The sequence below is a fragment of the Paenibacillus aquistagni genome (assembly GCF_900177815.1).
Lineage (GTDB): Bacteria > Bacillota > Bacilli > Paenibacillales > Paenibacillaceae > Paenibacillus_B > Paenibacillus_B aquistagni.
Map to the genome: position 1 here is coordinate 1 of NZ_FXAZ01000012.1, position 56,346 is coordinate 56,346.

Annotated in this window: 69 protein-coding genes, 1 rRNA gene and 1 other annotated feature (1 of these 71 only partly in view); of the genes, 69 read left to right on the top strand and 1 reads right to left on the bottom strand. The window is 47.0% G+C overall.

Annotated elements, in window-relative coordinates; all coding sequences use genetic code 11:
• The 8 genes from rrf to pssA form a co-directional block, all read left to right on the top strand.
• Positions 1-95, top strand: a 5S ribosomal RNA gene (gene rrf / locus B9Y93_RS23590); the annotation flags it as partial.
• 707 nt (positions 96-802) lie between these two features.
• The gene (locus B9Y93_RS23595) at positions 803-1,267 is read left to right on the top strand and encodes a CtsR family transcriptional regulator (protein ID WP_085498921.1); all 465 of its coding nucleotides are present in this window, start codon (positions 803-805) and stop codon (positions 1,265-1,267) included.
• A 112-nt stretch (positions 1,268-1,379) separates the two neighbouring features.
• Positions 1,380-1,943: a protein-arginine kinase activator protein McsA gene (gene mcsA / locus B9Y93_RS23600; protein ID WP_085498923.1), complete on the top strand. Its 564-nt coding sequence runs from the start codon at positions 1,380-1,382 to the stop codon at positions 1,941-1,943.
• A 36-nt stretch (positions 1,944-1,979) separates the two neighbouring features.
• The gene (gene mcsB, locus B9Y93_RS23605) at positions 1,980-3,107 is read left to right on the top strand and encodes a protein-arginine kinase McsB (protein WP_085498925.1); all 1,128 of its coding nucleotides are present in this window, start codon (positions 1,980-1,982) and stop codon (positions 3,105-3,107) included.
• A 56-nt stretch (positions 3,108-3,163) separates the two neighbouring features.
• Positions 3,164-5,623, top strand: coding sequence for an ATP-dependent protease ATP-binding subunit ClpC (clpC, locus tag B9Y93_RS23610; protein WP_085498927.1), 2,460 nt, complete (start codon positions 3,164-3,166; stop codon positions 5,621-5,623).
• 260 nt (positions 5,624-5,883) lie between these two features.
• Positions 5,884-7,251, top strand: a complete 1,368-nt coding sequence (radA, locus tag B9Y93_RS23615; RefSeq protein WP_085498929.1) for a DNA repair protein RadA — start codon at positions 5,884-5,886, stop codon at positions 7,249-7,251.
• 16 nt (positions 7,252-7,267) lie between these two features.
• Positions 7,268-8,347 (top strand): DNA integrity scanning diadenylate cyclase DisA, encoded by a 1,080-nt coding sequence (disA, locus tag B9Y93_RS23620; protein WP_085498931.1) that lies wholly within the window; start codon positions 7,268-7,270, stop codon positions 8,345-8,347.
• A gap of 54 nt (positions 8,348-8,401) precedes the next feature.
• Positions 8,402-9,130 (top strand): CDP-diacylglycerol--serine O-phosphatidyltransferase, encoded by a 729-nt coding sequence (gene pssA / locus B9Y93_RS23625; protein ID WP_085498934.1) that lies wholly within the window; start codon positions 8,402-8,404, stop codon positions 9,128-9,130.
• Between the two features lie 198 nt (positions 9,131-9,328).
• On the opposite strand, the gene B9Y93_RS23630 is transcribed toward pssA, so the two are convergent.
• Positions 9,329-9,724, bottom strand: coding sequence for a nucleoside triphosphate pyrophosphohydrolase family protein (locus B9Y93_RS23630; protein WP_085498936.1), 396 nt, complete (start codon positions 9,722-9,724; stop codon positions 9,329-9,331).
• Between the two features lie 217 nt (positions 9,725-9,941).
• Here B9Y93_RS23630 and B9Y93_RS23635 point away from each other — a divergent pair, with 217 nt between their 5' ends.
• The 61 genes from B9Y93_RS23635 to B9Y93_RS23935 form a co-directional block, all read left to right on the top strand.
• Positions 9,942-11,030: a PIN/TRAM domain-containing protein gene (locus B9Y93_RS23635; RefSeq protein WP_085498937.1), complete on the top strand. Its 1,089-nt coding sequence runs from the start codon at positions 9,942-9,944 to the stop codon at positions 11,028-11,030.
• A 45-nt stretch (positions 11,031-11,075) separates the two neighbouring features.
• Entirely contained in the window at positions 11,076-11,777 is a 702-nt protein-coding gene (gene ispD / locus B9Y93_RS23640) for a 2-C-methyl-D-erythritol 4-phosphate cytidylyltransferase (protein WP_085498939.1), read from the top strand.
• 21 nt (positions 11,778-11,798) lie between these two features.
• Positions 11,799-12,281, top strand: coding sequence for a 2-C-methyl-D-erythritol 2,4-cyclodiphosphate synthase (gene ispF / locus B9Y93_RS23645; protein ID WP_085498941.1), 483 nt, complete (start codon positions 11,799-11,801; stop codon positions 12,279-12,281).
• A gap of 39 nt (positions 12,282-12,320) precedes the next feature.
• Positions 12,321-13,772 (top strand): glutamate--tRNA ligase, encoded by a 1,452-nt coding sequence (gene gltX, locus B9Y93_RS23650; RefSeq protein ID WP_085498943.1) that lies wholly within the window; start codon positions 12,321-12,323, stop codon positions 13,770-13,772.
• Positions 13,773-14,473: 701 nt separating this feature from the next.
• A complete protein-coding gene (gene cysE / locus B9Y93_RS23655) occupies positions 14,474-15,184 on the top strand; it encodes a serine O-acetyltransferase (protein ID WP_085498946.1) in 711 nt (236 codons plus the stop codon).
• Complete coding sequence (cysS, locus tag B9Y93_RS23660; RefSeq protein ID WP_085498948.1) at positions 15,181-16,614, top strand: cysteine--tRNA ligase; 1,434 nt, start codon at positions 15,181-15,183, stop codon at positions 16,612-16,614. The genes cysE and cysS overlap by 4 nt, the downstream gene beginning before the upstream one ends.
• A gap of 20 nt (positions 16,615-16,634) precedes the next feature.
• Entirely contained in the window at positions 16,635-17,078 is a 444-nt protein-coding gene (locus B9Y93_RS23665; protein ID WP_085498950.1) for a Mini-ribonuclease 3, read from the top strand.
• A gap of 59 nt (positions 17,079-17,137) precedes the next feature.
• The gene (gene rlmB / locus B9Y93_RS23670; RefSeq protein ID WP_085498952.1) at positions 17,138-17,878 is read left to right on the top strand and encodes a 23S rRNA (guanosine(2251)-2'-O)-methyltransferase RlmB; all 741 of its coding nucleotides are present in this window, start codon (positions 17,138-17,140) and stop codon (positions 17,876-17,878) included.
• 5 nt (positions 17,879-17,883) lie between these two features.
• On the top strand, positions 17,884-18,435 hold the full coding sequence (locus B9Y93_RS23675) for an NYN domain-containing protein (RefSeq protein ID WP_085498954.1): 552 nt from the start codon (positions 17,884-17,886) through the stop codon (positions 18,433-18,435).
• Positions 18,436-18,691: 256 nt separating this feature from the next.
• On the top strand, positions 18,692-19,345 hold the full coding sequence (gene sigH / locus B9Y93_RS23680) for an RNA polymerase sporulation sigma factor SigH (protein WP_085498956.1): 654 nt from the start codon (positions 18,692-18,694) through the stop codon (positions 19,343-19,345).
• 393 nt (positions 19,346-19,738) lie between these two features.
• The gene (rpmG, locus tag B9Y93_RS23685) at positions 19,739-19,888 is read left to right on the top strand and encodes a 50S ribosomal protein L33 (protein ID WP_085498959.1); all 150 of its coding nucleotides are present in this window, start codon (positions 19,739-19,741) and stop codon (positions 19,886-19,888) included.
• A 37-nt stretch (positions 19,889-19,925) separates the two neighbouring features.
• Positions 19,926-20,117: a preprotein translocase subunit SecE gene (gene secE, locus B9Y93_RS23690; RefSeq protein ID WP_085499065.1), complete on the top strand. Its 192-nt coding sequence runs from the start codon at positions 19,926-19,928 to the stop codon at positions 20,115-20,117.
• A gap of 25 nt (positions 20,118-20,142) precedes the next feature.
• Positions 20,143-20,676 (top strand): transcription termination/antitermination protein NusG, encoded by a 534-nt coding sequence (gene nusG / locus B9Y93_RS23695; protein WP_085498961.1) that lies wholly within the window; start codon positions 20,143-20,145, stop codon positions 20,674-20,676.
• A 76-nt stretch (positions 20,677-20,752) separates the two neighbouring features.
• The gene (rplK, locus tag B9Y93_RS23700) at positions 20,753-21,178 is read left to right on the top strand and encodes a 50S ribosomal protein L11 (RefSeq protein ID WP_085498963.1); all 426 of its coding nucleotides are present in this window, start codon (positions 20,753-20,755) and stop codon (positions 21,176-21,178) included.
• 61 nt (positions 21,179-21,239) lie between these two features.
• Positions 21,240-21,932: a 50S ribosomal protein L1 gene (rplA, locus tag B9Y93_RS23705; RefSeq protein WP_085498966.1), complete on the top strand. Its 693-nt coding sequence runs from the start codon at positions 21,240-21,242 to the stop codon at positions 21,930-21,932.
• Positions 21,933-22,023: 91 nt separating this feature from the next.
• Positions 22,024-22,182 (top strand) — a sequence feature (ribosomal protein L10 leader region).
• A gap of 60 nt (positions 22,183-22,242) precedes the next feature.
• Complete coding sequence (rplJ, locus tag B9Y93_RS23710; RefSeq protein ID WP_085498968.1) at positions 22,243-22,746, top strand: 50S ribosomal protein L10; 504 nt, start codon at positions 22,243-22,245, stop codon at positions 22,744-22,746.
• 63 nt (positions 22,747-22,809) lie between these two features.
• Complete coding sequence (gene rplL, locus B9Y93_RS23715; protein ID WP_085498970.1) at positions 22,810-23,172, top strand: 50S ribosomal protein L7/L12; 363 nt, start codon at positions 22,810-22,812, stop codon at positions 23,170-23,172.
• 153 nt (positions 23,173-23,325) lie between these two features.
• Positions 23,326-23,934, top strand: a complete 609-nt coding sequence (locus tag B9Y93_RS23720; protein ID WP_085498973.1) for a class I SAM-dependent methyltransferase — start codon at positions 23,326-23,328, stop codon at positions 23,932-23,934.
• A 415-nt stretch (positions 23,935-24,349) separates the two neighbouring features.
• Positions 24,350-27,892: a DNA-directed RNA polymerase subunit beta gene (rpoB, locus tag B9Y93_RS23725; RefSeq protein ID WP_085498975.1), complete on the top strand. Its 3,543-nt coding sequence runs from the start codon at positions 24,350-24,352 to the stop codon at positions 27,890-27,892.
• A 187-nt stretch (positions 27,893-28,079) separates the two neighbouring features.
• Complete coding sequence (rpoC, locus tag B9Y93_RS23730; protein ID WP_085498978.1) at positions 28,080-31,697, top strand: DNA-directed RNA polymerase subunit beta'; 3,618 nt, start codon at positions 28,080-28,082, stop codon at positions 31,695-31,697.
• A 212-nt stretch (positions 31,698-31,909) separates the two neighbouring features.
• Positions 31,910-32,167, top strand: coding sequence for a ribosomal L7Ae/L30e/S12e/Gadd45 family protein (locus B9Y93_RS23735; protein ID WP_085499067.1), 258 nt, complete (start codon positions 31,910-31,912; stop codon positions 32,165-32,167).
• A 130-nt stretch (positions 32,168-32,297) separates the two neighbouring features.
• Entirely contained in the window at positions 32,298-32,717 is a 420-nt protein-coding gene (rpsL, locus tag B9Y93_RS23740; protein WP_085498981.1) for a 30S ribosomal protein S12, read from the top strand.
• 50 nt (positions 32,718-32,767) lie between these two features.
• The gene (rpsG, locus tag B9Y93_RS23745) at positions 32,768-33,238 is read left to right on the top strand and encodes a 30S ribosomal protein S7 (RefSeq protein WP_085498982.1); all 471 of its coding nucleotides are present in this window, start codon (positions 32,768-32,770) and stop codon (positions 33,236-33,238) included.
• 56 nt (positions 33,239-33,294) lie between these two features.
• Entirely contained in the window at positions 33,295-35,370 is a 2,076-nt protein-coding gene (gene fusA, locus B9Y93_RS23750; RefSeq protein WP_085498984.1) for an elongation factor G, read from the top strand.
• Positions 35,371-35,470: 100 nt separating this feature from the next.
• Entirely contained in the window at positions 35,471-36,661 is a 1,191-nt protein-coding gene (gene tuf, locus B9Y93_RS23755; RefSeq protein ID WP_085498986.1) for an elongation factor Tu, read from the top strand.
• A 362-nt stretch (positions 36,662-37,023) separates the two neighbouring features.
• Positions 37,024-37,332, top strand: coding sequence for a 30S ribosomal protein S10 (gene rpsJ, locus B9Y93_RS23760; RefSeq protein ID WP_006676490.1), 309 nt, complete (start codon positions 37,024-37,026; stop codon positions 37,330-37,332).
• Between the two features lie 51 nt (positions 37,333-37,383).
• Positions 37,384-38,007, top strand: coding sequence for a 50S ribosomal protein L3 (gene rplC, locus B9Y93_RS23765; protein ID WP_085498989.1), 624 nt, complete (start codon positions 37,384-37,386; stop codon positions 38,005-38,007).
• Positions 38,008-38,032: 25 nt separating this feature from the next.
• Positions 38,033-38,656 (top strand): 50S ribosomal protein L4, encoded by a 624-nt coding sequence (gene rplD / locus B9Y93_RS23770; RefSeq protein WP_085498991.1) that lies wholly within the window; start codon positions 38,033-38,035, stop codon positions 38,654-38,656.
• Positions 38,656-38,946, top strand: coding sequence for a 50S ribosomal protein L23 (gene rplW, locus B9Y93_RS23775; RefSeq protein ID WP_085498993.1), 291 nt, complete (start codon positions 38,656-38,658; stop codon positions 38,944-38,946). The genes rplD and rplW overlap by 1 nt, the downstream gene beginning before the upstream one ends.
• Positions 38,947-38,977: 31 nt before the next feature.
• Complete coding sequence (rplB, locus tag B9Y93_RS23780) at positions 38,978-39,808, top strand: 50S ribosomal protein L2 (protein ID WP_085498994.1); 831 nt, start codon at positions 38,978-38,980, stop codon at positions 39,806-39,808.
• Between the two features lie 72 nt (positions 39,809-39,880).
• On the top strand, positions 39,881-40,159 hold the full coding sequence (gene rpsS, locus B9Y93_RS23785; RefSeq protein ID WP_085498996.1) for a 30S ribosomal protein S19: 279 nt from the start codon (positions 39,881-39,883) through the stop codon (positions 40,157-40,159).
• Between the two features lie 33 nt (positions 40,160-40,192).
• On the top strand, positions 40,193-40,525 hold the full coding sequence (gene rplV / locus B9Y93_RS23790; RefSeq protein WP_085498998.1) for a 50S ribosomal protein L22: 333 nt from the start codon (positions 40,193-40,195) through the stop codon (positions 40,523-40,525).
• A 13-nt stretch (positions 40,526-40,538) separates the two neighbouring features.
• Positions 40,539-41,204, top strand: coding sequence for a 30S ribosomal protein S3 (gene rpsC / locus B9Y93_RS23795; RefSeq protein ID WP_085499000.1), 666 nt, complete (start codon positions 40,539-40,541; stop codon positions 41,202-41,204).
• A 2-nt stretch (positions 41,205-41,206) separates the two neighbouring features.
• Entirely contained in the window at positions 41,207-41,644 is a 438-nt protein-coding gene (gene rplP / locus B9Y93_RS23800; protein WP_085499002.1) for a 50S ribosomal protein L16, read from the top strand.
• Positions 41,631-41,831, top strand: coding sequence for a 50S ribosomal protein L29 (gene rpmC / locus B9Y93_RS23805; protein WP_085499004.1), 201 nt, complete (start codon positions 41,631-41,633; stop codon positions 41,829-41,831). Before rplP ends, rpmC begins: the two co-directional genes overlap by 14 nt.
• A 61-nt stretch (positions 41,832-41,892) precedes the next feature.
• Positions 41,893-42,156, top strand: a complete 264-nt coding sequence (rpsQ, locus tag B9Y93_RS23810; protein ID WP_085499006.1) for a 30S ribosomal protein S17 — start codon at positions 41,893-41,895, stop codon at positions 42,154-42,156.
• A 35-nt stretch (positions 42,157-42,191) separates the two neighbouring features.
• Positions 42,192-42,560: a 50S ribosomal protein L14 gene (gene rplN / locus B9Y93_RS23815; RefSeq protein ID WP_085499008.1), complete on the top strand. Its 369-nt coding sequence runs from the start codon at positions 42,192-42,194 to the stop codon at positions 42,558-42,560.
• A gap of 42 nt (positions 42,561-42,602) precedes the next feature.
• Positions 42,603-42,956, top strand: coding sequence for a 50S ribosomal protein L24 (rplX, locus tag B9Y93_RS23820; RefSeq protein WP_085499009.1), 354 nt, complete (start codon positions 42,603-42,605; stop codon positions 42,954-42,956).
• Between the two features lie 26 nt (positions 42,957-42,982).
• Positions 42,983-43,525, top strand: coding sequence for a 50S ribosomal protein L5 (rplE, locus tag B9Y93_RS23825; RefSeq protein ID WP_085499011.1), 543 nt, complete (start codon positions 42,983-42,985; stop codon positions 43,523-43,525).
• 60 nt (positions 43,526-43,585) lie between these two features.
• The gene (locus B9Y93_RS23830) at positions 43,586-43,771 is read left to right on the top strand and encodes a type Z 30S ribosomal protein S14 (protein WP_085499012.1); all 186 of its coding nucleotides are present in this window, start codon (positions 43,586-43,588) and stop codon (positions 43,769-43,771) included.
• A 32-nt stretch (positions 43,772-43,803) separates the two neighbouring features.
• Positions 43,804-44,202, top strand: coding sequence for a 30S ribosomal protein S8 (gene rpsH / locus B9Y93_RS23835; protein ID WP_085499014.1), 399 nt, complete (start codon positions 43,804-43,806; stop codon positions 44,200-44,202).
• 32 nt (positions 44,203-44,234) lie between these two features.
• The gene (gene rplF, locus B9Y93_RS23840) at positions 44,235-44,777 is read left to right on the top strand and encodes a 50S ribosomal protein L6 (RefSeq protein WP_085499016.1); all 543 of its coding nucleotides are present in this window, start codon (positions 44,235-44,237) and stop codon (positions 44,775-44,777) included.
• 62 nt (positions 44,778-44,839) lie between these two features.
• Positions 44,840-45,208 carry a 50S ribosomal protein L18 gene (gene rplR / locus B9Y93_RS23845; RefSeq protein ID WP_085499018.1) on the top strand — a complete coding sequence of 123 codons (369 nt, stop codon included), beginning with the start codon at positions 44,840-44,842 and terminating at the stop codon, positions 45,206-45,208.
• A gap of 27 nt (positions 45,209-45,235) precedes the next feature.
• A complete protein-coding gene (gene rpsE / locus B9Y93_RS23850) occupies positions 45,236-45,733 on the top strand; it encodes a 30S ribosomal protein S5 (protein WP_085499020.1) in 498 nt (165 codons plus the stop codon).
• A gap of 13 nt (positions 45,734-45,746) precedes the next feature.
• Complete coding sequence (gene rpmD, locus B9Y93_RS23855) at positions 45,747-45,932, top strand: 50S ribosomal protein L30 (RefSeq protein WP_085499022.1); 186 nt, start codon at positions 45,747-45,749, stop codon at positions 45,930-45,932.
• Positions 45,933-46,006: 74 nt separating this feature from the next.
• Positions 46,007-46,447, top strand: coding sequence for a 50S ribosomal protein L15 (gene rplO / locus B9Y93_RS23860; protein WP_085499024.1), 441 nt, complete (start codon positions 46,007-46,009; stop codon positions 46,445-46,447).
• Positions 46,447-47,745, top strand: a complete 1,299-nt coding sequence (secY, locus tag B9Y93_RS23865) for a preprotein translocase subunit SecY (RefSeq protein WP_085499026.1) — start codon at positions 46,447-46,449, stop codon at positions 47,743-47,745. The genes rplO and secY overlap by 1 nt, the downstream gene beginning before the upstream one ends.
• 143 nt (positions 47,746-47,888) lie before the next feature.
• Entirely contained in the window at positions 47,889-48,533 is a 645-nt protein-coding gene (locus B9Y93_RS23870; RefSeq protein WP_085499028.1) for an adenylate kinase, read from the top strand.
• Between the two features lie 4 nt (positions 48,534-48,537).
• A complete protein-coding gene (map, locus tag B9Y93_RS23875; RefSeq protein ID WP_085499031.1) occupies positions 48,538-49,290 on the top strand; it encodes a type I methionyl aminopeptidase in 753 nt (250 codons plus the stop codon).
• 9 nt (positions 49,291-49,299) lie between these two features.
• Positions 49,300-49,602, top strand: a complete 303-nt coding sequence (locus tag B9Y93_RS23880) for a KOW domain-containing RNA-binding protein (RefSeq protein ID WP_085499033.1) — start codon at positions 49,300-49,302, stop codon at positions 49,600-49,602.
• Positions 49,603-49,613: 11 nt separating this feature from the next.
• On the top strand, positions 49,614-49,829 hold the full coding sequence (gene infA, locus B9Y93_RS23885; RefSeq protein ID WP_006676514.1) for a translation initiation factor IF-1: 216 nt from the start codon (positions 49,614-49,616) through the stop codon (positions 49,827-49,829).
• A 42-nt stretch (positions 49,830-49,871) separates the two neighbouring features.
• Entirely contained in the window at positions 49,872-49,985 is a 114-nt protein-coding gene (gene rpmJ / locus B9Y93_RS23890) for a 50S ribosomal protein L36 (protein ID WP_003333770.1), read from the top strand.
• Positions 49,986-50,007: 22 nt separating this feature from the next.
• Positions 50,008-50,376 carry a 30S ribosomal protein S13 gene (rpsM, locus tag B9Y93_RS23895; RefSeq protein ID WP_085499035.1) on the top strand — a complete coding sequence of 123 codons (369 nt, stop codon included), beginning with the start codon at positions 50,008-50,010 and terminating at the stop codon, positions 50,374-50,376.
• A 16-nt stretch (positions 50,377-50,392) separates the two neighbouring features.
• Entirely contained in the window at positions 50,393-50,788 is a 396-nt protein-coding gene (rpsK, locus tag B9Y93_RS23900) for a 30S ribosomal protein S11 (protein ID WP_085499038.1), read from the top strand.
• A 137-nt stretch (positions 50,789-50,925) separates the two neighbouring features.
• The gene (locus B9Y93_RS23905; RefSeq protein WP_085499040.1) at positions 50,926-51,870 is read left to right on the top strand and encodes a DNA-directed RNA polymerase subunit alpha; all 945 of its coding nucleotides are present in this window, start codon (positions 50,926-50,928) and stop codon (positions 51,868-51,870) included.
• A gap of 36 nt (positions 51,871-51,906) precedes the next feature.
• The gene (rplQ, locus tag B9Y93_RS23910; protein ID WP_085499042.1) at positions 51,907-52,272 is read left to right on the top strand and encodes a 50S ribosomal protein L17; all 366 of its coding nucleotides are present in this window, start codon (positions 51,907-51,909) and stop codon (positions 52,270-52,272) included.
• A gap of 125 nt (positions 52,273-52,397) precedes the next feature.
• Positions 52,398-53,174 carry a tRNA pseudouridine(38-40) synthase TruA gene (gene truA / locus B9Y93_RS23915; protein ID WP_085499044.1) on the top strand — a complete coding sequence of 259 codons (777 nt, stop codon included), beginning with the start codon at positions 52,398-52,400 and terminating at the stop codon, positions 53,172-53,174.
• Between the two features lie 218 nt (positions 53,175-53,392).
• Positions 53,393-53,830 carry a 50S ribosomal protein L13 gene (gene rplM / locus B9Y93_RS23920; protein ID WP_085499046.1) on the top strand — a complete coding sequence of 146 codons (438 nt, stop codon included), beginning with the start codon at positions 53,393-53,395 and terminating at the stop codon, positions 53,828-53,830.
• Positions 53,831-53,850: 20 nt separating this feature from the next.
• The gene (gene rpsI, locus B9Y93_RS23925; protein WP_085499048.1) at positions 53,851-54,243 is read left to right on the top strand and encodes a 30S ribosomal protein S9; all 393 of its coding nucleotides are present in this window, start codon (positions 53,851-53,853) and stop codon (positions 54,241-54,243) included.
• Between the two features lie 244 nt (positions 54,244-54,487).
• A complete protein-coding gene (locus B9Y93_RS23930) occupies positions 54,488-55,678 on the top strand; it encodes a DUF2264 domain-containing protein (RefSeq protein WP_244903555.1) in 1,191 nt (396 codons plus the stop codon).
• A 160-nt stretch (positions 55,679-55,838) separates the two neighbouring features.
• Positions 55,839-56,346, top strand: the 5' portion of a protein-coding gene (locus tag B9Y93_RS23935; protein WP_085499050.1) for a phosphoadenylyl-sulfate reductase. The gene runs 188 nt beyond the window's last position; the window shows 508 of its 696 coding nt (coding positions 1-508); its start codon is at positions 55,839-55,841; the stop codon falls past the right edge of the window.

Genomic DNA, 56,346 nt, shown 5'->3' on the forward strand with positions numbered 1-56,346 from the left:
TTCCACGCGTACCCATCCCGAACACGACCGTTAAGCCTTTCAGCGCCGATGGTACTTGGACCGCAGGGTCCTGGGAGAGTAGGACGTTGCCAAGCAGGAAAAACCCACTGACAACTATCAGTGGGTTTTTCTTTGTCTTTTTTTTTTGAATCACAGTGTATGGCAATCTTCATTTTCTACGTAACGTAACTCTACGAATAAGACCCTATAATGCGTAGCTGACTGAATTATCCGCCCCAATTGCATCTGCTGCTTATTTCACACTTCGTATAGTCTGATGATGGTAATAATAAAGAGAGCAACACTAGTCTTAAGATCAATAACGTATTTTCATATAAATTCATACCAAAACAGAGTGTGGATAACTAAAAAATTAAAAAGGCAATCTGAAATTATTCAAAATTGTTTTAGAAAGCTGCTATTTTACTCATTTTATGCGCTAAATCTTTAACGTTATAAACAGTCTTATCCACTTATTTTCCACCAGTTGTGGAAATGTCATGATTTGTTCACATCCATAAGGCTTCTTCGACTTTTTGACTCTTCTAATAACTGTACTTATCCACATCTCTTTTCATGCAAATATTTATCCTTGGTAAAGAAAAAGTGTTTATACCCATAAATATATTTAATGAGATAAATCATCAGAAATTCCATTAGAGGTATTGGCAAAGTGAGCAAAGAAGAATATAATAAAATCAAGGTCAAAGAAAGTCAAAGTCAATAAATATAGTCAAAGTCGAATAATCCCCCATCATATTGGGTTAAACCTAATATAGATGCATAGAAAGGAGGGAGAGAGATGCGCAATATTTCAGATATGATCGAACAGCACTTGAAGGTATTACTGGTCAACAGCCATGAAGGGTATGTTGAGATTCAACGCAATGACCTTGCCCAGCAGTTCTCTTGTGTCCCTTCTCAGATTAACTATGTGATTAGTACGCGCTTCACGCTGGAGAAAGGTTATGTAGTGGAAAGCAAACGTGGCGGCGGAGGATATATACGCATTCAGCGCATACAGTTGCCTGCGCAGCATGTGATTCATGCCCATGTCTGCGACACCATCGGTACACACATTGGTCAGGATGCAGCAGAAGGGCTGATCTATCAAATGGAAGAAAGCAATACGATCTCCCGACGTGAAGCGCAATTGCTTCGTGCAGCTATATCGAGAGATAACCTATATATCAAGCTTCCTTATCGAGACGAGCTTCGCGCACGTCTCTTGCGAGCAATGCTGATTGCACTTTTAGGCAAGTCATAGGGTGTGCATGATACCGTCCTAATAGATCATTATGGCAAGGTACAAAATCAAGCAATCGTGTGATCGCACAATTCGTTACTCAAGTGCAATAGTAGAGAAGGAGGTATGCAAGATGATGTGTCAACAATGTGGGGAAAAACCTGCGACATTGCATTTTACAAAGATCATAAATGGCCAGAAGACTGAATTTCATCTATGTGAGAGCTGCGCACGAGAAAAAGGCGATATTCTCCAAGGTGCGAATGACGGCTTCTCTATTCATAATTTGCTGTCAGGATTAATGAATCTGGATCAATCGAGCGGCAGCTTGCATAACGGTCTATACGGCTTCTCAACGAGCAAACCAGCTCCAGAAAAGCTAAAGTGTGACCACTGTGGTCTCTCCTTTGAGCAGTTCAGCAAGATGGGACGATTCGGCTGTGATGAATGCTACCAGGCCTTCCGTCCTCGGCTTGATCCGATTCTAAAACGAGTTCACGGCAATGTTGTCCATGTTGGGAAGATTCCAAAACGCGGCGGTGTGGCTATGAATCAGCGAAGAGAGCTTGAAGATCTGCGCAAGAAGCTGCAGGAGAGCATTGAGCTGGAGCAGTTTGAGGTCGCTGCTGAGCTGCGTGACCGCATTCGAGAACTAGAGACGACCATGAAACGGCCATCTGATGCGGAGCAAGCGTAACAAATTTACTTTTGGGGTAAGGAGGAATATGTGGCTATGTCCAATCAAGCATTTATGAATCAACCAATAAGTGATTGGATGCGGGGTACGGGACTTGATTCGGATATTGTGATCAGCAGTCGCATTCGAGTTGCTCGCAACCTGCACGGTATTCCGTTTCCATTGCTTGCAACGACTCAGCAGTCGGCTGATTCCATGGAAAGGCTTATGGAGGTCGGTCAATCTTCAGAGCTGTCGAAGCTTGGTCCTTTTGAAACGGTTAAGATGGCTGAGTTAAATGAAATGGAACGCCAAGTGCTGGTGGAAAAACATTTGATCAGCCCTAATCTTGCTAATGAGTCTCGTAATGGCGGTCTTATTCTTAGCAAAGATGAATCCATCAGCATTATGGTGAACGAAGAAGACCATTTGCGCATTCAATGCTTATACCCAGGGCTTCAAATTCATAAAGCCTGGGAAGCGGCAAGTCATATCGATGATATCTTTGAATCTAAGATCGATTACGCTTTTGATGAGAAGAGAGGATACTTAACCAGCTGTCCAACCAATGTAGGCACAGGGATTCGCGCATCTGTCATGGTGCATCTTCCGGCACTGGTGTTAACGTCTCAGATCAATCGCATACTGCAAGCCGTTCACCAAGTTGGACTCGCGGTTCGTGGACTATATGGCGAAGGCAGCGAGGCAATTGGCAACTTATTTCAGATATCCAACCAGATCACGCTTGGCCAGTCGGAAGAAGAAATTATGGAGAACTTGTATGGTGTCGTGAAGCAAATCATTGAGCATGAACGGGCAGCTAGAGAACAGCTGCAGCAGGGCAGCATGACGAAGCTTACAGACCGCATATGCCGTTCTTACGGAATCTTAAAACATGCGGCAATCATGGATTCCAAAGAGGCTGCACAGCGGTTATCTGATATTCGTCTAGGATCAGATCTTCAATTGTTGAAGGAAGTTTCACCTGTTATGTTGAATGAATTGATGGTAATGACTCAACCTGGGTTTTTGCAGCATATTTATAACAAACCGATGAATGCGGATGATCGGGATATTTACCGAGCCAGATTGATTCGTGAGACATTGGCAAAAGGCACAGCCAAAAGCAAAGAAAACAGTCATGAGAACCAGCGAATTCACCAAGAGGAAGACCAAGACGGTTAAACGCAATGTGTTGACAATAAGAGCAATGCAATAAAATCATGTGGAGGTGCAAGTCGATGATGTTTGGAAGATTCACAGAACGCGCTCAGAAGGTGCTGGCATTGGCACAAGAAGAAGCTGTACGCTTAGGCCATAACAATATTGGTACAGAGCATATTTTGCTCGGACTTATTCGTGAAGGTGAAGGGATTGCAGCCAAAGCGCTTATTGCCCTTGGCTTGAGCCTCGAAAAAATTCAAGATGAAGTGGAATCCTTGATTGGTCGTGGGCAGGAACAGCCTACCAATATTGCATACACGCCTCGTGCGAAAAAAGTAATTGAGCTATCCATGGATGAAGCACGCAAGCTTGGCCATACCTATGTGGGCACAGAGCATATTCTGCTTGGCCTGATTCGCGAAGGAGAAGGCGTTGCTGCACGCGTGCTGAACAACTTGGGTGTCAGCTTGAATAAAGCACGTCAGCAGGTGCTGCAGCTGCTTGGCAGCAGTGAAGCAGTATCGAGCCATCATGGCACATCGCAAAATGTAAGCACGCCAACGCTCGACAGCTTGGCTCGTGACCTTACTGCGATTGCAAAAGAAGGCAATCTGGACCCGGTGATCGGCCGCAGCAAGGAAATTGAGCGAGTCATTCAAGTGCTTAGCCGCCGTACCAAGAACAACCCTGTATTGATCGGGGAGCCTGGGGTCGGTAAGACAGCGATCGCAGAAGGCTTGGCACAGCGTATTATTCAAAATGAAATCCCAGAAACATTGCGCGACAAGCGTGTGATGACGTTGGATATGGGATCTGTCGTGGCCGGAACGAAATACCGCGGTGAATTTGAAGATCGTTTGAAAAAAATTATGGATGAGATCCGTCAAGCGGGCAATATCATCCTCTTTATCGATGAGCTCCATACACTGATCGGAGCAGGCGGGGCTGAAGGCGCGATTGATGCCTCCAATATCCTGAAGCCGTCCTTGGCGCGTGGTGAGCTGCAATGCATCGGGGCAACAACCCTTGATGAGTATCGCAAGTACATCGAGAAGGATGCTGCTCTGGAGCGCCGCTTCCAGCCAATTACGGTTGATCCGCCGACTCCTGAGGAAGCCATCCAGATTCTAAGCGGCTTGCGTGACCGCTATGAAGCGCATCACCGCGTTAAGATTACGGATGAAGCGATTGAAGCGGCAGTGAAGCTCTCAGACCGATACATTACAGATCGGTTCTTGCCAGACAAAGCGATTGACCTTATTGACGAAGCAAGCTCGAAAGTAAGGCTGCATACGTACACGGTTCCGCCTAATTTGAAAGAGCTGGAGCAGCGTCTTGAAGATATCCGCAAGGAAAAGGATGCCGCTGTTCAGAGCCAAGAGTTCGAGAAAGCAGCTGCCCTGCGTGATACTGAGCAGAAGATGCGCGAAGAGCTTGAAACCGTTCGTAATCAGTGGAAAGAAAAACAAGGCCGCATGGACTCCGAGGTTACACCAGAGGATATCGCACAGATCGTAGCGAACTGGACGGGAGTGCCGGTAGTGAAGCTGAAGGAAGAAGAGACGGATCGTTTGCTCAAAATGGAAGAAATTCTACATGAGCGTGTCATTGGCCAAGATGAAGCCGTGAAGGCTGTCAGCCGTGCGATCCGCCGTGCACGTGCAGGACTCAAAGATCCGAAGCGTCCAATGGGCTCCTTTATCTTCCTCGGACCAACAGGGGTAGGTAAGACAGAGCTTGCAAGAGCGCTAGCGGAATCCATGTTTGGAGACGAGAATGCAGTAGTCCGCATTGATATGTCCGAGTACATGGAGAAGCATTCTACAGCTCGTCTAGTTGGAGCGCCTCCAGGATACGTGGGCTATGAAGAAGGCGGACAATTGACAGAGAAAGTGCGCCGCAAGCCATATTCCGTTGTTCTTTTGGATGAGATTGAGAAGGCTCACCCTGAGGTATTCAACATCTTGCTGCAAGTGCTTGAGGATGGACGCTTGACAGACTCCAAAGGTCGCGTCGTAGACTTCCGCAATACCCTGATCATCCTCACATCGAACGTAGGGGCAGAGGCGATTAAGCGCAACAAGACGCTTGGCTTTACCGCTTCTGATGATGCAGGCCGTGATTACAACAACATGAAGGATAAAGTAATGGATGAGCTGAAGAAGAGCTTCCGTCCTGAATTCCTGAACCGTATTGATGAGATCATCGTATTCCACTCCTTGGATGAGAAGCACATCGGGGAGATTGTCACCCTGATGGTCGATGATTTGAAGAAGCGACTCAATGAACAAGGCATTGCGTTTGCCTTGACAGAAAATGCAAAGGCGTTCTTGGCCAAGGAAGGCTATGATCCGGCTTATGGCGCACGTCCACTGCGTCGTGCTATTCAAAAGCATATTGAGGATCGCTTGTCAGAAGAGCTGCTCAAAGGTGAAATTAGCAAAGGCGATAATGTTCTAATCGATGAGCGCGAAGGTCAGCTTATTGTGGAACGCAGCCAAACTGCACCAGTTGAAACGACACCAGCTTCGACTTAAAAGCCATAAAGAACGTTAAACCATATATTAGTAGTTGAAAGCGGGCCCTTTTTGGGCCCGTTTTTTTGGGTTCTGCCTTTCCTCGAATCGTCAAAAATGGTAAACTTGAGATTGACAGATTTTTCGGGGATTCTCAAGAGTCATCTGCTGGTCTTTCCCTTCTCTTCCAACATGAGAACCTGGAGCGACATGACATGAATGCAGGTGTTAGCGATGATCGTTTCAGATTGATTAAGTAATTGAAGGAGTGAAGGCTGGCAATGGCCAAAGTGAAAACGAAATTTTACTGTACGGAGTGCGGCTATGAGTCGCCCAAGTGGATGGGGAAATGCCCTGGCTGCAATGAATGGAACACAATGGTAGAGGAAAAGGAAACCATTATCAAAACCGCAGGGGTGCAATCTTCTCTAACCCAAACGAAAGAAAAGCCACAGGCGATCATACATATAGAAAGTGGCCAAGAGCCTAGGTTAAGCACAACATTTGGCGAGCTTGATCGTGTGCTGGGCGGAGGGATCGTACCAGGCTCGCTTATTCTAGTTGGCGGAGATCCTGGGATCGGCAAGTCCACCTTACTTCTTCAATCCTCTAATGCCCTTGCAGGCACAGGGCTCAAAGTTCTCTACGTTTCCGGCGAAGAATCTTTAAGGCAGACGAAGCTTCGGGCGAATCGGCTCGGCAAGCTTTCTGAACAATTATTTGTCCTGAGCGAGACCAACTTGCAGTATATCGAGGAAGCGATCGACCTGATGAAACCGGACTTTCTGGTTATTGACTCCATTCAGACCGTATATCAGCCATCGGTAGAATCAGCACCAGGCAGTGTATCGCAAGTTCGTGAATGTACAAGTGCATTTATGCGCATCGCTAAAGGCAGAGGGATTGCAACTGTGCTTGTTGGCCATGTGACGAAGGAAGGCGCTATTGCGGGACCCCGGATGCTTGAGCATATGGTGGATTGCGTGCTCTATTTTGAAGGAGAGCGTCATCACAGCTATCGGATTCTGCGCGCAGTGAAGAATCGCTTTGGCTCCACGAATGAGATGGGCATCTTCGAAATGATGGAGAGCGGACTTCGTGAAGTAAAGAATCCATCAGAGCTCTTTTTACAGGAGCGGCCGCTTGGGGTGTCAGGATCCATTGTGGTGGCCAGCATGGAAGGGACTCGTCCCGTGCTGGTCGAGATGCAGGCTTTGGTTGCAGCGACAAACTTCCCATCGCCGAGACGGACCGCTACAGGAATCGACCATCACCGATTGGCACTCATTATTGCTGTGTTGGAGAAGCGGATGGGCATGTTTTTGCAAAACCAAGACGCATATGTGAACGTCGCAGGCGGCATGAGGCTCGATGAGCCGGCAGTCGATCTCGCGATTGCAGTAGCGATTGCCTCAAGCTTTCGCGATATGCCTACACAGCCATTTGATGTGGTTCTTGGCGAAGTAGGCTTGACAGGAGAGGTTCGAGCGGTGTCTCGAGCAGAACAGCGCGTGAAGGAAGCGGAGAAGCTTGGCTTTAAGCGCATCATAATGCCGGAGAGCAGTCTTCGCGGTTGGACGCCTCCTAAGCAGATCGAAATTATCGGGGTACAAACCGTTGCAGAAGCGTTAACTGCAGCATTAGGTTAGGGGGCTTAGAATATAGATGAAAGAATCACAAACGCAACAAGAGATTATGAATGATCTGCTCAAGCTCGTGGCACCAGGCACGGCCTTCAGAGATGGACTTGAGAACGTTCTCCGTGCAAAGACAGGTGCACTGCTCGTTGTGGGCTACAGCCCAGAAGTCATGGAGGTTGTAGATGGAGGCTTCTCCATCAACTGCGATTTTTCGCCAAGCTATTTATATGAGCTGGCCAAGATGGACGGAGCGATTATTCTTAGCGAGGATCTCAAACGAATCCTTTATGCCAACACTCAGCTGATTCCAGACTCCTCGATCCCGTCGATTGAGACGGGGATTCGTCACCGTACGGCGGAGCGGGTCGCGAAGCAAACCGGAAAGCTTGTCGTATCCATTTCCCAGCGGCGCAACGTTATCACCTTGTATCAAGGCAGCCTGCGTTATGCGCTTAAGGATATGGGCGTCATTCTTACGAAGGCAAACCAAGCAATTCAAACGCTTGAAAAATATAAGGCTGTGCTCGTTCAAGGCCTCACCAATCTGACCGCCTCGGAGTTCGAGGAATTGGTCACGTTGTATGATGTCGTAAATGTTATGCAACGTGTAGAGATGGTATTACGTATTAAGATGGAGATCAAGCGATACATAAACGAGCTTGGCACCGAAGGCCGGCTTATTAGTATGCAGCTTGAGGAATTGGTCAGCAATACCGAAGATGATGCTTGGCTGCTCTTTAAAGACTACGCCAAAGATCCAAGTGATGATAAGATCCGCGATATCTTCGTTCAGCTGAAGAAGCTGAATGACGACGAACTGCTGGATACGAACCATCTCATTCGCATCCTGGGGTATCCAGTGACCAGCAACGCACACGACGATTCCATCTCGCCGCGCGGCTATCGCGTGTTGAATAAGATTCCGCGGCTGCCGAACGTCGTCATTTCGAATCTTGTGGATAATTTCTCAACCCTCCCTAAAGTCATGATGGCAACCATCGAGGAACTGGATGAAGTCGATGGTATTGGGGAAGTACGTGCTCGAACGATCAAAGAAGGATTGAAGCGTATTCAGGAACAAGTATTTATCGACAGGCAGATATAAATTTCCTAAAATGAAACATTGATCGTTGGGCATAGTAAAATTAGAGGTGAACCTATGATTACAAAGTCCATTCCGAACCTATTTACTATCGGTAACTTGTTCCTTGGCATTATTTCTATTATGTTTGCGTTTAATGATAATTACAGCTGGGCTGCGCTGATGGTGATCATCGCCATGCTTCTTGACGGTCTGGATGGTCGAGTAGCTCGGGCTTTGAATGTTCAAAGTGAGTTTGGAAAGGAACTGGATTCATTATCAGACATCATTTCATTTGGTGTTGCACCGGCATTTGTGATGTATGTATGTGCGTTTACCGAGATTAATCCAGCATTGGCATGGACAGCGACTGCAATCTTCCCGATCTGTGGAGCGCTTCGCTTGGCGCGCTTCAACGTTGTGGATGGGGTTCCTGGCTACTTTACAGGACTGCCGATTCCTGCAGCGGGCGGTGTGCTTGCAACCCTGGCCTTATTCCATGACAGTATTGCTGTACCGTATCTGATCGTTGGTGTCCTGCTGCTGTCCTACTTGATGGTTAGCACAGTTCGATATCCGAACTTCAAAAAAGTCGGAATTCCGAAGAAAGCAATCTGGATTACACCGATTGTGATTGCGGCTGCTGTCGCTGTTGCCGTGTGGAAGCCAGACCAAACACCGAAACTGATCTTCGTGCCGCTTGTGCTGTATGCCCTTCTTGGATTAAAAAAAAACGTTAGAATGATCATCCGGCGCGGCAAGAAAAGCAAAAAAACGGATGAGTTGGCAGAGTCCAAACATCCATAGCATAAATGCAAGCCAAATAAAGCACCTGTTCCTTGGGAACGGGTGCTTTTTTGCGTACAACGATCATGTTATATCCTTGGGCTTGCATTACTGTCAAGTTCGTTAAGTTAGTGCTGACAAGCTGATGGATCGTCAGGAGATACTTGATCAACTGCGAAGCAACAAGCCATGCTATGCATGCGATAAAGCCCTTTCAAACTATGAAAGGTTGAAGATGCCAAGCGTAGAACACTTGCTTGATTCCTGCTTGATTACCTCATCGAGCTGGATGTCGAGCAGGTTGCATAACGCAGAGGTATAGAACAAATGCTTTCCAAGCTCGGCGCGAATGACATCGTTACAGTTCTCGCAGAGCTGGCCATGAATATGGGATTCCAAAGACTGCTGGGCTTGAGTCACATCCATATTCGTTTCATAAGGTTGTCTTTTAGCATGAAGCTCTAGACAGCCGCACTCCGTGATTGCTTTGGTTACCGCTCGATTGACAGCGGCCTCGGATTGCCCATGTTTGGATAGAACATCAAGAAGACTGCGGTGCCGAAGCAATAGGTCGGCTACTTGATCTTGAAACGTTTGCAAATTGGAAGTGCTCATTTCACATCCACCTCTATTCTTTAAGTGGTGCTGCGGGGGTGCCCGCGCACATGAATAAGCTGTCGTTGGGTATTGTTCATACCACTTTATTATAAAACTAATAATTCCCATTTTACAACCTGCAGCAAATGGAAAAAAACGGACCTCTAGGATTAAGCCAGCATTCATTGGGCCATAATGCTAAAGAATGAATGAAGATATAAGGAGGTGGACGTTCATGTTCAAACGCACCATGATGGTAGCATCCGGTGTTATTGGGGCTTGGAGTGGGATGGAATTGCATTCGATGATATTTGTTCGGACGACGGAATGGTCTTATGCCGCGAGTGGATGGACGTCAGGTCGAATTTGGTGGGCAATGGGGGGCGCGATCCTAGCAATGCTAATGTGCCACATGCTATCAGCACCAGCAGGCCGTGCATGGCGTTCTTGGCAGATGCGAATTGTGGAGATGTCTCCATCACAGATTATTATCAACACTAGCGGACTTTTAGTCGGGCTGTGCTTTGCAGCGCTCGTTATGCCTTTATTGGGTCCATTTGGGATCATTGGTCAATTGCTTGCGGTTATCCTAACGTTAACTTGTGGAATGATTGGTCTTCAGGTTGCTCGGTGGAAGGAGTATGATATTGCAGCATGGGTGAGTGGCTTATCACGCAAAGCTCCTGAAGCAGAAACAAAGAGCAGCATGGGCTTCGAGGAGCATAAGATTCTCGATACAAGTGTCATTATCGATGGACGAATTGCGGACATCTGCAAAACAGGGTTCATTGAAGGGACCATTGTCATTCCGGAATTTGTGCTGGAAGAACTGCAGCATATAGCGGATTCCTCAGATCTGCTGAAGCGTAATCGCGGACGCCGGGGACTCGATATTTTGAACAAGATCCAAAAGGAGCTTGAGGTGAAAGTGCTCATCTATGAGGGAGACTTCGAAGAAATCTCCGAGGTGGACAGCAAGCTTGTCAAGCTGGCGAAGCTCCTGAAGGGCAAAGTCGTCACCAATGACTTCAACTTGAACAAAGTATGCGAGCTGCAAGGGGTATCTGTGCTCAATATTAATGATCTCGCCAATGCCGTTAAGCCGGTGGTCCTGCCAGGAGAAGAAATCGTTGTTCAGGTGATCAAGGACGGCAAAGAACATGGTCAGGGAGTCGCGTATTTGGATGACGGGACGATGATTGTGGTAGAGGGTGGTCGGGAATACATCGGCAATACGATGGAGGTTCTCGTGACAAGCGTGCTGCAAACCTCAGCAGGCCGGATGATATTTGCAAAGCCGAAACTGTTGGAAAAAGCACAATAAACAGGTATGATGATGATAGATGATCATCATGGAGGTTTATTAGTCATGAAACAGCGGTTTGGCGTCGTTGTAGTTGCCGCAGGCAAAGGGACCCGCATGGGGACGACGGAGAGCAAGCAGTATCTGCTGCTTCAGGACAAGCCTGTTCTTGTACATACACTTGAGGTGTTTCAAGCCGCACCGGAATGTGAGAGCATCGTCTTGGTGACAGGCGCACAGGACCGTGCGCGCTGTCAGGCATGGGTGAAGCAGTATGGACTAACTAAGGTGCGCGATATTCGAGCAGGCGGGAAGGAACGCCAAGACTCGGTATACGAAGGACTGAAGGCCATCGAGTCCTACGGACTTGAGCTAGTCCTCATTCACGACGGCGTGAGGCCATTTGTTCAACAATCGCATATTAGAGCCTGCTGTGAGGCCGCGCATGCGCATGGCGCAGCTGTTCTTGCCGTGCCGGTCAAGGACACGATCAAGCAGGTGAATGAGCATGGTGTGATTACAGCGACACCAGACCGTAACAGCTTGTGGGCGATTCAGACGCCACAAGCTTTTCGTCTTGACGTCGTCATGAAGGCGCATCATGAAGCGAGAAGGTGTGATCGCACAGGAACGGATGATGCTATGCTTGTGGAGCAGATGGGTGTTACTGTTCGGGTTGTCGAAGGGGATTATTCCAATGTGAAGCTGACCACGCCAGAAGATCTATGGTTCGCGGAATGGTGGTTGGCGCGCACGTCATTATTGTAGATTATAAGGGAGAGTTGGATGATGATTCGTGTAGGACAAGGCTTCGATGTGCATCAGTTGGTGGAGGGGCGACCGTGTATTATAGGCGGCGTTACGATTCCTTATGAAAAGGGGCTGCTTGGGCATTCTGATGCAGACGTTCTGCTTCATACCGTTAGTGATGCAGTGCTTGGCGCGCTGGCGCTTGGGGATATCGGCAAGCACTTCCCGGATACCGATCCAGCATATAAAGATGCTGACAGCGTGAAGCTGATGGAGCATGTATGGAATCTGGCCAAGGAGCGAGGCTATAAGCTTGGCAATGTGGATTGTACGATTATTGCACAGCAGCCGAAGATGCTGCCTTACATCCCGCAAATGGTAGACAATATTGCTCGTATTCTGGAAGCAGATGCTGCGCAAGTTAATGTAAAAGCAACAACGACAGAGAAGCTTGGCTTCGCGGGAAGAGGCGAGGGAATCGCTGCACAAGCGGTTGTCTGCTTAATTCGCGATATGGTATGATAGGTCGATGATAAGGAATGTACGGAGGGATATGAGATCATGAACAAAGACATCCGAGTACGGTACGCTCCAAGTCCTACAGGACATCTACATATTGGGAATGCGCGTACGGCGTTGTTCAACTATTTGTTTGCTCGCCATCATGGCGGGACATTTATTGTTCGTATTGAAGATACGGATGTAAAGCGCAATGTAGCTGGTGGAGAAGAGAACCAGTTTAATTATATGAAATGGCTCGGCATGGACTGGGATGAGAGCATTGATGTCGGGGGAGAATACGGCCCGTACCGTCAAACGGAACGCATTGAGATTTACAGCAAATACGCGCAGGACTTGATGGATCGCGGGCTTGCTTATCCGTGCTATTGTACAGAAGAAGAGCTTGCAGCAGAGCGAGAGGAACAGCTAGCTCGCGGCGAGACGCCGAAGTATAGCGGAACGTGCCGCCACTTGTCAGCAGAAGAGCGTGCTGCCAAGGAAGCGGAAGGCCGCCAGGCCAGCATTCGCTTCTTGGTACCAGAAGGCCGCTCTTATACCTTCAACGATTTGGTGAAGGGCGAGATTACTTTTGAATCCGATACGACTGGGGATTGGGTCATCATTAAGAAGGATGGCATTGGAACGTACAACTTCGTTGTCGTTATCGATGATTATCTGATGAAGATGTCTCATGTGCTTCGCGGTGAAGACCATATTACCAATACCTTGCGCCAATTGATGATCTATGAAGCGTTTGGTTGGGAAGCGCCGATCTTCGGACATATGACGCTCATTGTGAACGAGAATCGCAAGAAGCTTAGCAAGCGCGATGAATCGATTCTTCAATTTATCGAGCAGTATGATCAGCTTGGCTATCTGCCGGAAGCGATGATGAACTTTATTGCACTTCTTGGCTGGTCTCCGGAAGGAGAAGAGGAGATCTTCTCGCGCGATGAGCTGATCTCGATCTTCGATGCGAATCGATTGTCGAAGAGTCCGGCTGTATTTGACACACACAAATTGAATCATATTAATAATGTATATATGAAAAAAGCTGACCCTGAGCGCATTGCCAAGCTGGCGATTCCTCATCTTCAGAAGGCTGGACGCTTACCAGAACAGCTGTCTTCCGAACAGGAAGCCTGGGCTGCTTCGCTGGTGAAGCTGTATCAAGAGCAGATGAATTGCGCATCCGACATTGTGGAGCTCTCTGATATGTTCTTCCGCGACGAGCTTGTCGTGGAAGAGGAGGGCAAGGCAGTGCTTCAAGAAGAGCAGGTTCCTGCCGTGCTGGCTGCACTTCATGCGAAGCTTGAGGCGCAAGCGGACTGGAGTGTGTACACTGTGAAGTCTGCGATCAAAGAAGTCCAGAAGGAGACAGGCGCAAAGGGCAAAGGATTGTTTATGCCTGTTCGCGTAGCTGTATCCGGTCAGACCCATGGACGCGATCTTAACGAGACAATCGTTCTGCTTGGACGCGACAAAGTTCTTCATCGCCTTAAGAACGCATAAAATGCATTGTCAATTATAGTCTTGTTCCAGTATACTGAGGTCAAGATCGAGTAAGATTTAGGTGGCGCTTGCTGTCAGCAAGCCTCAATATCGATACATGCATGGAGCGGGAGAGCGTGTAGCATGAAGGCATGTCCAGAGATAATGGCTGGATGATGGTAAGAAGTATCCTTCTTACCATATCCAAGCTGCGAGCCATTTCTTGTCTGGCTACGAACGCATTGCACCCGTGAGCATCATTTCTGAACCAAGATAGCGTGTAAAGCTGTGTAAGCAGGTTTGCCGTGAATCTAGGTAGGGAGTGACGAGTCGTTCTCGTTACCGAACGAAGAGTGGAAAGAAAACGGAGTCTCGCATGCCCCTATCAACGTGGTGTAAGCGGTGATACAGAGGGGAGATATCTTTCTTTCAAGCAGAGTGGGACCGCGCACAGCGTCTCTGCAGCATGGCTGCAGGGGCGCTTTTTTTGACCATTCAGGCAGAAAAAATGCTGGTTATCATCTGCAAGGAACAACTTTGAGTCTATACAAAATGGCAGCTTATGCTGCGAACTGGTTATTGCGGTGCTAGGAGCAAAAGCAGCATGGCCAGCGGAATGGACGATAGCACGGATCATCATGCGACAAGAAAATAGACTTGAATCACGGTTTCATCTTTAGGAAGAGATAGAGCTTTGAGCAAAGAAAATGGGGGGTCAGGTCATGGGACGTATACTTCAACGGATGCGATCCGACATACAAACTGTATTTGAAAACGATCCGGCCGCAAGAAGCCGATTCGAGGTCATTTTTACGTATTCTGGTCTGCATGCAATCTGGATGCATCGTATTGCCCATCGTTTGTATCGTCGCAAGTGGCATACGTTCGCCCGCATCATCTCACAGTTCAGCCGTTTCATAACCGGAATTGAGATCCATCCGGGTGCCAAGCTCGGAGATCGATTGTTTATCGACCATGGCATGGGGGTAGTCATTGGGGAGACCTGTGAGATCGGGCACAATGTTGTCATCTATCAGGGGGTCACCTTGGGCGGCACAGGGAAAGAAAGAGGGAAGCGTCACCCTACGGTAGGCAACAATGTGGTTATCGCATCAGGTGCGAAGGTGCTAGGCTCCTTCAGGATCGGCGACAACTCCAATATCGGCGCCAATTCTGTGGTGCTTAGAGAAGTGCCGGCCAACTGTACGGTTGTTGGCATTCCAGGGCGAATTGTGAAGCGGGACGGAATGCGAATTGATCGTTTGAATCATGCGCATCTCCCTGACCCGATGATAGATATGGTGCGTTCATTGGAAGATGAGATTCATCGCTTGTACGATGAGCTCAAGACATTGCGCAAAGCTTATGAGGATCTAAGGAAAGACAACACGGACCCAAACTCAGGACAATCCAAGGAGGTCATACGCGTATGACATTGCACATTTATGATACGCTTTCGCGTCAAAAGAAACCATTGGAGCCGCAGCATCCTGACAAAGTTAATATGTATGTATGCGGACCAACGGTATACGGATATATTCACATCGGAAATGCAAGGCCTGCGATCGTATTCGACGTGGTTCGCCGCTATTTGGAGACGACTGGCTATGAGGTTAATTATGTCATGAACTTCACAGATGTTGATGACAAGCTGATTAACAAAGCGAAGGAGATGCAGCTGCCCGTGCCGGAAGTGGCTAGCCACTTTATTGATGCCTATTATGCGGACACGGATGCGCTTGGCGTGAAGCGTGCGACGATGAACCCTCGTGTAACGGAGCATATGGATCAGATTATCGAATTCATTGGGGAACTTGTTGAGAAGGGTTTCGCGTACGAGTCAGGCGGAGATGTATACTTCCATACGAAGAAGTTCCCGGAATACGGCAAGCTGTCTCATCAGAATCTCGATGAACTGCAGTTTGGCATTCGCATTGAGGTCGATGCGCGCAAGCAAGACGCGCAGGACTTTGTGTTGTGGAAAGCGGCTAAGCCAGGCGAGATTGCATGGCCTAGTCCGTGGGGAGAGGGACGCCCAGGCTGGCATATTGAATGCTCGGCGATGGCCAAACAATACTTAGGGGATACGCTGGATATTCACGGTGGAGGTCAAGACCTTCAATTCCCTCACCATGAATGCGAATTAGCACAATCCGAATGCGTGACAGGCAAGCCGCTTGCAAGCATTTGGATGCATAATGGTTATATTAATATTAATAACGAGAAGATGTCCAAATCACTGAATAACGGCGTATTGGTTAAAGACTTGCGTACAGCCTACAACCCGGCAGCCATTCGCTACTTCATGCTGTCAACACACTATCGCAATCCATTGAACTTCACCGATGAAGCCATGCAGCAATCGGTTAATTCGCAGGAGCGTCTTGCGAATGCCTATGGCAATGTGAAGCATGCGCTTCAGTCCGCTGGCGCAGGCACCGTTGATGAGGCAAGAGAGCAAGGCGGGGAGCCGGAAGCAGCGCTCGAAGCGAAGATGGCGGAGATACTGGAAGCCTTCGATGCGAAGATGCAGGATGACTTCAATACGGCGGATGCGATTACGGCAATGTTTGAATGGGCTAGTGAGGCGAATGTATATATTCAGAAAAAAGGCGAGCATGTTGCCGTTTCTGATCTATTGCTCTTACATGATACCTTTGAGGCGATGAATGATGTGCTGGGTCTAGTCATGGAACAAGCAGAAGAGCTGCTCGATGAAGAGATTGACCAATTGATTCAAGAACGCACAGATGCAAGAAAGGCGAAGAACTGGGCGCGTGCGGATGAGATCCGTGATCTGCTGACCGCTAAAGGCATTGTGCTTGAAGATACGCCGCAGGGCGTCCGCTGGAAGAGAGTGTAAGCTTGGATAGGAGAGGGCTAATGAAGGACACAACGATAGATTTGGCAGAGGGATGGATGTTTCCCTATCCTCCCTCCAAGCCAAGTCAGCAGATGAATCCGATCACACTTGCCTACATCGGTGATGCCATCTACGAAGTCATGGTGAGGCAGTGGATCTTGTCACAACCGAATCACCGTCCGCATCATATGCATCGCGAAGCGATCAGCTATGTCTCAGCCAAGGCTCAAGCCAAGCTGCTGGGCAAGCTGATGGATCGTTTGTCAGAGGAAGAGGCCAACGTTGTAAGGCAAGGACGTAACGCCAAGTCACAAGTGCCTAAGAATGCGGATGTGAACGACTATCGGCAGGCGACTGCTCTTGAGGCGCTGGTCGGGTATTTATATATGGAGAATAAGCTGGATCGTCTCCGTGAGATTGCTGCTGTCCTTTTTGAAGAGCGTGTTCACGAGGATGAACGGTAGAATATACAACGAAGAATGATGGACGGAACTGCTGTTGAATCAGCAGGAGGAGGTTAAGCATGCAAGAAGAGTTAATTGCCGGAAAACACTCGGTTATGGAGGCATTGCGATCCGGACGCACGATCAATAAGATCTGGATCGCTGATCAAGCGCAAAAGCACCTGACGCAGCCGATTATTGCCGAGGCGAAAAAGGCTGGCATTGTTGTGCAAAATGTGGACAAGCGCAAGCTTGATCAAATGGCAGAAGGCATACAGCATCAAGGCGTTGTTGCTCAGGTGGCTGCTTATGCATATGTTGAAGTGGATGATATTCTAAATCGTGCGAATGAGCGTGGAGAGAAGCCATTTCTCCTTATCCTAGATGAGATCGAAGATCCGCACAACTTGGGATCTATGCTCCGTACGGCAGACTGTACGGGGGTGCATGGCGTCATTATTCCGAAGCGCCGATCCGTTGGCTTAACGGCGACGGTCTCCAAGATTTCTGCTGGAGCTGTGGAGTATGTTCCAGTTGCACGCGTGACCAACCTCGCTCAAACGATCGAGGAGCTCAAGGAACGCGGGGTATGGATTGTGGGAACAGATGTTACAGCGGAACAGGAGATTTATGATGCCAATATCTTTGATTCTCCTGTAGCCATTGTGATCGGAAATGAGAATAAAGGGATGGGCCGCTTGATTCGAGAGTCCTGCGACGTCCTCTTGAAGCTGCCAATGTCAGGCCAAATCAACTCCTTGAATGCATCGGTAGCTGCGGGAATCTTCATGTATGAGGTCGTGCGCCGCCGCCGGGATTAGCCCTTATGGTGAAAGCGGAGGATTGGCGGGATATCCTGCTCGTGGATGGCTACAACATGATTGGCGCTTGGGGGGAGCTAAAGCAGCTCTCCCAGGCGAATTTAGAAGAAGCAAGAGACCAACTGCTTGACATGCTTGCTGATTATCAAGCCTATTCCGGAAGAAGAGTTGTTGTTATCTTCGATGCTTACCGCGTACCGGGGCTTGGTGTTTCTTATAAGCAAAGAGAGATACAAGTATATTTTACCAAAGAAAAAGAGACGGCGGATGAATGCATTGAACGGCTTGTTCGAGAACTGAGGCATCGTAGACGCCAAATCTACGTGGCCACTTCTGACCTGATTGAACAGCATGTGATCTTTGCTCAGGGTGCGCTTCGCATCTCGGCAAGAGAGCTGAAGCTTGTGATTGCGCAAGCGAAGCGAGAGGTGGAGTCCCAGATCAAAGAGCGTGCGCAAAAGCCGCTTAAACGCAATCCTCTTGAAGATAAGTTAAGCCTGGATGTGCTGTTGAAGCTTGAACGTATGCGTCGTGGAAATCAAGAAGATTCCAAATAATTCCTCATTTTAGGCAGGAAAGGTAATTATTTTCGTCAAAATTGGTTAACCGCGCGGTTGACGCTGTTAGACAAACTCATATATACTGAATCTATCATTTTTGTCATGATTGGACTGCTAGATCGTAAAGGGTACGGATGTTTCCTGTTGGATGATAGAGAACAACCCTGTTATAAGGGCTTGTACATATGTGGAGAGTGGACAGAGAATTATCTTGTGTGACGATAGATCGCGTTGCAGGCCGGAGGGATTGCTAGTGAGTGTTAACCTAAAAGAAATAAGCACGTTTCCACACGACAGGTTAACGGATGAGCAGCTTGTGGAGGCGGTTCGTGAAGGTGATGGCGATGCGCTGGAGTATCTGATTCATAAGTATCGTAACTTTGTACGCGCGAAGGCCCGCTCTTATTTTTTGATTGGTGCGGATCGAGAGGATATTGTACAAGAAGGCATGATTGGCCTGTACAAGTCGATTCGTGATTTCCGCGGTGACAAGCTTGCCTCATTCAAAGCTTTCGCAGAGCTCTGCATTACAAGACAGATCATTACAGCCATCAAGACAGCCACCCGTCAAAAGCACATTCCCCTGAACTCATATGTTTCCTTGGACAAGCCGATTTACGAAGAAGACTCCGATCGAACTTTGCTTGACGTTATCGGCGGCTCTCGAGTATCCGATCCCGAACAGCTAATTATTAATCGCGAGGAATTCGTAGGTCTAGAAGACAAGATGTCTGAGATCTTGAGTGATCTGGAGCGCAAGGTGCTGATGCTCTATTTGGATGGCCGCTCTTATCAAGAGATTGCCGTTGACCTTGATCGACACGTAAAGTCCATTGATAACGCGCTGCAGCGTGTGAAGCGCAAGCTGGAGCGATATCTTGAAGTCCGCGACGGCGGGCAGGAATAAAGCATGATAGTGATGTATATCTACACCAAACCGCATTTTCCGTTTTTAGACGGAGTGCGGTTTTTTTGCTAGAATAAGAGGAATACTTACAATAAAACATGAACAACACACTTTTTAGAGTGAAAAGGTTTAACAACCAAGGCGTTTTCCTATACTGATTCATAGTATCGATCGCAGAAATTAGAATGGAATTAACGATCATTTCCTTTGTGTTTGTACACCCACTTATGGTAGAGTAAAAGGGCGTGATCCCCCACGGGGAGGGCATCTTTTCATTGACACAACAGTACCAGTGTGATAAAGTGTATCAGGTAGCCCTAAATTTGCGTACGTTTTAGGTTAATTTTTTGGCGCTTCTTATCTAATAGTGGTGTCTTTCAGGAGGTGTACAACATGCGCGTTATTATTACGATGGCTTGCACGAATTGCAAACAACGCAACTATACAACTACGAAGAATAAGCGTAATCACCCAGACCGCATCGAGTTGAAGAAGTATTGTAAATTCTGCAACGAGCAAACTGCACATCGCGAAACAAGATAAGTCAGAGGAGGGGTAGTCCGTGGCTTTCTTAGGTAAGATGAAACAAAGTTTCGGTTCGATGTTTTCCTTCTTTGGAGACAGTTGGGGCGAGTTAAAGAAAGTTCGCTGGCCTAACCGTAAAGAGCTTACAAGTTATACGATTGTAGTACTTTGCACGGTCGTGTTTGTTGCGCTTTATTTTTGGGTGTTGGACATCGGGATTTCTGCGATCGTCGAAGCGATTATCTAATATAAGTCCCAAGGTGGCCTGAATAATGGAAAAAAGATGGTATGTTGTTCATACCTATTCCGGGTATGAAAACAAGGTTAAGGCGAATTTGGAGAAGCGTGTAGAATCCATGGGTATGGAAGACAAGATATTCCGCGTTCTTGTTCCGATGGAAGAAGAAGTGGTGAACAAAGACGGGAAGAAAAAGACCGTTATGCGTAAAGTTTACCCGGGGTATGTACTTGTGGAAATGATTCAGACAGATGAGTCTTGGTATGTTGTTCGCAATACGCCAGGGGTCACTGGTTTTGTCGGTTCTACCGGTTCGGGGTCCAAGCCTATTCCGCTGCTTCCTGAAGAAGTGGAGCAAATCCTCAAGACTATGGGGATGGAAGAGCCGAGACCTTCAGTTGAATTCGATCTCAAGGAGTCTGTGCGTATTAAAGTCGGTCCTTTTGCCAACTTTGTAGGTACAGTCGAAGAGATTGTGACGGAAAAGCAGAAGCTTAAAGTTCACGTTAACATGTTTGGTAGAGAAACCCCGCTTGAACTGGATTACCATCAAGTGGAGAAGATTTAATAGATCTTGTATAGGTTTCTTAAGCGTGGGTTAGGAATCATTCCGCCCACTTAATTAGCGTAAGGAGGTGCACGACGTGGCGAAAAAAGTCATTAAAGTTGTGAAATTGCAAATTCCTGCAGGGAAGGCGAATCCTGCACCACCAGTTGGTCCTGCATTGGGTCAAGCGGGTGTGAACATTATGGCGTTCACGAAGGAATTTAACGCGAGAACTGCAGAGCAAGTAGGATTGATTATTCCTGTTGAGATCTCTGTATTCGAGGACCGTTCCTTCACATTTATCACAAAAACTCCGCCAGCTGCAGTATTGCTGAAAAAAGCGGCTAAAATCGAGAAGGGTTCCGGCGAACCTAACAAGAAAAAAGTAGCTACAGTAAAACGCAGCGCTGTTCAAGAAATCGCTCAAACGAAGATGGAAGACTTGAACGCAGCAACTGTGGAAGCAGCAATGCGCATGGTTGAAGGTACAGCTCGTAGCATGGGTATCGTAATCGAAGACTAATTCGTAGTCTTCTTATACTGTGGGAGGTTTATCCGTTAATACCACAAAGGAGGAAATACAAATGGCTAAACGCGGTAAAAAGTATATCGAAGCTGCAAAGCTTATCGATAAAGATGCAGTATATGAGCCAGCTGAAGCAATTGAGTTGGTAAAAAAAGCAGCAGTAGCTAAATTCGACGAAACAGTTGAAGTAGCTGTTCGCTTGGGTGTAGACCCTCGTAAGCAAGACCAAGCAGTTCGTGGTGTTGTTGTCCTTCCTCATGGAACAGGTAAAACAAAACGCGTACTCGTTTTCGCTAAAGGCGATAAAGCAAAAGAAGCAGAAGCAGCTGGTGCGGACTATGTTGGAGATCAAGATCTCATCAACAAAATCCAACAAGGCTGGTTCGAATTCGATGTCTGCGTAGCAACACCAGACATGATGAGTGAAGTAGGTAAATTGGGACGTATCCTCGGTGGTAAAGGTCTCATGCCTAACCCTAAAGCCGGTACGGTTACTTTCGACGTTACTAAAGCTGTTCAAGAAATCAAAGCTGGTAAAATCGAATACCGTCTGGACAAAGCAGGTCAAATCCATGCACCTATCGGTAAAGTATCCTTCGATGCTGACAAGTTGAACGAAAACTTGAAATCATTGGTTGATGCATTGAACCGTGCGAAGCCAGCTTCTGCAAAAGGTGTATATCTGAAGAACATTTCTGTTTCTTCTACGATGGGACCGGCAGCACGTGTAAACACAACTTCTTACCGTTAAGATTTCAGTCTCAATTGGTAAGTCACGGAATCTGTTGACAATCGTCGATGGATCGTGGTACTCTTATGAAGTTGTTGTGAACAACGTGATCTAACATTGAATAATCGTACCGTAGACAGTAGGTGCCGCAAGGCTTAATCTCCTACCGAGGTGTTCGAATAGAAGGAGTGCGAGGGTGTGTAGTTTGCCTGCACATCATTCGCTCGTGATGCCTCTGTAGAATACCTGCAGAGGCTTTTCTTATGCTCGAGTAGGCCGGAATTGTCGGACAGGATGCGGTTGATAAACAATCTTGTAGGAGGTGGATCGAGTGGCAAACGCAAAAATTATCGAAGCGAAACAAGGCACGGTTAATGAAATTGCTGACAAATTGCGCAATAGCGTAACAACAGTAGTTGCTGACTACCGTGGATTGAACGTTTCTCAAGTAACTGAGCTTCGTAAGCAACTTCGTGAAGCTGGCGTAGAATTCCAAGTATTGAAAAATACAATGGTTCGCCGTGCGACAGCAGAAGCTGAATTAAGTGAGCTTGACCAAGCATTGACTGGTCCTACAGCAATCGCGTTCAGCCGTGAAGACGCAGTAGCGCCTGCGAAGATCCTTCACGATTTCGCTAAGAAGAACGAAGCGCTTGAAATCAAAGGTGGCGTTGTAGAAGGCCGCGTTGTTGATGTAGAGCAAATCCAAGCACTTGCAGCATTGCCAAACCGCGAAGGTTTGCTGTCCATGTTGCTCAGCGTGCTTCAAGCACCAATGCGCAACTTCGCACTTGCAGTCAAAGCTGTTGCAGAGAAGCAAGAAGCAGAAGCGTAAGATTGAGGTTCGGAACGACCGATATCGCAATATAAATCATTTATTAAATTGGAGGGTATCCTAATGAGCAAAGAGCAAATCTTGGAAGCCATTAAAGGCATGTCCGTATTGGAATTGAACGACCTTGTTAAAGCAATCGAAGAAGAATTCGGCGTAACAGCTGCTGCACCAGTAGCAGTAGTTGGCGGCGGCGCAGCAGAAGCTGCAGCTGAGCAATCCGAATTCGACGTAGTCTTGACTAACCCAGGTGCTGGCAAGATCAACGTTATCAAAGTAGTTCGCGAAATCACTGGTCTTGGCTTGAAAGAAGCTAAAGAAGTTGTTGATAACGCTCCTAAAGCAGTTAAAGAAAAAGTTAGCAAAGAAGAAGCAGAAGCTGTTAAAGCTAAGCTTGAAGAAGCTGGCGCAACTGTTGAACTTAAATAGTCATCGTTGTGACTGTAAGTATAAACCCCTTGAAGACTCTTCAAGGGGTTTATTGTCTAGGATACGTGAGCTTGCTTAGCAAGCGCTAAAGCCGCGTCTTAGACAATGAACATATGGGCTTGCAGTTCAGCCGTGGATAGGAGGTATACTCCCATGGATCATTATTATAGCAATAAGCAGCAGGTTGCCCATGATCGCAAGCAGCTGCAGTTTAACTTGAGAGGACATGCGCTGCGATTGGTCTCGGATGCAGGCGTTTTTTCCAAGGGTGCAGTCGATTATGGAAGTCAAGTGCTGATTGAGCATATGAAGTTTGCGGAGAACAGCAAGGTTCTTGATGTAGGCTGTGGGTATGGTCCAATTGGACTTACAGCAGCAAAGCTTGCCCCGCTTGGACAAGTGTATATGGTAGATGTCAATGAACGTGCGCTTGCACTTGCAAAAGAGAACGCCAAGCTTAATGCGATCACCAATGTCACGATCTTTGAAAGTGATGCTTTGGCAGCAGTACATGATAGAGACTTTGATGTCATTCTGACCAATCCGCCTATTCGGGCGGGCAAGGAAGTGGTACATCGAATCTTTGCAGAGGCGTATGAACATCTCGCGATTGGCGGGAGCTTGTGGATTGTCATTCAGAAGAAGCAAGGTGCTCCATCTGCGGTAGCGAAGCTGGAATCTCTTTTTGGAGAAGGGCAAGTAGAAGAGGTAGCGAAGGACAAAGGATATCGAATCTATCAAGCCATTAAGTCCAACATATAGGTTAATTTAGAGGAATTGAAATAAAATGTGTTTCAAAAGTTGACTCTGATAAACCATTATGTTATTATTATATAATGTCAGTATTAGGATGGTCTCCATGTCTTTACTTGACTAAAATGTCAAGCCCTTTTTTGAAAAAGGATGCATACATTTTCGTTAACTAACGTATAATGTTTACATTTTGGGCAAGTCTATCGGATATGAAGAGATCATGAAACGGTGAGAAATAACGGCACGAACATACGGCGTCCATCGCAACTTGTTGCGCAAGGTCGTGATCGTGCGTTTTTTGTCTTTTGCTTCTCACAATTCCAAATTATTACGTTTTGGGTGTCCTTTCGTGGACTTTATTATAAAGGATGACGAAAAGGATTCGCAATTCATTTTTTTAGTAGACATGAGGGGTGAGTATAAGTTGGCAGGACATCTTGTTCAAAATGGGCGACGCACTCGGCGTAGTTACGCGCGCATCAAAGAAGTTCTCGAAGTTCCGAACTTGATCGAAATCCAACAGAAATCGTACCAATGGTTTTTGGATGAAGGATTGAGAGAAATGTTCCAAGACATCTCTCCGATTCAGGATTTCACAGGTAATCTTGTTCTGGAATTCGTCGATTACAGCTTGGGTGAGCCGAAATACTCGGTCGATGAATCAAAAGAACGTGATGTAACATATGCAGCACCGCTTCGTGTGAAGGTGCGTCTTCTTAATAAAGAAACCGGCGAAGTGAAGGAACAAGAAGTGTTCATGGGAGATTTCCCTCTTATGACCGAAACGGGTACCTTCATTATCAACGGCGCAGAACGCGTAATCGTCAGCCAGTTAGTTCGATCCCCAAGTGTCTATTTCAGCACGAAACTTGACAAGAACGGGAAGAAAAACTACTCGGCTACCGTTATCCCTAACCGTGGCGCGTGGCTAGAACTAGAGACAGATGCGAAGGACATCATTTATGTGCGTATTGACCGCACACGTAAGATTCCAGTTACTGTACTCTTGCGTTCGCTAGGCTTCGGTACGGATGAGCAAATCTTAGAATTGCTCGGACATGATGAATATATTCGCAATACGCTGGACAAGGACAACACGGATTCTACGGAAAAAGCGCTGATCGAGATCTATGAGCGTCTTCGTCCGGGTGAACCGCCTACGCTTGACAATGCAAAGAGCTTGCTGATTGCTCGCTTCTTTGATCCAAAGCGTTATGATCTAGCGAATGTTGGTCGTTATAAGATCAACAAGAAGCTTCATATCAAAAACCGTCTGTTCAATCAACGTCTGGCTGAAACCTTGGTTGATGTTGACACAGGAGAAATTATCGCGGAAGCAGGTCAAGTGATTGATCGCCGCTTGCTTGATGAGATTCTCCCGCGTCTGGAGTCTGATGTTGGCTTCAAGACATATCAAGTGGCGGGTGGAGTGCTGGATACGGAAGATATTCCGCTCCAATGTATTAATGTATTCTCCCCGATTGAAGATGGTAAAGTCATAAAAGTTATTTCCAACGGCTTGATTGACAAGTCCGTTAAACATATCACACAGTCGGATATCATTGCATCGATTAACTACTTTATTAATCTCTTGCATGGTATCGGGGACACAGACGATATTGACCACTTGGGTAACCGTCGTTTGCGTTCGGTAGGCGAGCTCCTTCAGAACCAATTCCGCATTGGTCTATCTCGTATGGAGCGTGTGGTTCGTGAACGTATGTCCATTCAGGATGCAAACGTGATTACGCCTCAGGCGCTGATCAACATTCGTCCTGTTATTGCGTCGATCAAGGAGTTCTTCGGAAGCTCCCAGCTCTCGCAGTTTATGGACCAAACGAACCCGCTTGCTGAGTTGACGCACAAACGCCGTTTGTCCGCTCTTGGACCTGGTGGTTTGACGCGTGAGCGCGCAGGCTTCGAAGTTCGAGACGTTCATCCATCCCACTATGGCCGTATGTGTCCAATCGAGACGCCAGAGGGTCCGAACATCGGTTTGATCAACTCCTTGTCTACATTCGCTCGCGTGAATGAATATGGATTTATCGAAGCGCCTTACCGCTGGGTAGATCCGAAGACAGGCAATGTGTCGGATCATATTGACTACATGACCGCTGATGAGGAAGACAACTACGTTGTAGCTCAGGCGAATGCACCGTTGAATGAGGATGGTTCGTTCCGTGATGAGACAGCGATTGTTCGTTATAACAAACAATCTGACAACATTTTGACGATGCCGACTGATCGTATTGACTACATGGACGTATCGCCAAAACAAGTTGTGTCCGTCGCAACAGCCTTGATTCCGTTCTTGGAAAACGATGACTCTAACCGTGCGCTCATGGGATCAAACATGCAGCGTCAGGCGGTACCTCTTCTGATACCGCAGGCGCCATTCGTTGGTACAGGTATGGAACACAAGTCTGCAAAAGACTCTGGTGTATGTATTGTATCCAAAGTGGACGGGGTTATTGAACGCGTAAATGCAACAGAGATCCAAGTCCGCGAGATTCAAGTGATTGACGGTAGAGAGGTCCGCGGCGACCTTGTTAAATATAAGCTTCAAAAATTCATGCGTTCCAACCAAGGAACTTGCATCAACCAGCGTCCGCTTGCGAAAAAGGGCGATGTGGTGAAGAAGGGCGACATCCTAGCAGATGGACCTTCTACGGAGATGGGAGAGTTGGCGCTTGGACGCAACGTGGTCGTTGCCTTCATGACATGGGAAGGTTACAACTACGAGGATGCGATTCTGTTGTCCGAGAAGCTCGTGAAAGAAGATGTGTATACCTCTATTCATATCGAGGAATACGAGTCTGAAGCGCGTGATACGAAGCTTGGACCAGAAGAGATTACTCGTGACATTCCTAACGTTGGTGAAGAAGCGCTGAAGAACTTGGATGAGCGCGGAATTATCCGTGTTGGTGCCGAGATCAAGGCAGGAGATATTCTTGTTGGTAAAGTAACGCCTAAAGGTGTAACGGAGCTGACAGCCGAAGAGCGCTTGCTGCATGCAATCTTTGGTGAAAAAGCTCGCGAGGTTCGTGATACATCCTTGCGTGTGCCGCATGGTACTGACGGTATTGTCGTAGACGTTAAAGTCTTTACTCGTGAAAATGGCGACGAGCTGCCACCAGGCGTTAACCAACTCGTTCGTGCTTACATTGCTCAAAAACGTAAAATCTCTGAAGGGGATAAAATGGCGGGACGCCACGGTAACAAGGGTGTCATCGCACGTATCCTTCCAGAAGAAGATATGCCGTTCCTTCCAGATGGAACTCCAGTTCAAGTTGTCTTGAACCCGCTAGGTGTACCATCTCGTATGAACATCGGTCAGGTGCTTGAGGTTCACTTGGGCATGGCTGCTCGCTACCTCGGCATGCACATGGCAACGCCGGTATTCGATGGTGCGACCGAGTACGACGTATTCGATACGATGGAAGAAGCAGGCATGCAGCGCAATGGTAAGACGGTCTTGTATGATGGACGTACAGGTGAGCGCTTCGAGCGTGAGGTTACTGTAGGCGTCATGTACATGATCAAACTTGCGCACATGGTTGATGATAAGATTCACGCCCGTTCTACTGGACCATACTCACTCGTTACGCAGCAGCCGCTCGGTGGTAAAGCACAGTTCGGTGGACAGCGCTTCGGTGAGATGGAGGTATGGGCACTTGAGGCATACGGTGCAGCCTACACACTTCAAGAGATTCTTACCGTCAAGTCCGATGACGTGGTTGGCCGCGTGAAGACGTATGAGTCGATCGTCAAAGGCGAGAACGTGCCAGAGCCAGGCGTTCCTGAATCCTTCAAGGTATTGATTAAGGAGCTTCAAAGCTTGGGTATGGACGTGAAGATCTTGACTGAAAACGAAGAAGAGATTGAAATGCGCGAATTCGACGATGAAGACGATGCACCGCAAGATAAGCTGAACCTTGGCTTAGATGATGATTACGCTGTGGAGTAAGCATTCAGGCTGTGGTGGCGGGCCCCTTGGGCGGCTCGCTCCCACGGCGTGATTTTTCTCCATTTTGTGGATATACGATGGTTAGAGATGGGACGCCTCGTACAAGGCGATTCTCATCGGAAGTTCACTAGGCCGTCTTGCAGTGAGACGGTGATCTCAAGTACAGATTAAGGAGGGTCGCTCCTAGATGGACGTCAACAATTTTGAATTTATGAAGATTGGTCTCGCCTCTCCGGAGAAAATTCGTTCCTGGTCCCGTGGTGAAGTGAAAAAACCAGAAACGATTAACTATCGTACGCTTAAGCCAGAAAAAGAAGGCTTGTTCTGCGAAAAGATTTTTGGTCCAACAAAGGACTGGGAATGTCATTGTGGTAAATATAAGCGTGTTCGTTACAAAGGAGTAGTCTGTGACCGATGCGGCGTTGAAGTCACGCGTCAAAAAGTTCGTCGTGAACGTATGGGTCATATCGAATTAGCAGCACCTGTTTCTCACATTTGGTACTTCAAGGGAATTCCAAGCCGTATGGGTCTGGCTCTTGATATGTCGCCTCGTTCCTTGGAAGAGATAATCTACTTCGCTTCCTACGTGGTTACGGATCCAGGTGATACGCCACTTGAGAAGAAGCAGCTTCTTTCCGAGAAGGAATACCGCAGCTATCGTGAAAAGTATGGTCATGCATTCTCTGCAGGCATGGGTGCTGAAGCCGTAAAGAAACTTCTTCAAGATCTTGATCTTGATAAAGAGATGGATTCGCTAAAAGAAGAGCTTCGTACAGCTCAAGGTCAACGCCGTAATCGTGCGATCAAGCGCCTTGAAGTCATCGAAGCATTCCGCAACTCCGGCAACAACCCGGACTGGATGATTCTTGACGTGCTTCCGGTAATCCCGCCAGAGCTTCGTCCGATGGTTCAATTGGACGGTGGCCGCTTTGCAACATCTGACTTGAACGACTTGTATCGTCGTGTCATCAACCGCAACAACCGTTTGAAACGTTTGCTTGATCTGGGTGCACCAGACATCATCGTGCAGAACGAGAAGCGTATGCTTCAAGAAGCGGTTGATGCCTTGATCGACAACGGTCGCCGTGGCCGTCCAGTAACTGGACCGGGTAACCGTCCGCTCAAATCTTTGAGCCATATGCTCAAAGGTAAGCAAGGTCGTTTCCGTCAAAACTTGCTCGGTAAGCGTGTTGACTACTCCGGCCGTTCCGTTATCGTGGTAGGACCAAGCTTGAAGATGTATCAATGTGGTCTTCCAAAGGAAATGGCATTGGAATTGTTCAAGCCGTTTGTGATGAAAGAGCTCGTAAATAAAGGCTTGGCACACAACATCAAGAGTGCAAAACGCAAGGTTGAACGTGTCAGCCCTGAAGTATGGGATGTGCTCGAGGAAGTTATTCGTGAGCATCCAGTGCTGTTGAACCGTGCACCAACGCTTCACAGACTAGGTATTCAAGCATTTGAACCGATTCTTGTAGAAGGCCGTGCCATTAAGCTTCACCCTCTCGTATGTACAGCGTATAACGCCGACTTCGATGGTGACCAAATGGCGGTTCACGTTCCATTGTCAGCAGAAGCACAAGCTGAAGCTCGCCTTCTTATGTTGGCAGCAGGCAACATCTTGAACCCTAAAGACGGCAAGCCGGTTGTAACACCGTCTCAGGATATGGTTCTTGGTTCCTTCTTCTTGACGATGGACAACAAAGAAGCAAAAGGCACAGGCATGCTGATCGGCAACGTTCATGAAGCCGTATCCGCATATCAACGTGAAATTGCTTCGCTGCATGCGCGTGTTGTTATCCCAGCTCGTGCATTGAACAAAACTTGCTTCACGGAAAAACAACAAAATGCGCTGCTCGTTACGACGATTGGCCGTATTATCTTTAATGAGATCTTCCCTGAAGATTTCCCATATATCAACGAGTCGACTAAACGCAACCTCTTTGATGGTACTCCTGATGAGTACTTCATCTATGACAAAGGAGCGGACATTCGTTCGATCATCGACACCTTGCCGCAGACAGGCGCTGTAGGTAAGGATTATCTGGGCCAAATCATTGCACGCTGCTTCGAAGTCTTCCATACGACGAAGACATCCGTGATCCTCGATAAGATCAAGCAGCTTGGCTTTACGTACTCAACTCGTGCAGGTATCTCTATTGCTGTATCCGACGTAGTCGTTCCGCAGGAAAAAGTAGAGATCCTAAGAGAGTCTGAAGAAAAAGTTAAGGTCATTATGAATCAATATCGTCGTGGTCTGATCACGAACGATGAGCGTTATGACCGCATTATCGATATTTGGTCAAAGTGTAAGGATCAATTGACAGACGTCCTGCTCAAATCCATGGATCGATACAATTCGATTATGCTCATGGTTGATTCCAAAGCACGGGGTAACAAATCGCAGATCACTCAGCTTGGTGGTATGCGTGGTCTGATGGCGAACCCATCTGGTCGTATCATCGAGTTGCCAATCAAATCGAACTTCCGTGAGGGACTGACGGTCTTGGAGTACTTTATCTCCACGCACGGTGCGCGTAAAGGTCTTGCCGATACCGCCCTTCGTACCGCTGACTCCGGTTACTTGACTCGTCGTCTTGTTGACGTTGCGCAAGATGTTATTGTTCGTGAAGATGATTGTGGAACGGATAAAGGCTTTATGGTCAGCAATATCTCTGATGGCAAAGAAGTTATCGAGGGCTTGTATGACCGCATCGAAGGCCGTTACTCCTTCCAGACGGTTAAGCATCCAGAGACAGATGAAGTGCTTGTCAACCGCAATGAATTGATTGATTCTGATAAAGCAGAAGCAATCGTCAAAGCAGGTGTGAAGCAGCTTCAAATCCGTTCTGTGCTTAGCTGCCGATCGCGTCATGGCGTATGTAAGAAGTGCTATGGCCGCAACTTGGCAACAGGACAACATGTGGAGATCGGGGAAGCAGTTGGAATTATCGCTGCACAGTCCATCGGGGAACCAGGTACACAGCTCACCATGCGTACGTTCCATACCGGTGGTGTTGCGGGAGACGATATTACACAAGGTTTGCCGCGTATCCAAGAGTTGTTCGAAGCGCGTAATCCGAAAGGTCAAGCAACGATCTCGGAGATTGATGGTGTGATCAAAGAGATTCGTGAGGTTAAAGACCGTCGTGAAATCGAGGTACAAGGTGAAGCGGAAACAAAAGTTTACGCTGCAAGCTATGGCTCTCGCATTCGCGTGCATGAAGGCCAAACGATCGAAGCTGGTGACGAAATCACCGAAGGTTCCATTGATCCGAAGGAAATGCTTCGCATCAAAGGTATTCGTGGCGTACAGAACTACATTTTGCAGGAAGTACAGCGCGTATACCGGAACCAAGGGGTAGAAATCAACGACAAGCACGTTGAGGTTATGATCCGTCAGATGCTGCGCAAGATCCGCATTATCGATAATGGCGATACAACGCTGTTGCCAGGATCGTTTGTGGATATGCATGAGTATGAAGAAGCGAACAAAGTTGCGATTGTTGCTGATAAAGAGCCTGCTGTTGCAAAACCGGTACTTCTCGGTATTACAAAAGCATCGCTTGAAACTGACTCCTTCTTGTCCGCGGCCTCCTTCCAAGAGACAACTCGTGTCTTGACAGATGCTGCGATTAAAGGCAAGGTTGACCAGCTTCTTGGCCTTAAGGAGAACGTTATTATCGGTAAGCTGATCCCTGCTGGTACAGGTATGAGCCGTTACCGCAATGTCAAAGTAACGAATCCGCTTAACGAACAAATGGAAGAAGCTTTTGAGCAAGCCGGTGTAGGCGTAGCTGAATAAGCTTTTGTATTAGAACATGTTGGCTGGCGGCGCAGTCTCTAATCGAGGCTGTGTCGCTCTAGCCGCATGATAGAAGACAGGCTTCCAATCGTTTACTAATCAAGGGAATAACTGCTGTTTTTTCTGAGGATAAAAACCGCTTGACACTGCAAATTCAAAGTGCTAAGATATCGTAGTGTGCCCAAGACATTTGCCTGTGCTTTTGGAGGATGTTGTCGATGGATAATAATCTACAGGACGCCAAGGTCAAGATTGGGACGAAGCAGACAATGAAGATGGTTGAACAGGATTTAGCCATTGAAGTATTTGTTGCTTTAGATGCTGATGCCAAATTGATCTCAAAGGTTTCGAGTCTTTGTCGGAAGAAGTCTGTGAAGCTCACAGAGGTTGCGACTATGAAGGAACTCGGCAAGGTCTATGGAATCGATGTTGGTGCAGCTATGGTAGCTGTTGTTAATGAAGATTCGTAACCGATGTTTTTGTTGAGGATTGAACTCCGAAGCAAAAACTTTTCATTTGCTCGTTTATGAACCGCCTGGGTCTGTGGGCATAAATGATCGAATTGTAAAGGTGTTATTACATGGGAAGGGGGTGGCAAGAATGCCAACAATCAACCAATTGGTTCGTAAGGGCCGTAAAGCTAAAGTAACGAAATCCAAATCCCCAGCATTGCAAAAAGGATTTAACGCCTTGAAACGTGCTGAAACAGATTTGAGCGCTCCTCAAAAACGTGGTGTATGTACTCGTGTAGGTACAATGACGCCGAAAAAACCGAACTCCGCACTTCGTAAGTATGCGCGTGTACGTTTGACTAACCGTGTTGAGGTTACAGCATATATCGGTGGTATTGGTCACAACCTGCAAGAGCACAGTGTTGTTCTCGTACGTGGCGGCCGTGTTAAGGACCTTCCGGGTGTTCGTTACCACATCGTTCGCGGTGCGCTTGATACTGCAGGTGTGAACAACCGTATGCAAGCTCGTTCCAAATACGGTACGAAGCGTCCTAAAGAAAAAAAATAATAAGCTAGTTTCATGATAAAACATGAACTTTTTTGGAAAGGGGGATTACAATGCCACGCAAAGGACCAGTAGCAAAGCGTGATGTATTGCCAGATCCGGTATACAACAGCAAGTTGGTAACTCGCTTGATCAACCGTGTTATGATCGACGGTAAGCGTGGTGTTGCTCAAACGATTCTTTACGACGCATTCAAGTCTATTGAAGAGCGTACTGGTAAAGATCCTATGGAAGTGTTTGAAGCAGCACTCAAAAACATTATGCCTGTTCTTGAGGTTAAAGCTCGCCGTGTAGGTGGTTCTAACTATCAAGTGCCTATCGAAGTTAAACCAGAGCGTCGTGTCTCTTTGGGACTTCGTTGGTTGGTTAACTATTCGCGTAACCGCGGTGAAAAAACAATGCAAGAGCGTTTGGCAGCAGAGATTATCGATGCTTCCAATAACACTGGAGCAGCTGTTAAGAAACGTGAAGATACGCATAAAATGGCTGAAGCGAACAAAGCATTTGCTCACTACCGCTGGTAGGATTAAGCTCTGCTTAGCTCGGATTCACCAACTCATATTTGAAGGGAGATCCACACATGGCAAGACAGTTCTCCTTGGCAAATACGCGTAACATCGGAATCATGGCTCACATCGATGCCGGTAAAACAACAACTACGGAGCGTATCTTGTTCTACACAGGCCGTACTCACAAAATCGGTGAGGTGCACGAAGGTGCTGCAACAATGGACTGGATGGAACAAGAGCAAGAACGTGGTATCACGATTACTTCCGCAGCAACAACTGCACAATGGAAGGGCCATCGTGTTAACATTATCGATACTCCGGGTCACGTTGACTTTACGGTAGAGGTTGAGCGTTCCCTTCGCGTATTGGACGGAGCCGTAGGCGTATTCTCTGCAAAAGAAGGCGTAGAGCCGCAATCCGAAACAGTTTGGCGTCAAGCTGACCGTTACGGTGTACCTCGTATTGCTTACGTTAACAAAATGGATATCATCGGCGCTGACTACCTCAACGTTATTGAATCCATGAAGGATCGTTTGCAAGCGAACGCTGTTGCGATTCAATTGCCTATCGGTGCAGAAAATGATTTCAAAGGCATTATCGACCTTGTTGAGCTAAAAGCTCACATCTTCAAAGATGACCTCGGTCGTGATGTTGATATTGTTGACGTTCCAGAAGAGTTCAAAGCTCAAGTCGATGAACTCCGCATGGAATTGATTGAGAAGGTTGCAGAACTTGACGAAGAATTGATGATGAAATACCTTGAAGGCGAAGAGCTTACGATTGAAGAAATCAAAGCTGGTCTCCGCAAAGGGGTATGTAGCGTTCAAATCTTCCCAGTAGTATGCGGTTCTTCTTACAGAAACAAAGGCGTTCAGATGATGATCGATGCAGTAGTTGACTACTTGCCATCTCCTCTTGATGTTCCTGACATCAAGGGCCAACTTGAAGACGGTGAAGAAGTGATTCGTCACTCCTCCGATGAAGAGCCATTTGCGGCGCTTGCCTTCAAGATCATGACTGACCCTTATGTCGGTAAGTTGACGTTCTTCCGCGTGTATTCTGGTGTATTGAACTCCGGTTCTTACGTTCTGAATGCAACCAAAGGAAAACGTGAACGTATCGGCCGTATCCTTCAAATGCATGCGAACAGCCGCGAAGAAATCGACATTGTATATGCTGGTGACATCGCTGCTGCAGTAGGTTTGAAAGATACAGGTACAGGTGATACACTGTGTGATGAGAAACATCCGGTAATCTTGGAGTCCATGGACTTCCCAGATCCAGTTATCGAGATCGCAGTTGAGCCTAAGACCAAAGCTGACCAAGACAAGTTGAGTGTCGCACTCGGCAAGTTGACTGAGGAAGATCCTACTCTTCGTGCACATACAGACGAAGAAACAGGACAAACCATCTTGGCAGGTATGGGTGAGCTTCACTTGGACATCATCATCGACCGTATGCGTCGTGAGTTCAAGGTAGACACGAATGTTGGTAAGCCTCAAGTTGCTTACCGCGAAACATTCAAGACTGCTGCTAAAGTCGAAGGTAAGTTTGTTCGCCAATCTGGTGGTCGCGGTCAATACGGTCACGTATGGATCGAGTTCGCACCTCAAGAGCCAGGCGAAGGCTTCAAATTCGAAAACAAGATTGTCGGCGGTGTCGTTCCTCGTGAATACGTACCAGCTGTTCAAGCCGGTATCGAAGAATCGATGAAGAGCGGTGTCCTTGCAGGATTCCCACTCGTTGACATCAAAGCTACAATCTTTGACGGATCATACCATGATGTTGACTCCAGTGAGATGGCGTTTAAGATTGCTGGTTCCATGGCGCTTAAAGCAGCTAAGGACAAGTGTAGCCCAGTTATTCTTGAGCCTATCATGAAAGTCGAAGTTACAGTGCCTGAAGAGTACATGGGTGATGTAATGGGTATGCTGAACTCCCGTCGTGGACGTATCGAAGGTATGGATTCCCGTGGTGGTGCACAAATTATCCGTGCTAAGGTACCTCTCGCTGAGATGTTCGGTTACTCCACGACACTTCGCTCCGGTACACAAGGCCGCGGTGTGTTCTCGATGGAACTTTCTCACTATGAAGAAGTTCCACGCAGCATCTCCGAAGAGATTATTGCTAAGCATAAAGGCGAATAATCTCGTCTCGTAGTGTTTCATATGGCCGGCTTAAGACGACTATCGCTGGAGTCGGCCTCCTAAATACATTCTATTCCACGATTAAGGAGGAATTGTTCAAATGGCAAAGGCAAAATTTGAACGTAATAAACCGCACGTTAATATTGGTACTATTGGTCACGTTGACCATGGTAAAACTACTTTGACTGCTGCTATCACAACTGTATTGTCCAAACGTTATGGTGGTGCTGCAATCGCATTTGACCAAATCGATAAAGCTCCAGAAGAGCGCGAGCGCGGTATCACAATCTCTACTTCCCACGTAGAGTACGAAACACCTAACCGTCACTATGCACACGTTGACTGCCCAGGTCACGCTGACTATGTTAAAAACATGATCACTGGTGCTGCTCAAATGGACGGCGCGATTCTCGTAGTATCCGCTGCTGACGGTCCAATGCCACAAACTCGTGAGCACATTCTTCTTTCCCGCCAAGTAGGCGTACCATACATCGTAGTGTTCTTGAACAAATGCGATATGGTTGAAGACGAAGAGTTGCTTGAGTTGGTTGAAATGGAAGTTCGCGATCTCTTGAGCGAATATGAATTCCCTGGAGACGACACTCCAATCATCCGTGGTTCCGCTCGTGAAGCGCTTATGAACCCAGATGGCGAGTGGGCTGACAAGATCGTTGAAATGTTCGAGCAAATCGACACTTACATCCCAACTCCAGAGCGCGACACTGACAAGCCTTTCTTGATGCCTGTCGAGGACGTATTCTCCATCACTGGCCGTGGTACAGTTGCTACAGGTCGTGTAGAGCGCGGTACTGTTAAAGTAGGCGACGAGATCGAAATCGTTGGTATCCAAGAAGAAACTCGCAAGTCTGTAGTAACAGGCGTTGAGATGTTCCGCAAGCTTCTTGATTCCGCTCAAGCTGGTGACAACATCGGTGCATTGCTCCGTGGTGTTGACCGTACTGACATCGAGCGCGGTCAAGTATTGGTTAAACCAGGCACAGTTAAGCCGCACACTGAGTTCTCCGCTCAAGTGTACGTATTGACTAAAGAAGAGGGTGGCCGTCATAAGCCGTTCTTCACTGGTTACCGTCCACAGTTCTATTTCCGTACAACTGACGTAACAGGCGTTATCGACCTGCCAGAAGGTACTGAAATGGTTATGCCTGGCGACAACATCACTGTATCCGTTAAATTGATCGCTCCAATCGCGATCGAAGAAGGTACACGCTTCGCGATCCGCGAAGGCGGACGTACTGTAGGTGCAGGTGCGGTTGCTTCCATCAGCAAATAATTGAAGCTTAATGCTTCTTGCAATCCCTCGGCTTAGCAGCTGAGGGATTGTTTTATTTATGGGAAATACCAACTGCTATGCCATGAGTTACCGTGGCTTTATAAGGCTTGCCCATATATAATGGATAAAGTGATTTGGGCGAAAAAAGTTGTATGAAGTTTCTAGTTAATTGCATGTATGAAAATTAGATAAATGCTTGCAATTGCCTAGAAGTTTATATATAATAGTGAATGTTGTTCGTCGACGTTGCGATGAAGTGAGAGGTTACTGACACACCCGGCCCCTTTGCCATGGGTGGTGTGACAGAAAATTTTCACGGAGTATGTCCGATGCAAAATTGGGCGATTAAAGGAGGGAATGAAATGGCAAAGCAAAAAATTCGTATTCGCTTGAAAGCATACGACCACAGAATTCTTGATCAATCCGCAGAGAAAATTGTTGAAACAGCGAAGCGTTCCGGTGCAGGTGTATCTGGTCCGATTCCGTTGCCAACTGAGAAGCAAGTGATCACTATTCTTCGCGCGGTGCACAAGTATAAGGATTCTCGTGAGCAATTCGAGATGCGCACACATAAGCGTTTGATCGACATTGTGAATCCTACACCGCAAACAGTTGATGCGTTGATGAGACTGGACCTGCCGTCCGGTGTAGATATCGAAATCAAACTGTAAGGTAAGTAACTAACACACGACTGTATTTATGGAAGGAAAAGAGGTGTCAACATGAAAGGTATCTTAGGAAAAAAACTTGGCATGACTCAAGTGTTTACCCCAGAAGGTAACGTCTTGCCAGTAACCGTGATTGAAGCTGGTCCTAACGTTGTTCTTCAAAAGAAAGATGTGGAGAATGATGGTTATGAAGCGATCCAAATCGGCTATGCTGATAAAAAGGAAAAGAACGCTAACAAACCAGAACAAGGCCATGCAAAGAAAGCTAACACAACGCCTAAGCGCTACGTTAAAGAACTTCGTGGTATCGATCTTTCTCAATATGAGGTTGGCCAGGAGTTGAAAGCCGACATCTTCACTGAAGGCGAATTTGTTGACGTAACAGGCATTTCGAAAGGTAAAGGCTTCGCCGGCGTTATCAAACGTTGGGGACAAAGCCGCGGCCCTATGGCTCACGGTTCCCGTTACCATCGTAGACCAGGTTCCATGGGTTCCATTCAAGCGAACCGCGTTCCTAAAGGCAAACGTCTTCCAGGACACATGGGTACTGACACAATCACGATTCAAAACCTTGAAGTTGTAAAAGTGGATGCAGAACGCAATGTAATCCTCGTTAAAGGCTCCATTCCTGGTGCTAAAAACAGCTTCGTTAAAATTAGATCTTCTATTAAGAAGTAATTGTTGAAGAAAGGAGGAGCTTAGAATGCCTAAAGTAGCAGTATACAACATCTCCGGTACGCAAGTTGGCGAGATCGAACTCGCAGACAGTGTATTTGGAATTGAGCCGAACAAACATGTTCTTCATGATGCAGTTGTTATGCAGCTTGCATCCATGCGTCAAGGTACGCACAAAGTAAAAGGACGTTCCGAGGTTCGCGGCGGTGGCCGTAAGCCATGGAAACAAAAAGGAACTGGCCGTGCGCGTCAAGGTTCAATCCGTTCCCCACAATGGGTTGGCGGTGGTACTGTATTCGGACCTACACCACGCAGCTATTCTTATAAGCTTCCTAAGAAAGTACGTCGTCTTGCGATCAAATCTGCACTTTCTACTAAAGTGTTGGAAAACCAAATCATCGTATTGGATGAGTTGGCAATGAACGCACCAAAGACAAAAGAATTCCAAGCTATGCTTAATAACCTTAAAGTAGATCGCAAAGCACTTGTAGTTGTGCCTGAGTACAACGACAATGTAGCGCTCTCCGCTCGTAATATCCCATCTGTAAAATTGGTGGCGGCTGATGGAGTGAACGTGTATGACGTACTTCGTCATCAAAAGCTCATCATTACGAAGGATGCGGTTTCGAAGGTAGAGGAGGTGTTCGCATAATGAAGGATCCTCGCGATATCATTATCCGTCCGATCATCACTGAGCGTACTGCTGAGATGATGGATAGCCTGAAGTATGTATTCGAAGTGGATATGCGTGCTAACAAGACGGAGATCAAAGATGCAATCGAGCAAATCTTCAAAGTAAAAGTAGCGAACGTGAACACTTTGCGTGTTCCTGCCAAGCCTAAGCGCTATGGCCGCCACAGTGGCTATACTTCCGAATGGAAGAAAGCTTTTGTTACTTTGACTTCTGATAGCAAACCACTTGAGTTTTTTGAAACTGTATAATTAAAAGTCTTGAGGTAAGGAGGGAAAACTAGTGCCTATCAAAAAGTACAAACCGACATCCCCGGCTCGTCGTGCTATGAGTGTTTCTACATTCGAAGAAATTACAACAAGCACTCCGGAGAAATCGTTGCTTGCGCCTCTTAGCAAAAATGCTGGACGCAACAACCAAGGTAAGATTACGACTCGCCACCACGGCGGAGGTCACAAACGTAAGTACCGTGTGATCGACTTCAAACGTAACAAAGATGGCATTCAAGGCCGCGTTGCTACAATTGAGTATGATCCAAACCGTACTTCCAACATCGCATTGATCAACTATGCTGACGGTGAGAAGCGTTATATTATCGCTCCTAAAGGTCTTAAAGTTGGCGATGTAATCATGTCTGGCGCAGGTTCTGATATCAAAATCGGTAACGCTATGCCGCTTGAAAACATTCCAGTGGGTACAGTTATCCACAACATCGAATTGCAACCAGGTAAAGGTGGTCAGTTGGTTCGCGCCGCTGGTACGGAAGCGCAATTGCTTGGTAAAGAAGAGCGTTATGTAACAATTCGTTTGTCTTCTGGCGAAGTTCGCAAAGTGTTGAAAGTTTGCCGTGCGACTATCGGATCCGTAGGTAATGGTGACCATGAGCTTATCAAAGTTGGTAAAGCTGGTCGCAGCCGTTGGATGGGCAAACGTCCTACTGTCCGCGGGGTTGTAATGAACCCAGTTGATCACCCACACGGTGGTGGTGAAGGACGCGCGCCAATCGGACGTAAATCTCCGTTGTCTCCATGGGGCAAACCGACACTTGGTTACAAAACGCGTAAAAAAGGTAAGCAATCCGACAAGTATATTGTTCGTCCTCGTACGAAGTAATATTAGCTCGGTGACATATCGAAGCATTGTAACAAAAGAACGATACAGGTTTCCTGAAGGGAGGATTTACACATGGGTCGCAGTTTGAAAAAAGGACCATTCGTTGATGGTCACCTGATGAAAAAAGTTGAAGTGATGAACGAAACAGAGAAAAGAACTGTTATCAAGACTTGGTCTCGTCGTTCCACCATTTTCCCTCAATTCATCGGTCATACATTTGCGGTATATGATGGCCGTAAGCACGTGCCTGTGTATGTGACAGAGGATATGGTAGGTCACAAACTTGGTGAATTCGCGCCAACTCGTACGTACAAAGGTCATGACGACGATAAGAAAACGGGTAGACGTTAATATTGAACATCGAAATTGAGGGGAGGTACTACCATGCAAGCGAAAGCTCATGCGAAGAACGTTCGCATCGCTCCTCGTAAAGTTAAGCTCGTGATCGACTTGATCCGTGGTAAGCAAGTAGGCGAAGCGATTGCGATTCTGCGTCACACGCCGAAATCAGCTTCTCCAGTAGTTGAGAAATTGCTGAACTCTGCGATTGCGAATGCAGAACACAACTACCAAATGGACGTCAATAAACTTGTAATCGAGCAAGTTTATGCGAACGAAGGTCCAACGTTGAAACGTTTCCGTCCTCGTGCTATGGGACGTGCAAGCCGTATCAACAAGAGAACAAGCCACATTACTATCGTGGTATCCGAGAAATAAGGAGGGAAAATGCGTGGGTCAAAAGGTAAATCCCGTCGGACTTCGAGTGGGTATCATTCGTGATTGGGAATCAAAATGGTACGCTGACAAAGACTTCGGTACATTGTTGATTGAAGACGTAAAAATTCGTGAGTACCTTAAGAATAAATTGAAAGATGCTGCAGTATCCCGCATCGAGATCGAGCGCGCGGCTAACCGCGTGAACGTAACTATCCACACTGCTAAACCTGGTATGGTTATCGGTAAGGGTGGTTCCGAAGTTGAAGCACTTCGTCGCGAAGTTACAAAAATCGCGAAGGACAAAAAAGTGCACATCAACATCTCTGAAATCAAAACTCCAGACATGGATGCAATCCTTGTTGCGGAGAGCATTGCACAACAATTGGAGCGCCGCGTTTCATTCCGTCGTGCTTTGAAACAAGCAATCCAACGCACAATGCGTGCTGGTGCAAAAGGAATCAAAACATCGGTTAGCGGTCGTTTGGGCGGTGCCGAGATCGCTAGAACAGAAGGATACAGCGAAGGAACTGTACCACTTCATACGCTTCGCGCAGACATTGACTATGGCACAGCTGAAGCACACACCACATACGGCCGTATCGGCGTAAAAGTGTGGATCTATCGTGGAGAGGTACTTCCTGCGGCTAAGAAAAAGGCTGTTGAGGAAGGAGGCAACTAATCATGTTGGTACCTAAACGTGTGAAACATCGCAAGCAATTTAGACCGACAATGAAGGGTCGCGCTAAAGGCGGCACTACTGTGAACTTCGGTGAATACGGTTTGCAAGCTTTGGAGCCAGTATGGATCACAAACCGTCAAATCGAGTCCGCTCGTATTGCGATGACTCGATATATCAAGCGTGGTGGTAAGGTTTGGATCAAAATCTTCCCAGACAAACCAATTACAGCTAAGCCTCTCGAAGTTCGTATGGGTAGCGGTAAAGGTAACGTCGAAAAATGGGTAGCCATTGTTAAGCCAGGTAAAATCATGTTCGAACTTTCCGGTGTGCCTGAGGAAGTTGCTCGTGAAGCGATGCGCCTTGCTGCACATAAGCTGCCATGCAAGACGAAGTTCGTGAAACGTGAAGAAATGGGTGGTGAAGCAAATGAAAGCAACTGAATTCCGCAACTTGACCACTGCTGAACTTGAACAAAAGATTGTTGGATTCAAGGAAGAGCTCTTCAACCTCCGTTTTCAATTGGCTACTGGACAGCTTGACAACCCAACTCGCATCCGTGACGTACGTAAAGCAATTGCACGTGCTAAGACGGTATTGCGTGAAAGAGAACTTGGGATTAGCGGTTAATTGACGTCAGAATGTTGACTGAAAATAGAGATCCTGTAACCAGGAAGGAGGCATGACACTCATGAGTGAACGTAACGCTCGTAAAGTGCAAATTGGCAAAGTGGTCAGCGACAAGATGGACAAAACAATCGTTGTAGCGGTTGAAACGTACAAAAAGCATGACTTGTACCACAAGCGCATTAAATATACGAAGAAGTTCAAAGCTCACGATGAGAACAATGAAGCGAAAATCGGTGATACTGTCAAAATCATGGAGACTCGTCCGCTGTCCAAAGACAAGCGCTGGAGACTCGTTGAGGTAGTAGAGAAAGCCGTAATCGTTTAATGTTCGGTTAGCTTGACCGAAAGGAGGAAAATAGAATGATTCAACCATTTACACGTTTAGCTGTAGCAGATAACTCTGGTGCGAAAGAATTGATGTGTATCCGTGTCTTGGGTGGTACTGGACGTCGTGTAGGCCATATCGGAGACCTAATCGTATGCTCTGTCAAACAAGCAACACCAGGCGGCGTTGTCAAAAAGGGTGACGTTGTAAAGGCAGTTATCGTTCGTACGAAGCGTTCGGTTCGACGTAAAGACGGTTCCTACATTACATTTGATGAAAATGCAGCGGTAGTCGTTAAAGACGACAAGGGACCACGTGGAACACGTATTTTCGGACCAGTTGCTCGCGAACTTCGCGATAAAGACTTCATGAAAATCGTTTCCCTGGCACCGGAAGTGATCTAACAAGTAATTGCCGCTTTAGGCAAGTCTCAGGAGGTGTGACACATGCCACGAATGAAGAAAGTTCTCGAGTCGCATAACAACAAACTGCACGTTAAAAAAGACGACACGGTTATCGTTATTTCCGGTAAGGATAAAGGTAAAAAAGGTCGTGTTATCGCGGCTTATCCTCGTATGAACCGCGTGCTTGTTGAGGGTGTGAATATGGTTAAGAAGCATCAAAAGCCTAACCAAGCTAACCCACAAGGCGGTATCATCGAGCAGGAAGCACCAATCCACGTTTCCAACGTAATGCACGTGGATCCGAAGTCCGGTAAAGTAACACGTATTGGTTACAAAGTATTGGAGAACGGCAAAAAAGTACGTGTTGCAAAACGCTCCGGCGAAATTATCGACTAATCGCTAGGAAAGGAGGTCCATTACTAATGGCAGCTCGCATGAAAGAACGTTTCTTGAATGAAATTACTCCTGCTTTGATGCAGAAGTTCAACTATACAACCGTTATGCAAGTACCTAAAGTAGAAAAAATCGTCATCAACATGGGTATGGGTGAGGCAGTTTCTAACTCTAAGGTCTTGGATTCAGCTGTTGCTGAATTGGAGCAAATCGCAGGTCAAAAGCCTGTCATTACTCGCGCTAAAAAATCCATCGCAGGCTTCAAGCTTCGTGAGGGAATGCCGATCGGTGTTAAAGTAACATTGCGCGGTGACAAAATGTATTACTTCTTGGACAAATTGTTCAACGTTACACTCCCACGTGTACGTGACTTCCGCGGTATTTCCAACAAAGCATTTGATGGTCGCGGTAACTACACACTTGGTCTTAAGGAGCAAATCATCTTCCCAGAGATCGAGTATGATAAAATCGATAAAGTTCGCGGTATGGACATCGTTATCGTTACTACAGCGAAAACAGACGAAGAATCCCGTGAATTGTTGACGCAACTCGGCATGCCTTTCGCGAAGTAATGTTCGTAAGGTCGGAAAAGTTCATGATTATGAATGAAAGTAATTAGGAGGTGTCAACACGTGGCAAAAACTTCGATGCTTGTCAAGCAACAACGTAACCCGAAGTTCAAAGTGCGTGCATATACACGTTGCGAGCGCTGCGGCCGTCCGCATTCTGTATTGCGTAAATTTAAAATTTGCAGAATTTGTTTCCGCGAATTGGCATATAAAGGCCAGATCCCTGGCGTTAAAAAAGCTAGCTGGTAATCAACCCACTTGCGGGAAGGAGGTTTACACTAATGGTTATGTCTGATCCAATTGCAGATATGCTTACACGTATTCGCAATGCAAATACAGTACGTCATGAGACGGTGGAAATGCCTGCTTCTACGATGAAGAAGCAAATCGCTGAGATTCTAAAGCGTGAAGGTTTCATCCGTGATGCAGAATATATCGATGACAACAAACAAGGGATCATCCGTATCTTCTTGAAATACGGTCAAAACCAAGAGCGTGTTATCACAGGTCTTAAGCGTATTAGTAAACCAGGCTTGCGTGTTTACACGAAATCAAACGAAGTACCTCGCGTACTTGGTGGCCTTGGTATTGCGATTATTTCAACATCTAAGGGTGTTGTTACGGATAAAGAAGCTCGTCAAGCTAAAACTGGCGGAGAGGTAGTCTGCTACGTTTGGTAATGAATTGCAGATGATTGGAGGTGCAAGAACACATGTCTCGTATTGGTCGTAAACCAATTAACGTACCAAGTGGTGTTGAAATCACTTTGGTCGACAACGCGATTACGGTAAAAGGACCGAAAGGTACATTGACTAAACCTGTTCACAAGGAAATGCAAGTTTCCGTTGAAGGCAATGAAATCAATGTTGTTCGTCCTTCTGATAATAAACTTCACCGTTCCCTGCACGGAACAACACGCAGTGTTATCAGCAACATGGTTAACGGCGTTACTGAAGGTTTCTCTAAATCTTTGGAACTCGTGGGTGTAGGTTATCGTGCTAACAAAACAGGTGACAAATTGGTGCTGAACGTTGGGTATTCTCACCCAGTTGAAATCACACCTGAGCCAGGCATCGAATTCGATGTTCCAACTCAAACAAAGATCATCGTTAAAGGTATCGATAAAGAGCGCGTAGGTGCTTATGCAGCGAAAATTCGCTCCGTACGTGAGCCTGAGCCTTACAAAGGTAAAGGGATTAAGTATGAAGGCGAACGTATCCTGCGTAAGGAAGGTAAAGCAGGCAAGAAGAAGTAAGATCTTGCCTAGCTCGCTTACCCGTGTAGCTTAATGGCTAAACTGAAGGGAGTGAAACATTCGTGATTACAAAAGGCGATAAGAACAAAGCTCGTTTGAAACGTCACCTTCGTGTGCGTAAGAAAATTGAAGGAACGACAGCACGTCCTCGTTTGAACGTATTCCGTTCCGCTAAACATATCTACGCTCAAGTGATCGATGATGCTAATGGTGTAACGCTAGTAGCTGCATCCACTATGGATAAAGAACTTCGTGAACAAGTTGGCAATGGTGGTAACGTTGAAGCTGCGCGCAAAGTAGGCGAATTGATTGCTAAGCGTGCAAAAGACGCAGGTGTATCTGTAGTTGTATTTGACCGTGGCGGATACCTGTACCATGGACGTATTCAAGCATTGGCTGACGCAGCTCGCGAAGCTGGTCTTGAGTTCTAATAATTGTTAAAAAAGGAGGTTAACGACTTGCGAGTTGATCCAAATACGCTAGAACTGTCTGAAAAAGTTGTTCAAATTAACCGCGTTGCTAAAGTTGTAAAAGGCGGACGTCGCTTTAGCTTTAGCGCACTCGTTGTTGTCGGCGACGGCAAGGGCTGGGTAGGCGCTGGTATTGGTAAAGCTTCTGAAGTTCCAGATGCAATCCGCAAAGGAATTGAAGATGCGAAGAAAAATCTCATTCACGTTCCTTTCGTTGGTACAACGATCCCTCACCAAGTAATTGGTCACTTCGGCGCTGGCCGTGTATTGTTGAAACCAGCATCTGAAGGTACTGGGGTTATCGCTGGTGGCCCTGTTCGTGCGGTATTGGAGCTGGCTGGTGTAGGCGACATTCTTACGAAATCGCTTGGTTCCGCTAACTCCATGAACATGGTAAATGCTACGCTTGAAGGTCTTTCTCGTTTGAAGACTGCTGAGCAAGTAGCGAAGCTGCGTGGCAAATCCGTTGAGGAACTGTTAGGATAAGGAGGGGACTACGATGGCTAAATTGCAGATTACCCTCGTTCGCAGTCTGATCGGTCGTCCAGAAAATCATCGTAAAACGGTGAACACTCTGGGCCTTCGTAAGCTGAATCAGACGGTTGTTCATAACGACAACCCTGCGATTCGCGGCATGGTTAACCAAATTACTCATTTGGTTAAAGTTGAAGAAATCCAAGGCTAAGCTACGAAGCTTAGCTTCACTGTGTCAAAGACATAAATTTAGTGACATAAATCATTAAGGAGGTGCGACGAACGATGAAGTTACATGAACTTTCTCCAGCACCTGGTTCCCGCCAAGAGAACTACCGCAAAGGACGCGGTATTGCTTCTGGTAACGGGAAAACAGCAGGTCGCGGTCATAAAGGTCAAAATGCTCGTTCCGGCGGTGGTGTTCGCCCAGGCTTTGAAGGTGGTCAGAACCCATTGTACCGTCGTCTGCCTAAGCGCGGTTTCAACAACCCAACTCGTAAAGAGTATGCGGTATTGAATGTGGCTGACTTGAACCGTTTTGCAGCTGGTACTGAAGTAACTCCGGAATTGTTGATGGAGCAAGGCATCGTGAACAACCCAATGAGCGGTATCAAAGTATTGGGTAATGGCGAATTGTCTGTTAGCCTAACTGTTAAAGCTAATAAGTTCTCTCAATCTGCGGTAGAAAAGATCGAGGCTGCCGGCGGTAAATCCGAGGTGATCTAATGTTCAAGACCGTATCCAATATTTGGCGAGTCGAGGATTTAAGACGAAAGATCTTATTCACCCTTATGGTCTTGATCGTATATCGAGTCGGTTCCTTTATTCCGGTTCCGGGTGTCGATAAGACAGTGTTTGAAACAGCAAATCAAGGAACTGATTTGTTCGCCTTGTTGAATACATTCTCTGGTGGTGCCCTGTTCAAGTTCTCCATCTTTGCACTAGGGATCATGCCGTATATCACAGCATCGATCATTATGCAGCTCCTATCAATGGATGTCGTGCCTAAGTTCACGCAATGGTCCAAAGAAGGGGAAGTTGGAAAGCGCAAGATCGCACAGGTTACACGTTATGCGACGATTGGCTTAGGACTCATTCAAGCATTTGGTACGGCGATTGGATTCAACCGCTTGTACGGATTGCAAATGGTGCCGAATGCAACAATTATGACGTATGTCGTCATTGCAATCGTATTGACTGCAGGTACGGCTTTCCTGATGTGGCTTGGTGAGCAGATCACCGAGAAGGGGATTGGTAACGGAATCTCCATTCTGATCTTTGCAGGTATCGTAGCGGCATTCCCGACACATATCGCTCAGATCTATCAATCTCAATTTGTTGAGAACGCCGGTTCTTTGTTCCTAAGCATTGTGAAAGTGATTGTTATTTTGCTCTTCGTCATCTTCATCATCGTTGGGGTTATCTACATTCAACAAGGTAACCGCAAGATTCCCGTTCAATACGCGAAGCGTGTTGTCGGAAACAAGATGTATGGCGGTCAAAATACTCACATTCCGCTTAAAGTAAACGGTGCGGGTGTAATTCCAGTCATCTTCGCAGTATCGTTGCTTATGTTCCCGATCACGATTGCTCAATTCTGGGCTGGTCACAGTTGGGCGAACTGGATTATCAACAATATGTACTATGACAAACCGCTTGGTATGGTATTGTACGTTCTGTTGATTATCGGCTTTACGTTCTTCTACACATTCGTTCAAATGAACCCTCAGCAAATGGCGGATCAATTGAAGAAGAATGGTGGATACATTCCAGGCATTCGCCCGGGTAAAGCAACAGCAACATACTTGACACGAGTGATGTCTCGTATTACGCTAGCAGGTGCTTTGTTCTTGTCTATCATCTCTGTTCTGCCTGTGTTCTTCGGCGCTCTGGCCGGATTGCCGCGTGGAGTACAGATCGGTGGTACTTCCTTGCTGATCGTCGTCGGTGTTGCACTTGACACGATGAAGCAGGTTGAAAGTCAATTGATCAAGCGCCATTACAAAGGTTTTATTAATAAATAGGCAATAGGTTCTGATGGAGCCGCTGTGGCCCCTCGGCACCTATTGTGCTGTTTCTTGCAGAGCAGAGGCTTAACGAATGCCATCGAAAGATAACACTTCCGAAGTAGTTAAGCCTATGCTTACCATAAAGGGAGTGACATTCGATGAACATTCTATTCATGGGGCCTCCTGGGGCAGGTAAAGGAACGCAGGCTGAACGTATCGTTCAAGAGTTCGGTATTCCTCATATCTCCACAGGCGATGCATTCCGTGCAGCGATGCGAGAAGGTACGCCAATCGGCTTAAAAGCGAAGGAATACATGGATAAAGGTCTGCTCGTTCCGGATGACGTTACAGTCGGTATTGTGCGCGAACGACTCGCAGCGCCAGACTGTGAACAGGGCTTCCTGTTGGACGGCTTCCCACGCACGTTAGCACAAGCGGAAGCACTTGACGACATCCTTGAAGCCATGGGACGCAAGCTAGATCATGTTGTGAACCTGCACGTTGACCGTGAGCTTTTGCTTGCACGCCTTACTGGCAGACGGATTTGTAAGACTTGCGGTGCTACGTACCATGTCATCTTCAATCCGCCACAACAAGAAGGCATCTGCGATAAAGATCAAGGTGAGCTCTACCAGCGCTCTGACGATTCAGAGGAAAAGGTCGGCACACGTCTTGATGAATATATCAATAAGACTGCTCCTTTGTTGGAGTACTACTCCGAAAAAGGCTTGTTGCGTCAGGTTGACGGGGAGAAGGAAATCGGTACGGTCTCGACTGAAATCGTATCGCTACTGAGAGGTTAACTCCATGATCATCTGTAAGTCCGAAGTGGAACTTGGCTTCATGAGAGAAGCTGGGCGAATTGTTGCGATGACGCACCGTCTTATGGCGGACTCCGTCAAACCGGGCATTACAACCCGGGAACTTGATAACATTGCGGAACGGTTCATTCGCAGTCAAGGGGCTACCCCTTCTTTCAAAGGCTATAACGGTTTCTCCGGAAGCATTTGCGCATCAGTTAATGATGAATTGGTGCATGGCATTCCCGGTGATCGCGTCTTAAACGAGGGCGACATCATCAGCATCGACATTGGTGCACAGTATCGTGGATATCACGGTGACTCTGCCTGGACATATGGAGTTGGCAGCATCTCAGACAGTGCGAAGAAGCTGCTTGAGGTGACAGAGCGTTCGCTCTATGCCGGACTTGATCTTGTTAAGCCAGATGTTCGTCTATACACGATATCTCATGCTATACAACGTGTGATCGAGGATGCAGGTTTTTCTGTCGTGCGTGAATACGTAGGGCATGGGGTTGGTGCAGATCTGCATGAAGAACCGCAGATCCCAAACTTCGGTACACCTGACCGTGGACCACGGCTTAAGCCGGGTATGACGCTTGCCATTGAGCCGATGGTTGTCATCGGAGAGCGTTATGTGAAGACGCTAGCGGACAACTGGACGGTTGTGACGGTGGACGGGACATGGTGCGCTCACTTTGAGCATACTGTAGCTGTAACATCGGATGGTTGCGAGATTTTAACGAAACTTGAAGAGTAGGTGACGGAGATGAAAGACATTCCGACTCCAGTGCTTGGTCAGTTGGTTAAAGTCATTCAAGGTCGTGATGAGGGCACTTACGCTGTCATCATTGGTATTGAAGAACCGCGATTCGTGTTCATAGCGGATGGGGATAAACGAAAGTTTGACCAGCCTAAACGCAAAAACATGCTTCATGTAGAGCTGCAGCAAGCGATAAGTCATGAGGTTGTCGATAGTTTAAAAGATAGCGGACGGGTGACGAACAGCAAGCTCCGTTATGTGATTCAAAACTATACGAAGCAGCTGTCCGCTGCAAATGTGGAAGAATAGGGGGATTAACGTTGGCTAAAGAAGATGTGATTGAAGTCGAAGGTACGGTTATTGAACCGTTGCCCAATGCAACATTCCGTGTGGAACTCGAGAACGGACATCAAATTCTCGCCCATGTTTCAGGAAAGCTGCGGATGCACTTTATCCGTATCCTAACTGGGGACAAAGTGGTCGTACAGTTGTCGCCTTACGATTTGAGCAAAGGTCGCATCACATATCGAAAATAGCATTCGTCGTGTGAGCAACTTAAGAACTGGGAGGTATTCATCATGAAGGTAAGACCTTCTGTAAAACCTATTTGCGAAAAATGCAAAGTCATTCGTCGCAAAGGGAATGTTATGGTAATCTGTGAAAATCCGAAGCACAAACAAAAACAAGGATAATTTAGAAGGGGGTGTAGCGTAAATGGCTCGTATAGCTGGTGTAGACTTGCCACGTGATAAACGCGTTGAGATCGCCTTAACATACATTTTTGGGATCGGTAAAACAACTTCTCAGAAAGTGATCGCACAAGCAGGTGTAAACAAAGACACTCGTGTTCGTGACCTGACTGAAGAAGAAGTAAACGCAATCCGTGAAGCAATTGACAAGAACATTAAGGTAGAGGGTGACCTCCGCCGTGATATTTCCCTGAACATCAAGCGTTTGGTTGAGATTGGATGCTATCGTGGTATCCGCCATCGCCGTGGCTTGCCTGTTCGTGGTCAACGTACTAAAACTAATGCTCGTACACGCAAAGGCCCTCGTCGTACGGTAGCGAATAAGAAAAAGTAAGGAGGGATAAGTAGCAATGGCTAAACCAAAAAAAGCAGTTCGTACTAAACGTCGTGACCGTAAGAATATTGAATCTGGCGTAGCTCACATTCGTTCTACGTTCAACAACACGATCGTAACGATCACAGATCCGCATGGTAATGCAATTTCTTGGGCGAGCTCCGGCGGTTCCGGATTCAAAGGTTCGCGTAAGTCTACTCCATTTGCTGCACAGCTCGCTGCTGAAACAGCTGCGAAAGCTGCAATGGAACATGGTATGAAAACCGTTGAAGTTATGGTTAAAGGTCCAGGCGCAGGCCGTGAAGCTGCCATCCGTTCCTTGCAAGCTGCAGGATTGGAAGTTAGCATGATCAAAGACGTAACTCCAATTCCGCACAACGGCTGCCGTCCGCCAAAACGTCGCCGCGTATAATTCATACGCGGGGCGCTTATGTCGTATATAACTAACGCCTGTTGGTAATAATGGTTGTTTAGGCATTACTGCACGAATTAACCGACCGTAGGTGTATAGAAGGTAACGTGAGCGACGTTTTGAAGGAGGGTTATAGAGTGATTGAGATCGAAAAACCGAAAATCGAAACCGTAGAGGTCAATGAGGAAGGATCATACGGCAAGTTTGTGGTAGAGCCGCTTGAGCGCGGCTATGGCACAACATTGGGGAACTCCCTGCGCCGTATTCTGCTGTCCTCCCTGCCTGGTGCAGCTGTTACATCTGTTCAGATCGATGGCGTGCTCCATGAGTTCTCGACGATTCCTGGTGTCTATGAAGACGTTACAGAGATCATCTTGAACCTTAAAGCATTGTCGCTCAAGATCCACTCCGATGAAGAGAAGATTCTTGAAATCGATGCGGATGGCGAAGGTGTTGTAACGGCAGGTGACATTCGAGCGGATAGTGATGTGGAAATTTTGAACCCGGATCTCCGCATTGCAACTTTAGCTGAAGGTTCCAGACTCCACATGCGCATTTATGCGAATCGTGGACGTGGATTTGTTCTTGCTGACCGCAATAAGCGTGAAGATCAACCTATCGGAGTTATTCCAGTAGATTCGATCTATACGCCAATCTCTCGTGTAAACTACAGTGTAGAGAATACGCGTGTTGGTCAAGTAACGAACTACGACAAGCTTACGCTTGAAGTATGGAGCGATGGCAGCATTCGACCTGAAGAAGCGGTCAGCCTCGGCGCTAAGATTCTTACAGAGCACTTGATGCTCTTCGTAGGTCTTACAGACGAAGCGAAAGACGCTGAGATCATGGTCGAAAAAGAGGAAGATAAGAAAGAGAAAGTGCTCGAGATGACCATCGAAGAGCTCGATCTCTCTGTTCGTTCCTATAACTGTCTAAAGCGTGCGGGCATTAATACAGTTCAAGAGCTGATCACGAAGACGGAAGAAGACATGATGAAGGTCCGCAACTTGGGCCGCAAGTCTTTGGAAGAGGTACAAGAGAAGCTTGAAGAGCTGAGCTTAGGTCTGCGTAAAGAAGATTAATACGGGACTAGGTACAGAGAAGGAGGGGAAACTATTATGGCATACCAAAAGTTAGGTCGTGATTCCAGCGCTCGTAAAGCGTTGTTCCGTGACTTGGTAACGGATTTGTTCTTGTATGAGCGCATCGAAACGACTGAAGCTAAGGCGAAAGAAGTTCGTTCTATCGCTGAAAAGCTGATCACTAAAGCTAAAAAAGGTGATCTTCATGCTCGTCGTCAAGTTGCAGCATTCGTACGTCGCGAGACGGTTGATGGAGAGAAAGATGCAATCCAAAAGCTTTTCTCCGATATCGCACCTCGTTATGCTGAGCGTGCTGGCGGTTACACTCGCATTATGAAACTGGGACCTCGCCGTGGCGACTCCGCGCCTATGGTTTACTTGGAACTGGTTGACCGCGCGTAATAGCTTGATGCGCACGATATGAGGACTGCTTCAGCAGTGTGAAAGAAGGCTCCCTTAGAGGAGCTTTTCTTTTTGTCGGGCGAGGCGGCTTATAGACGTGTATACGTACAGCTTCGGAGGGTAGCATGAGAAATATTGGGATGACGGTTGCCTATGAAGGCAACGCTTATTGTGGATTTCAAGCACAGCCTGAAGACCCAACGGTGCAAGGCTGCATTGAAATGGTGCTAAAGCAGCTTACCGGCGATACCATATCCATCTTGGCATCTGGCCGAACGGATGCAGGCGTCCACGCTCAAGGGCAAGTCTTTAACTTCTTAACAGAGTCTCAGATTCCTGTTGAGCGTTGGATGATTGCGATGAATTCCAGACTGCCTAAGGATATCGTAATAACAGAGGTATGGGAGGCTCCATTAGACTTTCATGCCCGTTATTCGGCGAAACGCAAGACGTATCGTTACTCCATCTATTCAGAGCGTGTTCCGGATTTGTTTACGCGCAGAACAGAGCTCTTTCATCCACGACCGCTTAAGATTGATGCGATGAAGGAAGCAATGTCGCATTTCGAGGGAGAGCATGACTTTACGTCTTTCGCTTCGCCGAAGTCGACCAAGACTTCCAATATTCGTACCATCTATCAATCCTGGTTGGAGCACGAGCCAAGCTATACAGGCCACCCGGATCGAGGCAGAATTCATCTGTTCATCACGGGAAATGGCTTTCTGTACAATATGGTGCGCATTATCGCAGGGACTATTCTTCAAGTAGGTCAAGGCAAGCGCAGCCCGGATCAGATTCCTGAGATTATTCAAGCACGAGATCGTCATAAAGCAGGACCTACGGCAGTACCATGTGGGCTAATGCTCTGGAAAGTAGAGTATGATGGTTCAGAGCGATTGTAATACGGCAGTTTCGCTAAAAAACAACTTGCATAAATGCCCGGTTTCCTGTACAATAAATTTTGTGTTTCTTTACGGCTTCCCACGGCCCCCAGTGAAGAGACACGACAACAGAAGTACCTTTTGAACATGTAATTACGTAACTTAACGACATATAAAGTGAACTTGAATTTGTATAGCACCCTTAGGTCGCAGCAAATGATTAGAGGAGGATTATTCTCATGCGTACGACATATATGGCGAAACCAGCTGAAGTAGAACGCAAATGGTTCGTTATCGATGCAGAAGGAAAGACGCTTGGTCGTCTTGCTTCTGAAGCAGCGGCTTTGATCCGCGGTAAGCATAAGCCAACATTCACACCACATGTGGATGGCGGTGACTTCGTAGTTATCATTAATGCAGAAAAAGTAGTATTGTCCGGCAACAAACTTGCTGACAAGAAATACTATCGTCACTCCTTGCATCCAGGTGGATTGAAAGTGACAACAGCTCAAGAAATGTTGGCAAACAAGCCTGAGCGCATGATCGAACTTGCTGTTCATGGCATGTTGCCTAAGACTCGTATGGGTAACAAAATGAAGCTTCGTTTGAAAGCATATGCTGGCGCAGAACATCCACATCAAGCACAACAACCTGAAGTTTACGAACTTCGCGGTTAATTAAAAGGGAGGACAGTTTCATGGCACAAGTACAATACTATGGGACAGGTCGTCGTAAGCATTCCGTAGCGCGTGTTCGCCTCGTACCAGGTGAAGGCCGCATCGTTATCAATAAACGTGACCTTAATGAATACTTCGGTTTGGAAACTTTGAAGTTGATCGTAAAACAACCTCTGAACCTTACAGAGACAGTTGGAAAATACGATGTGTTGGTTATCGCTCATGGTGGCGGTATCTCCGGTCAAGCAGGCGCAATTCGTCACGGTATCTCCCGTGCGTTGCTCAAAGCGGATCCTGAGCTTCGTCCAGCATTGAAAAAAGCTGGCTTCTTGACTCGTGACCCACGTATGAAAGAACGTAAAAAGTATGGACTCAAAGCTGCACGTCGTGCACCTCAGTTCTCGAAACGTTAATATCCTGCTTGCAGGAGTGCAAAGCCTCGAATCTTATGGTTCGAGGCTTTTTTGCGTTTAGTGGAACATAGGCATCATGATGATAATGGTGCCACAGCTCAAGCCGGGTTGCTAAGATACCATGCTGATGGCTAATAAACATTAGCATTTCTCCTCCAATAAGAGGTATTTAGTTGCCCATGCAGAATGAATTATAGCAAGAACGTCGAAATGTACCTCTTCACAAGATGGGAGCGTGTAAGGAATGGAGCATACCAAGCTTGATGGTTCAGTAACGATGCAAGCAAACAATGAAGGAGCACAGGATCGAGAGTTTTGGCTGAAGAGCCTCGAGCGTTTGTCTCGGCCGGTATTGGAAGCGCTAGCAGAAGACCGGCTAAGAGAACGAATGCCTATAGAGTCCTCTGGGTCAGATCGAGCCTTATATACGCATTTGGAAGCGATAGGACGCTTATTATGCGGAATCGCGCCATGGCTGGATGCCAACCATGGCGACAGCCAGGAGCAGGCGTTAAGAGCAGAATTTCGGGAGCTGACGACAAAGGCGCTGGAACATGCATTTGATCCTACGGCTAAGGACTATATGAACTTGGCGAAGGGCTATCAGCCAATTGTGGATGCCGCATTTTTATGCCAAGCCATTCTTCGTGCTCCAAATACGCTGTGGCATGAGCAGCGCGAGCAAGTTAAGACGAATATAATTCATGGCATAAAGCAGACAAGAACAAGAAAGCCGTACTTCAACAATTGGCTGTTGTTCTCAGGCATGATGGAAACGATGCTGTATCATTGTGGAGAATCTGATTGGGATCCGATGCGAATAGACTACGGCATCAAGCAGCATGAGCAGTGGTATGTCGGTGATGGGGTATACGGGGATGGCATCCATTATCACGCGGACTATTATAACAGCTTCGTGATTCAACCGATGCTGCTTGATATGGTTGAGACGGTGGGACAGGAGTATCCCGATTGGTCTAAGCGTTATGAGGTGATAAAAGGAAGAGCACAGCGATATGCCGAACAATTGGAGCGAATGATCTCTCCTGAGGGGACCTTTCCACCACTTGGACGATCCATTGCTTACCGAACAGGCGCATTTCAATTATTAGCTCAGCTGGCATGGAAGGGGCAGCTGCCAGAGAGTCTACAGCCAGCACAAGTTCGCGGAGCACTGACAGCAGTGATGAAGCGCTGCTTGGATGTCCCGAATACTTATGATGAGCAGGGCTGGCTTAGAATAGGCCTGAGCGGCCATCAACCAAGTTTGGGAGAGGAGTATATTTCAACAGGCAGCCTGTACTTATGCTCTACGGTATTGTTACCGCTAGCATTGTCTCCAGAGGACTCCTATTGGAATGGAACGGAGCCATGGACCTCTAAACGCCTCTGGTCAGGCACTGATAGTGCAGCCGATCATGCCCTATACCCATAAAACCAAAAACAACCAACCGGTGCTTAGGCACCGGTTTATTTTTGTTGAATACTTTGTATCATAATGAAAAAAAGCAATTGACAATTAGAGGAAATTTTATTATGCTGAATTCATTAAACATACCCAAATAGTAGGGATTGAGTTTGGAGGATAGGGCTTTATGAATTTATTGGAGAAAGAAGCGTTAATTCAAGAGCGCGCCGTGCACTTTGAGACCGCTCCGCCTGAAGAAATTATGGCTTGGGCCGCAGAGACATTTCCGAATCTCACCTTTGCCTGCAGCTTTGGCGCAGAGGATGTCGTCATTGTTGATATGCTGCAGAAGATTAGCCCATCGACGGATATCTTTTACTTAGACACCGATTTTCATTTTGATGAAACGTATGAGACTCGTGACCGCATCGCTTCCAACTACAACCTAGAATTCAACCGCGTAAGTCCTCAAATTACTCCTGAAGAGCAAGCCGAACAATACGGACCAGAGCTATGGAAGACCAGCCCCAACACCTGCTGCAACATCCGCAAAGTCGAACCACTAACCCAGATTCTAAGCAAATATGACGCATGGATTACCGGAATCCGCCGCGATCAAGCTCCGACCCGCGCAAACGCCAAGATGATTGAATATGATACGAAGTTTGGATTAGTGAAGTTTAATCCACTCGCTG

Coding starts and splice junctions, on each gene's coding strand:
- B9Y93_RS23595 (WP_085498921.1), top strand. CDS start 803: ATGCGCAATATTTCAGATATGATCGAACAGCACTTGAAGGTATTACTG.
- mcsA (WP_085498923.1), top strand. CDS start 1,380: ATGATGTGTCAACAATGTGGGGAAAAACCTGCGACATTGCATTTTACA.
- mcsB (WP_085498925.1), top strand. CDS start 1,980: ATGTCCAATCAAGCATTTATGAATCAACCAATAAGTGATTGGATGCGG.
- clpC (WP_085498927.1), top strand. CDS start 3,164: ATGATGTTTGGAAGATTCACAGAACGCGCTCAGAAGGTGCTGGCATTG.
- radA (WP_085498929.1), top strand. CDS start 5,884: ATGGCCAAAGTGAAAACGAAATTTTACTGTACGGAGTGCGGCTATGAG.
- disA (WP_085498931.1), top strand. CDS start 7,268: ATGAAAGAATCACAAACGCAACAAGAGATTATGAATGATCTGCTCAAG.
- pssA (WP_085498934.1), top strand. CDS start 8,402: ATGATTACAAAGTCCATTCCGAACCTATTTACTATCGGTAACTTGTTC.
- B9Y93_RS23630 (WP_085498936.1), bottom strand. CDS start 9,724: ATGAGCACTTCCAATTTGCAAACGTTTCAAGATCAAGTAGCCGACCTA.
- B9Y93_RS23635 (WP_085498937.1), top strand. CDS start 9,942: ATGTTCAAACGCACCATGATGGTAGCATCCGGTGTTATTGGGGCTTGG.
- ispD (WP_085498939.1), top strand. CDS start 11,076: ATGAAACAGCGGTTTGGCGTCGTTGTAGTTGCCGCAGGCAAAGGGACC.
- ispF (WP_085498941.1), top strand. CDS start 11,799: ATGATTCGTGTAGGACAAGGCTTCGATGTGCATCAGTTGGTGGAGGGG.
- gltX (WP_085498943.1), top strand. CDS start 12,321: ATGAACAAAGACATCCGAGTACGGTACGCTCCAAGTCCTACAGGACAT.
- cysE (WP_085498946.1), top strand. CDS start 14,474: ATGGGACGTATACTTCAACGGATGCGATCCGACATACAAACTGTATTT.
- cysS (WP_085498948.1), top strand. CDS start 15,181: ATGACATTGCACATTTATGATACGCTTTCGCGTCAAAAGAAACCATTG.
- B9Y93_RS23665 (WP_085498950.1), top strand. CDS start 16,635: ATGAAGGACACAACGATAGATTTGGCAGAGGGATGGATGTTTCCCTAT.
- rlmB (WP_085498952.1), top strand. CDS start 17,138: ATGCAAGAAGAGTTAATTGCCGGAAAACACTCGGTTATGGAGGCATTG.
- B9Y93_RS23675 (WP_085498954.1), top strand. CDS start 17,884: ATGGTGAAAGCGGAGGATTGGCGGGATATCCTGCTCGTGGATGGCTAC.
- rpmG (WP_085498959.1), top strand. CDS start 19,739: ATGCGCGTTATTATTACGATGGCTTGCACGAATTGCAAACAACGCAAC.
- secE (WP_085499065.1), top strand. CDS start 19,926: ATGAAACAAAGTTTCGGTTCGATGTTTTCCTTCTTTGGAGACAGTTGG.
- nusG (WP_085498961.1), top strand. CDS start 20,143: ATGGAAAAAAGATGGTATGTTGTTCATACCTATTCCGGGTATGAAAAC.
- rplA (WP_085498966.1), top strand. CDS start 21,240: ATGGCTAAACGCGGTAAAAAGTATATCGAAGCTGCAAAGCTTATCGAT.
- rplL (WP_085498970.1), top strand. CDS start 22,810: ATGAGCAAAGAGCAAATCTTGGAAGCCATTAAAGGCATGTCCGTATTG.
- B9Y93_RS23720 (WP_085498973.1), top strand. CDS start 23,326: ATGGATCATTATTATAGCAATAAGCAGCAGGTTGCCCATGATCGCAAG.
- rpoC (WP_085498978.1), top strand. CDS start 28,080: ATGGACGTCAACAATTTTGAATTTATGAAGATTGGTCTCGCCTCTCCG.
- rpsL (WP_085498981.1), top strand. CDS start 32,298: ATGCCAACAATCAACCAATTGGTTCGTAAGGGCCGTAAAGCTAAAGTA.
- rpsG (WP_085498982.1), top strand. CDS start 32,768: ATGCCACGCAAAGGACCAGTAGCAAAGCGTGATGTATTGCCAGATCCG.
- fusA (WP_085498984.1), top strand. CDS start 33,295: ATGGCAAGACAGTTCTCCTTGGCAAATACGCGTAACATCGGAATCATG.
- tuf (WP_085498986.1), top strand. CDS start 35,471: ATGGCAAAGGCAAAATTTGAACGTAATAAACCGCACGTTAATATTGGT.
- rpsJ (WP_006676490.1), top strand. CDS start 37,024: ATGGCAAAGCAAAAAATTCGTATTCGCTTGAAAGCATACGACCACAGA.
- rplC (WP_085498989.1), top strand. CDS start 37,384: ATGAAAGGTATCTTAGGAAAAAAACTTGGCATGACTCAAGTGTTTACC.
- rplD (WP_085498991.1), top strand. CDS start 38,033: ATGCCTAAAGTAGCAGTATACAACATCTCCGGTACGCAAGTTGGCGAG.
- rplW (WP_085498993.1), top strand. CDS start 38,656: ATGAAGGATCCTCGCGATATCATTATCCGTCCGATCATCACTGAGCGT.
- rpsS (WP_085498996.1), top strand. CDS start 39,881: ATGGGTCGCAGTTTGAAAAAAGGACCATTCGTTGATGGTCACCTGATG.
- rplV (WP_085498998.1), top strand. CDS start 40,193: ATGCAAGCGAAAGCTCATGCGAAGAACGTTCGCATCGCTCCTCGTAAA.
- rplP (WP_085499002.1), top strand. CDS start 41,207: ATGTTGGTACCTAAACGTGTGAAACATCGCAAGCAATTTAGACCGACA.
- rpmC (WP_085499004.1), top strand. CDS start 41,631: ATGAAAGCAACTGAATTCCGCAACTTGACCACTGCTGAACTTGAACAA.
- rpsQ (WP_085499006.1), top strand. CDS start 41,893: ATGAGTGAACGTAACGCTCGTAAAGTGCAAATTGGCAAAGTGGTCAGC.
- rplN (WP_085499008.1), top strand. CDS start 42,192: ATGATTCAACCATTTACACGTTTAGCTGTAGCAGATAACTCTGGTGCG.
- rplX (WP_085499009.1), top strand. CDS start 42,603: ATGCCACGAATGAAGAAAGTTCTCGAGTCGCATAACAACAAACTGCAC.
- rplE (WP_085499011.1), top strand. CDS start 42,983: ATGGCAGCTCGCATGAAAGAACGTTTCTTGAATGAAATTACTCCTGCT.
- rpsH (WP_085499014.1), top strand. CDS start 43,804: ATGGTTATGTCTGATCCAATTGCAGATATGCTTACACGTATTCGCAAT.
- rplF (WP_085499016.1), top strand. CDS start 44,235: ATGTCTCGTATTGGTCGTAAACCAATTAACGTACCAAGTGGTGTTGAA.
- rpmD (WP_085499022.1), top strand. CDS start 45,747: ATGGCTAAATTGCAGATTACCCTCGTTCGCAGTCTGATCGGTCGTCCA.
- rplO (WP_085499024.1), top strand. CDS start 46,007: ATGAAGTTACATGAACTTTCTCCAGCACCTGGTTCCCGCCAAGAGAAC.
- secY (WP_085499026.1), top strand. CDS start 46,447: ATGTTCAAGACCGTATCCAATATTTGGCGAGTCGAGGATTTAAGACGA.
- B9Y93_RS23870 (WP_085499028.1), top strand. CDS start 47,889: ATGAACATTCTATTCATGGGGCCTCCTGGGGCAGGTAAAGGAACGCAG.
- map (WP_085499031.1), top strand. CDS start 48,538: ATGATCATCTGTAAGTCCGAAGTGGAACTTGGCTTCATGAGAGAAGCT.
- B9Y93_RS23880 (WP_085499033.1), top strand. CDS start 49,300: ATGAAAGACATTCCGACTCCAGTGCTTGGTCAGTTGGTTAAAGTCATT.
- rpmJ (WP_003333770.1), top strand. CDS start 49,872: ATGAAGGTAAGACCTTCTGTAAAACCTATTTGCGAAAAATGCAAAGTC.
- rpsM (WP_085499035.1), top strand. CDS start 50,008: ATGGCTCGTATAGCTGGTGTAGACTTGCCACGTGATAAACGCGTTGAG.
- rpsK (WP_085499038.1), top strand. CDS start 50,393: ATGGCTAAACCAAAAAAAGCAGTTCGTACTAAACGTCGTGACCGTAAG.
- rplQ (WP_085499042.1), top strand. CDS start 51,907: ATGGCATACCAAAAGTTAGGTCGTGATTCCAGCGCTCGTAAAGCGTTG.
- truA (WP_085499044.1), top strand. CDS start 52,398: ATGAGAAATATTGGGATGACGGTTGCCTATGAAGGCAACGCTTATTGT.
- rplM (WP_085499046.1), top strand. CDS start 53,393: ATGCGTACGACATATATGGCGAAACCAGCTGAAGTAGAACGCAAATGG.
- rpsI (WP_085499048.1), top strand. CDS start 53,851: ATGGCACAAGTACAATACTATGGGACAGGTCGTCGTAAGCATTCCGTA.
- B9Y93_RS23930 (WP_244903555.1), top strand. CDS start 54,488: ATGGAGCATACCAAGCTTGATGGTTCAGTAACGATGCAAGCAAACAAT.